The organism is Novosphingobium sp. ERW19, assembly GCF_012641315.1.
Classification (GTDB): Bacteria; Pseudomonadota; Alphaproteobacteria; order Sphingomonadales; family Sphingomonadaceae; genus Novosphingobium.
This window is the reverse complement of the sequence record NZ_JABAIC010000001.1, coordinates 443,787-497,914: the sequence shown is the minus strand read 5'-3', so window position 1 is coordinate 497,914 and position 54,128 is coordinate 443,787. Positions and strand designations below refer to the sequence as shown.

The 54,128-nt window shown below is 65.8% G+C and carries 61 protein-coding genes and 1 tRNA gene (2 of these 62 cut by a window edge); 20 read left to right on the top strand and 42 right to left on the bottom strand.

Going from position 1 to position 54,128, the window contains the following annotated elements; all coding sequences use genetic code 11:
• The 4 genes in view from HGI46_RS02570 to HGI46_RS02555 are tightly spaced (at most 26 nt apart) and all read right to left on the bottom strand, a layout consistent with a single transcriptional unit that may run on beyond the window.
• Positions 1-845 carry the 5' portion of a chemotaxis response regulator protein-glutamate methylesterase gene (locus tag HGI46_RS02570; protein ID WP_168902955.1) on the bottom strand. The gene continues 175 nt to the left of window position 1, outside the view, so the window shows 845 of its 1,020 coding nt (coding positions 1-845); it begins with the start codon at positions 843-845; its stop codon lies beyond the left edge, outside the window.
• Entirely contained in the window at positions 842-1,681 is an 840-nt protein-coding gene (locus tag HGI46_RS02565; RefSeq protein WP_240946528.1) for a CheR family methyltransferase, read from the bottom strand. Before HGI46_RS02565 ends, HGI46_RS02570 begins: the two co-directional genes overlap by 4 nt.
• Positions 1,682-1,707: 26 nt before the next feature.
• Positions 1,708-3,933 carry a chemotaxis protein CheA gene (locus tag HGI46_RS02560; protein WP_168902953.1) on the bottom strand — a complete coding sequence of 742 codons (2,226 nt, stop codon included), beginning with the start codon at positions 3,931-3,933 and terminating at the stop codon, positions 1,708-1,710.
• On the bottom strand, positions 3,930-4,190 hold the full coding sequence (locus HGI46_RS02555; protein ID WP_168902952.1) for an STAS domain-containing protein: 261 nt from the start codon (positions 4,188-4,190) through the stop codon (positions 3,930-3,932). Before HGI46_RS02555 ends, HGI46_RS02560 begins: the two co-directional genes overlap by 4 nt.
• Positions 4,191-4,392: 202 nt before the next feature.
• Here HGI46_RS02555 and HGI46_RS02550 point away from each other — a divergent pair, with 202 nt between their 5' ends.
• Positions 4,393-5,421: a chemotaxis protein CheB gene (locus tag HGI46_RS02550; protein WP_168902951.1), complete on the top strand. Its 1,029-nt coding sequence runs from the start codon at positions 4,393-4,395 to the stop codon at positions 5,419-5,421.
• A 113-nt stretch (positions 5,422-5,534) separates the two neighbouring features.
• Here HGI46_RS02550 and HGI46_RS02545 read toward each other — a convergent pair whose 3' ends face one another.
• The 18 genes from HGI46_RS02545 to HGI46_RS02460 are packed head-to-tail and all read right to left on the bottom strand — an operon-like array spanning position 5,535 to position 20,601.
• Complete coding sequence (locus HGI46_RS02545; protein ID WP_168902950.1) at positions 5,535-5,918, bottom strand: flagellar protein FliS; 384 nt, start codon at positions 5,916-5,918, stop codon at positions 5,535-5,537.
• Between the two features lies 1 nt (position 5,919).
• Positions 5,920-7,362 (bottom strand): flagellar filament capping protein FliD, encoded by a 1,443-nt coding sequence (fliD, locus tag HGI46_RS02540; protein WP_168902949.1) that lies wholly within the window; start codon positions 7,360-7,362, stop codon positions 5,920-5,922.
• A gap of 5 nt (positions 7,363-7,367) precedes the next feature.
• A complete protein-coding gene (locus HGI46_RS02535; RefSeq protein WP_168902948.1) occupies positions 7,368-8,531 on the bottom strand; it encodes an EscU/YscU/HrcU family type III secretion system export apparatus switch protein in 1,164 nt (387 codons plus the stop codon).
• A gap of 9 nt (positions 8,532-8,540) precedes the next feature.
• Positions 8,541-9,323 (bottom strand): flagellar biosynthetic protein FliR, encoded by a 783-nt coding sequence (gene fliR, locus HGI46_RS02530; RefSeq protein ID WP_118072393.1) that lies wholly within the window; start codon positions 9,321-9,323, stop codon positions 8,541-8,543.
• 3 nt (positions 9,324-9,326) lie between these two features.
• The gene (locus HGI46_RS02525) at positions 9,327-9,602 is read right to left on the bottom strand and encodes a flagellar biosynthetic protein FliQ (RefSeq protein ID WP_039336195.1); all 276 of its coding nucleotides are present in this window, start codon (positions 9,600-9,602) and stop codon (positions 9,327-9,329) included.
• A 6-nt stretch (positions 9,603-9,608) separates the two neighbouring features.
• Positions 9,609-10,340 (bottom strand): flagellar type III secretion system pore protein FliP, encoded by a 732-nt coding sequence (gene fliP / locus HGI46_RS02520; protein WP_118074532.1) that lies wholly within the window; start codon positions 10,338-10,340, stop codon positions 9,609-9,611.
• A gap of 53 nt (positions 10,341-10,393) precedes the next feature.
• A complete protein-coding gene (locus tag HGI46_RS02515; RefSeq protein ID WP_168902947.1) occupies positions 10,394-10,675 on the bottom strand; it encodes a flagellar biosynthetic protein FliO in 282 nt (93 codons plus the stop codon).
• Complete coding sequence (gene fliN, locus HGI46_RS02510) at positions 10,675-10,980, bottom strand: flagellar motor switch protein FliN (protein WP_118072391.1); 306 nt, start codon at positions 10,978-10,980, stop codon at positions 10,675-10,677. The genes HGI46_RS02515 and fliN overlap by 1 nt, the downstream gene beginning before the upstream one ends.
• A gap of 23 nt (positions 10,981-11,003) precedes the next feature.
• On the bottom strand, positions 11,004-11,891 hold the full coding sequence (locus HGI46_RS02505) for a FliM/FliN family flagellar motor switch protein (RefSeq protein WP_168902946.1): 888 nt from the start codon (positions 11,889-11,891) through the stop codon (positions 11,004-11,006).
• A 21-nt stretch (positions 11,892-11,912) separates the two neighbouring features.
• Positions 11,913-12,515: a flagellar basal body-associated FliL family protein gene (locus HGI46_RS02500; protein WP_168902945.1), complete on the bottom strand. Its 603-nt coding sequence runs from the start codon at positions 12,513-12,515 to the stop codon at positions 11,913-11,915.
• Between the two features lie 30 nt (positions 12,516-12,545).
• Positions 12,546-13,793 (bottom strand): hypothetical protein, encoded by a 1,248-nt coding sequence (locus HGI46_RS02495; protein WP_168902944.1) that lies wholly within the window; start codon positions 13,791-13,793, stop codon positions 12,546-12,548.
• Positions 13,794-13,826: 33 nt separating this feature from the next.
• Entirely contained in the window at positions 13,827-14,258 is a 432-nt protein-coding gene (locus HGI46_RS02490; RefSeq protein ID WP_118072388.1) for a hypothetical protein, read from the bottom strand.
• Positions 14,255-15,589 carry a FliI/YscN family ATPase gene (locus HGI46_RS02485; protein WP_168903117.1) on the bottom strand — a complete coding sequence of 445 codons (1,335 nt, stop codon included), beginning with the start codon at positions 15,587-15,589 and terminating at the stop codon, positions 14,255-14,257. Before HGI46_RS02485 ends, HGI46_RS02490 begins: the two co-directional genes overlap by 4 nt.
• Complete coding sequence (locus HGI46_RS02480; protein WP_168902943.1) at positions 15,586-16,200, bottom strand: FliH/SctL family protein; 615 nt, start codon at positions 16,198-16,200, stop codon at positions 15,586-15,588. Before HGI46_RS02480 ends, HGI46_RS02485 begins: the two co-directional genes overlap by 4 nt.
• Entirely contained in the window at positions 16,193-17,212 is a 1,020-nt protein-coding gene (gene fliG, locus HGI46_RS02475; RefSeq protein ID WP_118072386.1) for a flagellar motor switch protein FliG, read from the bottom strand. Before fliG ends, HGI46_RS02480 begins: the two co-directional genes overlap by 8 nt.
• A complete protein-coding gene (gene fliF, locus HGI46_RS02470) occupies positions 17,209-18,921 on the bottom strand; it encodes a flagellar basal-body MS-ring/collar protein FliF (protein ID WP_168902942.1) in 1,713 nt (570 codons plus the stop codon). Before fliF ends, fliG begins: the two co-directional genes overlap by 4 nt.
• A 4-nt stretch (positions 18,922-18,925) precedes the next feature.
• Positions 18,926-19,300 carry a flagellar hook-basal body complex protein FliE gene (gene fliE, locus HGI46_RS02465; protein WP_168902941.1) on the bottom strand — a complete coding sequence of 125 codons (375 nt, stop codon included), beginning with the start codon at positions 19,298-19,300 and terminating at the stop codon, positions 18,926-18,928.
• Positions 19,297-20,601, bottom strand: coding sequence for a sigma 54-interacting transcriptional regulator (locus HGI46_RS02460; RefSeq protein ID WP_240946527.1), 1,305 nt, complete (start codon positions 20,599-20,601; stop codon positions 19,297-19,299). Before HGI46_RS02460 ends, fliE begins: the two co-directional genes overlap by 4 nt.
• Before the next feature lie 217 nt (positions 20,602-20,818).
• On the opposite strand from HGI46_RS02460, the gene HGI46_RS02455 reads away from it, so the two are divergent.
• Positions 20,819-21,646, top strand: a complete 828-nt coding sequence (locus HGI46_RS02455; protein WP_118072384.1) for a flagellin — start codon at positions 20,819-20,821, stop codon at positions 21,644-21,646.
• 146 nt (positions 21,647-21,792) lie between these two features.
• On the opposite strand, the gene HGI46_RS02450 is transcribed toward HGI46_RS02455, so the two are convergent.
• From HGI46_RS02450 to flgB, 14 genes are all read right to left on the bottom strand, one after another.
• Entirely contained in the window at positions 21,793-23,019 is a 1,227-nt protein-coding gene (locus HGI46_RS02450; RefSeq protein ID WP_168902939.1) for a S8 family serine peptidase, read from the bottom strand.
• Between the two features lie 163 nt (positions 23,020-23,182).
• Positions 23,183-24,022: a flagellar motor protein MotB gene (locus HGI46_RS02445; protein ID WP_168902938.1), complete on the bottom strand. Its 840-nt coding sequence runs from the start codon at positions 24,020-24,022 to the stop codon at positions 23,183-23,185.
• Between the two features lie 143 nt (positions 24,023-24,165).
• Positions 24,166-25,029, bottom strand: a complete 864-nt coding sequence (gene motA / locus HGI46_RS02440) for a flagellar motor stator protein MotA (protein WP_168902937.1) — start codon at positions 25,027-25,029, stop codon at positions 24,166-24,168.
• A gap of 28 nt (positions 25,030-25,057) precedes the next feature.
• A complete protein-coding gene (locus HGI46_RS02435) occupies positions 25,058-25,978 on the bottom strand; it encodes a flagellar biosynthesis protein FlgL (RefSeq protein ID WP_168902936.1) in 921 nt (306 codons plus the stop codon).
• A 6-nt stretch (positions 25,979-25,984) separates the two neighbouring features.
• Positions 25,985-27,328, bottom strand: coding sequence for a flagellar hook-associated protein FlgK (flgK, locus tag HGI46_RS02430; protein ID WP_168902935.1), 1,344 nt, complete (start codon positions 27,326-27,328; stop codon positions 25,985-25,987).
• Positions 27,329-27,331: 3 nt separating this feature from the next.
• A complete protein-coding gene (locus HGI46_RS02425; protein ID WP_118072378.1) occupies positions 27,332-27,643 on the bottom strand; it encodes a flagellar biosynthesis protein FlgJ in 312 nt (103 codons plus the stop codon).
• Complete coding sequence (locus HGI46_RS02420) at positions 27,640-28,740, bottom strand: flagellar basal body P-ring protein FlgI (RefSeq protein WP_168902934.1); 1,101 nt, start codon at positions 28,738-28,740, stop codon at positions 27,640-27,642. Before HGI46_RS02420 ends, HGI46_RS02425 begins: the two co-directional genes overlap by 4 nt.
• 11 nt (positions 28,741-28,751) lie before the next feature.
• The gene (locus HGI46_RS02415) at positions 28,752-29,492 is read right to left on the bottom strand and encodes a flagellar basal body L-ring protein FlgH (RefSeq protein WP_168902933.1); all 741 of its coding nucleotides are present in this window, start codon (positions 29,490-29,492) and stop codon (positions 28,752-28,754) included.
• Between the two features lie 5 nt (positions 29,493-29,497).
• Positions 29,498-30,286: a flagellar basal-body rod protein FlgG gene (gene flgG, locus HGI46_RS02410; RefSeq protein WP_168902932.1), complete on the bottom strand. Its 789-nt coding sequence runs from the start codon at positions 30,284-30,286 to the stop codon at positions 29,498-29,500.
• Between the two features lie 18 nt (positions 30,287-30,304).
• Positions 30,305-31,057, bottom strand: a complete 753-nt coding sequence (gene flgF, locus HGI46_RS02405; protein ID WP_168902931.1) for a flagellar basal body rod protein FlgF — start codon at positions 31,055-31,057, stop codon at positions 30,305-30,307.
• A gap of 28 nt (positions 31,058-31,085) precedes the next feature.
• Positions 31,086-31,913: a flagellar hook-basal body complex protein gene (locus tag HGI46_RS02400; protein ID WP_118072375.1), complete on the bottom strand. Its 828-nt coding sequence runs from the start codon at positions 31,911-31,913 to the stop codon at positions 31,086-31,088.
• A gap of 18 nt (positions 31,914-31,931) precedes the next feature.
• On the bottom strand, positions 31,932-32,273 hold the full coding sequence (locus tag HGI46_RS02395) for a flagellar hook capping FlgD N-terminal domain-containing protein (protein WP_118072374.1): 342 nt from the start codon (positions 32,271-32,273) through the stop codon (positions 31,932-31,934).
• On the bottom strand, positions 32,273-32,683 hold the full coding sequence (gene flgC / locus HGI46_RS02390) for a flagellar basal body rod protein FlgC (protein WP_118072373.1): 411 nt from the start codon (positions 32,681-32,683) through the stop codon (positions 32,273-32,275). The genes HGI46_RS02395 and flgC overlap by 1 nt, the downstream gene beginning before the upstream one ends.
• Before the next feature lie 3 nt (positions 32,684-32,686).
• Positions 32,687-33,034, bottom strand: a complete 348-nt coding sequence (gene flgB / locus HGI46_RS02385) for a flagellar basal body rod protein FlgB (RefSeq protein ID WP_062345831.1) — start codon at positions 33,032-33,034, stop codon at positions 32,687-32,689.
• Between the two features lie 217 nt (positions 33,035-33,251).
• Between flgB and HGI46_RS02380 the strand changes: the two genes are divergently transcribed.
• The 11 genes from HGI46_RS02380 (at position 33,252) to HGI46_RS02330 (ending at position 42,155) form a co-directional block, all read left to right on the top strand.
• On the top strand, positions 33,252-33,953 hold the full coding sequence (locus HGI46_RS02380; protein WP_168902930.1) for a MotA/TolQ/ExbB proton channel family protein: 702 nt from the start codon (positions 33,252-33,254) through the stop codon (positions 33,951-33,953).
• On the top strand, positions 33,950-34,408 hold the full coding sequence (locus tag HGI46_RS02375) for a hypothetical protein (RefSeq protein WP_168902929.1): 459 nt from the start codon (positions 33,950-33,952) through the stop codon (positions 34,406-34,408). The genes HGI46_RS02380 and HGI46_RS02375 overlap by 4 nt, the downstream gene beginning before the upstream one ends.
• Positions 34,409-34,435: 27 nt before the next feature.
• Positions 34,436-34,945, top strand: a complete 510-nt coding sequence (locus HGI46_RS02370; RefSeq protein WP_168902928.1) for a flagella basal body P-ring formation protein FlgA — start codon at positions 34,436-34,438, stop codon at positions 34,943-34,945.
• Positions 34,946-35,053: 108 nt separating this feature from the next.
• Positions 35,054-35,353, top strand: coding sequence for a flagellar biosynthesis anti-sigma factor FlgM (gene flgM, locus HGI46_RS02365; RefSeq protein WP_118072370.1), 300 nt, complete (start codon positions 35,054-35,056; stop codon positions 35,351-35,353).
• Entirely contained in the window at positions 35,353-35,700 is a 348-nt protein-coding gene (locus HGI46_RS02360) for a flagellar protein FlgN (protein WP_118072369.1), read from the top strand. The genes flgM and HGI46_RS02360 overlap by 1 nt, the downstream gene beginning before the upstream one ends.
• Before the next feature lie 71 nt (positions 35,701-35,771).
• Entirely contained in the window at positions 35,772-36,680 is a 909-nt protein-coding gene (locus tag HGI46_RS02355) for a lytic transglycosylase domain-containing protein (RefSeq protein ID WP_346766660.1), read from the top strand.
• A gap of 3 nt (positions 36,681-36,683) precedes the next feature.
• Positions 36,684-38,792 carry a flagellar biosynthesis protein FlhA gene (locus tag HGI46_RS02350; RefSeq protein WP_168902927.1) on the top strand — a complete coding sequence of 703 codons (2,109 nt, stop codon included), beginning with the start codon at positions 36,684-36,686 and terminating at the stop codon, positions 38,790-38,792.
• Positions 38,789-39,523, top strand: a complete 735-nt coding sequence (locus HGI46_RS02345) for a sigma-70 family RNA polymerase sigma factor (RefSeq protein WP_118072367.1) — start codon at positions 38,789-38,791, stop codon at positions 39,521-39,523. The genes HGI46_RS02350 and HGI46_RS02345 overlap by 4 nt, the downstream gene beginning before the upstream one ends.
• 67 nt (positions 39,524-39,590) lie before the next feature.
• Positions 39,591-40,571 carry a nitronate monooxygenase family protein gene (locus HGI46_RS02340; RefSeq protein ID WP_118072366.1) on the top strand — a complete coding sequence of 327 codons (981 nt, stop codon included), beginning with the start codon at positions 39,591-39,593 and terminating at the stop codon, positions 40,569-40,571.
• Entirely contained in the window at positions 40,568-41,350 is a 783-nt protein-coding gene (locus HGI46_RS02335; RefSeq protein WP_168902926.1) for an SDR family oxidoreductase, read from the top strand. The genes HGI46_RS02340 and HGI46_RS02335 overlap by 4 nt, the downstream gene beginning before the upstream one ends.
• Positions 41,351-41,360: 10 nt before the next feature.
• Complete coding sequence (locus HGI46_RS02330) at positions 41,361-42,155, top strand: SDR family oxidoreductase (protein ID WP_168902925.1); 795 nt, start codon at positions 41,361-41,363, stop codon at positions 42,153-42,155.
• 49 nt (positions 42,156-42,204) lie between these two features.
• Here the strand turns inward: HGI46_RS02330 and HGI46_RS02325 are convergent, their stop codons facing one another.
• The 3 genes from HGI46_RS02325 to HGI46_RS02315 all read right to left on the bottom strand — a co-directional run bounded on the left by HGI46_RS02325 (position 42,205) and on the right by HGI46_RS02315 (position 45,378).
• Positions 42,205-42,888, bottom strand: coding sequence for a L,D-transpeptidase family protein (locus tag HGI46_RS02325; RefSeq protein WP_206065479.1), 684 nt, complete (start codon positions 42,886-42,888; stop codon positions 42,205-42,207).
• 113 nt (positions 42,889-43,001) lie between these two features.
• A complete protein-coding gene (locus HGI46_RS02320) occupies positions 43,002-44,213 on the bottom strand; it encodes a DUF418 domain-containing protein (RefSeq protein WP_206065478.1) in 1,212 nt (403 codons plus the stop codon).
• A 4-nt stretch (positions 44,214-44,217) separates the two neighbouring features.
• Positions 44,218-45,378 (bottom strand): SPOR domain-containing protein, encoded by a 1,161-nt coding sequence (locus HGI46_RS02315; protein WP_168902924.1) that lies wholly within the window; start codon positions 45,376-45,378, stop codon positions 44,218-44,220.
• 337 nt (positions 45,379-45,715) lie between these two features.
• On the opposite strand from HGI46_RS02315, the gene HGI46_RS02310 reads away from it, so the two are divergent.
• From HGI46_RS02310 to HGI46_RS02300, 3 genes are read left to right on the top strand one after another with little or no spacing between them, the layout of a single operon-like run.
• Positions 45,716-46,441, top strand: coding sequence for a ParA family protein (locus HGI46_RS02310; RefSeq protein WP_062345813.1), 726 nt, complete (start codon positions 45,716-45,718; stop codon positions 46,439-46,441).
• Between the two features lie 13 nt (positions 46,442-46,454).
• The gene (locus HGI46_RS02305) at positions 46,455-46,979 is read left to right on the top strand and encodes a hypothetical protein (RefSeq protein WP_118072364.1); all 525 of its coding nucleotides are present in this window, start codon (positions 46,455-46,457) and stop codon (positions 46,977-46,979) included.
• 20 nt (positions 46,980-46,999) lie between these two features.
• Complete coding sequence (locus HGI46_RS02300; protein WP_206065477.1) at positions 47,000-48,310, top strand: SPOR domain-containing protein; 1,311 nt, start codon at positions 47,000-47,002, stop codon at positions 48,308-48,310.
• Positions 48,311-48,378: 68 nt separating this feature from the next.
• Here the strand turns inward: HGI46_RS02300 and HGI46_RS02295 are convergent, their stop codons facing one another.
• Together HGI46_RS02295 and HGI46_RS02290 are read right to left on the bottom strand one after the other, a co-directional pair.
• On the bottom strand, positions 48,379-49,608 hold the full coding sequence (locus tag HGI46_RS02295) for a dihydroorotase (RefSeq protein WP_168902922.1): 1,230 nt from the start codon (positions 49,606-49,608) through the stop codon (positions 48,379-48,381).
• Entirely contained in the window at positions 49,605-50,630 is a 1,026-nt protein-coding gene (locus tag HGI46_RS02290) for an aspartate carbamoyltransferase catalytic subunit (RefSeq protein ID WP_168902921.1), read from the bottom strand. The genes HGI46_RS02295 and HGI46_RS02290 overlap by 4 nt, the downstream gene beginning before the upstream one ends.
• An 87-nt stretch (positions 50,631-50,717) precedes the next feature.
• Here HGI46_RS02290 and sppA point away from each other — a divergent pair, with 87 nt between their 5' ends.
• Both sppA and HGI46_RS21850 read left to right on the top strand, forming a co-directional pair.
• Entirely contained in the window at positions 50,718-52,595 is a 1,878-nt protein-coding gene (gene sppA / locus HGI46_RS02285) for a signal peptide peptidase SppA (protein ID WP_168902920.1), read from the top strand.
• Positions 52,592-53,050 carry a hypothetical protein gene (locus HGI46_RS21850; RefSeq protein ID WP_206065476.1) on the top strand — a complete coding sequence of 153 codons (459 nt, stop codon included), beginning with the start codon at positions 52,592-52,594 and terminating at the stop codon, positions 53,048-53,050. The genes sppA and HGI46_RS21850 overlap by 4 nt, the downstream gene beginning before the upstream one ends.
• 6 nt (positions 53,051-53,056) lie before the next feature.
• Here the strand turns inward: HGI46_RS21850 and HGI46_RS02275 are convergent, their stop codons facing one another.
• Positions 53,057-53,239: a hypothetical protein gene (locus HGI46_RS02275; protein ID WP_168902919.1), complete on the bottom strand. Its 183-nt coding sequence runs from the start codon at positions 53,237-53,239 to the stop codon at positions 53,057-53,059.
• A 132-nt stretch (positions 53,240-53,371) separates the two neighbouring features.
• On the opposite strand from HGI46_RS02275, the gene HGI46_RS02270 reads away from it, so the two are divergent.
• Positions 53,372-53,456, top strand: a tRNA-Leu gene (locus HGI46_RS02270).
• A 69-nt stretch (positions 53,457-53,525) separates the two neighbouring features.
• Positions 53,526-54,128: the start of a trigger factor gene (gene tig, locus HGI46_RS02265; RefSeq protein ID WP_168902918.1), read on the top strand. It continues 960 nt past the right edge of the window; only the first 603 of its 1,563 coding nucleotides appear in the window; the start codon lies at positions 53,526-53,528; its stop codon lies off the right edge, out of view.

The following is a 54,128-nucleotide window of genomic DNA, read 5'->3' as shown; positions in this document are numbered from 1 at the left end:
GCCCCCATGCCGGTCAACAGGATGCCCACCGCCCGCGGTCCGACAGTCCTGGCCACGGATTCGAACAAGACGTCGACACTTGGCAGGTGGCCGGAGACCGGAGCCCCGGCGCGCAGCTTGCAATGCAAGGTGGAGGTGCCGCCCAGCGTAAGGTGGCGATCATCGCCGGGGGCGAGATATACGTGGCCATCCCGGAGCGGCGTATCGGGTTCGGCAACGACGATGCGCGGCGGGCAGGACTGGTCAAGCGTGCGCGCGACGGCGGGGGCGAAGCGCGCGTTGATGTGCTGCACGATCAGCGTGGGCGGGCAGTCTGCCGGGAAGCCCGAAAGCACAGTCTGCAGCGCTTCGACTCCGCCGGTCGACGAACCGATGGCGATCAGGGCGGGGCGATCTGCCAGCAATCCGCGCGCTTCGCTGGCGACGCGGCGCGTTTGCGGGGCGCGCGCGGTGAATTGCACTTTCGCGGCTTCACGGATCATGCCGGCAAGACGGCCGGCATCGTCCAGCCCGTGCCCGCCACCCGACTTGGCATAGCAATCGACGGCGCCGAGCGCGAGCGCGCGGGCGGTCATCTCGTTGCCTTCCTGCGTCGAGCCGGACACGATGATCACCGGGGTCGGGCGCAGTTCCATGATCTTGGCGAGGAAATCGAGGCCGTTCATGCCGGGCATCTCGATGTCCAGCGTGACCACGTCCGGGTCCAGTTCGCGGATCATCTGGCGGCCCTCGGCGGCATTTGCGGCGGCCGCGACGACTTCGATGTCGGGCTCCTTGCCAAGCCGGTTCATCAGGATTGCGCGCATGGTGGGCGAATCCTCGACGATGACGACGCGAATGGTCATGCAGCCCTCTTGCGGTAGATGGTTGGTCCCATGGTGGAGAGTTGGTCCAGAGCGGGGCCGGTGACCCGCTCGGAATGGCCGATGTACAGCCAGCCGCCGGGCGCGAGCTTCTCGGCGAAACGGGCGACCAGGCGTTCCTTGGTCGGTCCGTCGAAATAGATCATCACGTTGCGGCAGAAGATCGTGTCGAACTGCCCCTGCATCGGCCAGTCACCAAGCAGGTTCAGCGACCGGAAGCGCGCGATCTGCTGCACCGCCGGGTCGATCGTGCATTCATCGCCCGTCGTGCGCGTCCAGGCGCGGCGGAGGGCTTCGGGAACCGGCTTGAGATCTTCGGCGCGGTAGGTAGCGGCGCGGGCCTTGGCGAGCGCGTGGCTGGCGATGTCGCTGGCGAGCAGCCGCAGATCCCGCCGGGCAATGGCATGGCCAGCCCCGGCGTCTTCGCCCAGCAGGGTCATCAGCAGCGACCAGGTTTCCTCCCCGCTCGAACAGCCTGCAGACCACAGGCGGACCTTGCCGCCACGCTGCAGGCGATCGATATATTCGGGCCGGACATCGCTGGCGAAATGCTCGAAGTGATGTGCCTCGCGATAGAAGAAGGTGTGGTTCGTGGTCAGCGCGCAGATGGCCTTCTGCCGTTCGGCAAGGTCCTCGCGGATGCGCAGGACATAGGCACCGAACGTGACGCATCCCGAATCGCGCACCAGCGGCGCCAGGCGGGAATAGACCAGCATGGCCTTGCCCGACGGCAGCACGATGCCGACTTCCGCGTGCGCAATCTCCGAGATCGCGCGGAAATCGGCCTCGTCGAACACCCCGGGGCTGACCCCGGGCATGCTCGCGTCCAAGGCATCCATCAGGCTCATGCGGCTTCAGCCATGGCTGCGGAGGAGGCCGACGAAAGGCTGCGCGAGACCAGCCCGTCGACGTCGATGATCAGGGCGACCCGTCCATCGCCGAGGATGGTAGCGCCGGCGACGCCTTCGACAGAGCGGTAATGCGTGTCGAGGCTCTTGATCACGACCTGGCGCTGATCGCAGATGGCATCGACCATCAGCGCGGCACGGCCTGCGCCTTCGGTTTCGACCACGATCAGCACGGCCTCACGCGGGTCGCTTACAGCTTGTGCCGCGCCGACCGAATGGGCCAGCGAGATGACGGGAATGAACCTGCCGCGCACATTGATCATGCTGCGGCTGGCGCCAAGGCCCTGCACTTCGTGCGGCTCGGGACGCAGGCTCTCGACCACGTTGGCGAGCGGCACGACCAGCGTCTGGTCGCCTACATTGACGACCATACCGTCCGAGATGGCGAGGGTAAGCGGCAGGGTCAGGGTAAAAGTCGTGCCCTTGCCCGGTTCGGAATCGATGGTGATGCGCCCGCCCAGATCCTTCACATTCTGGCGGACCACGTCCATCCCCACCCCTCGGCCCGAAATGTTCGAGACCTGCTGGGCGGTGGAGAAGCCGGGGGCGAAGATCAGCAGGTCGATTTCTTCCTTGGACAGGATGGCATCGGGCGCGATCAGACCCTTCTCGACGGCCTTGGCAAAGACGCGCTCGCGATCGATGCCCTTGCCGTCATCGCCGATGCGGATGAGAATCCGGCCCGAGCGGTGCTCGGCCGAGAGGGTCAGCGTGCCTTCGGCGGATTTTCCTGCAGCAATGCGCTCGTCGGCCGGTTCGATGCCATGGTCTACGGCATTGCGGATGAGGTGGGTCAACGGTTCGCCCAGGCGCTCGATCACGGTCTTGTCGAGTTCGGTGCTTTCGCCCGAAACTTCGAGGCGGACATGCTTGCCGGTGGTGGACGACAGTTCACGCAGGATGCGCGGCACGCGGCTGAAGACCGAGCCGATCGGTTGCGCGCGGATCGACATGGCCGATTCCTGAATGTCGCGGGTGAGGCCCTCGATCATCGCCATCTCCTCGGCAACGGCGAGGCCCTGTCCGGCAAGACGCTGCGCCATCATGGCCTGCGCGATCACGAGTTCGCCGACAGCATCGATAAGCTTGTCGAGCTTTCCGAGCTCGATGCGGATGGACTGACCCGGCGCAGGGGGCGCGGGCGGGGCCGAACCGCCGGACGCAGCGACGCGCGCTGTCGTGGCCTCCTCGACCGCGATGGGGGCGTCCGCGGCGGGGGCGGGCGCCGCTGTCTGAACGGCGACGGGCGGGGCAGCCTGGGGCGCTGCAGGCGTCGGCGGTGCGGCATCGGTCTTGCGCACCGGCGGCATGTCTGCGTCGGCTCCGAAGGCCAGCGAGCAATCATCGCCCACGAAATCGAAGATGTCGCGGACACTGGCTTCGGCAACGCCGGAGGGGAAGCTGAATGCCCAGCCAAGATAGCCGCAGCCGGGATCGAACGAATCGAGCGGCGGGACCGCGGACACGTCGCAAAGCTCGCACTTGCCGCCCATATCCGCCATTTCGCGCAGCATCAGCAGCGGCTCGCTGCCATTGCGCATCGCACCGCTGTGGGGGCGCAGCCGCATGTGCCAGCGCGCTTCCGTCACCTCGGCATCGGCGGCAGGCGCAGAATCTGGCGTGATTTCGCCCGAGATGTCGTCAAGCAGGGCATCAAGATCGAAGTCGAAATCGTCGCCGTCGTCGCTGGATGCTTCTGCTGCAACCGGCGCGACGACCTCTGCGGGTGCGGGCTGCGCGGCTGGTGTCGGCGTGGTGGCCGGGGCGGCGGGCGCGGCACCGGCGTTGGCTGCCATTGCTGCGGTAAGTTCGGCCTGGAGCGCGCCGTCCTCGGGCGGCTCGGTTCCGTCGCGCGCAGCAGTCACATGATCGCTCAGCGTATCGAGCGCGCGCAGGAGCAGGTCGGTGAGCGGGCCAGTAATCGGCACGGTGCCGTCGCGCACATCCGACAGCAGCGTTTCGAAGGTATGGGTGAAACCCTGCAGCGCCACGTAGCCGAATGCCCCGGCACCGCCCTTGATCGAATGGACGCCGCGGAAAACGGCGTTGACGGTATCGCTGTCTTGCGTTCCTTCGCGGCAAGCGGCGAGACCCTGTTCGGCCGCAGCCAGCGACTCTTCGCATTCGGCGAAGAAGATCGCCTGGATTTCCTCGGCGGTCATGCCAGCACTCCCGAGAACAGTTCATCAGAAAGCCCCGTCAGTGCGGCGGCCTCGGTCAGGGCATTCGAGGGGAGAATCACTGCCCCATCGCCGGTCTGGCGGGCGCTCACCAGCAGTTGCAGCATCGCTTGCCCGACCTGCCGACATTCGCGCGCATCGATCTCGAGCGGACCCGATCCAAGCGCCGCCAGCATTTCGGGCAACAAGGCTTCGGCGGCGGTGCGGTCGCAGCGCTCTGGCAGGGTGATCGATGTCATGGAGATGCTCTTCCTCCGGCTCGGTTGGGCCGATCCGGGGAGACCCGACGCGGCGACTGGTCTTCCGGAATAGAGCACGAGGGAAAAGGCCGGCTTTCGCCGGGCCTACGGTGAGATACGTAAGTGCCGGAACAGAAATTGCTGGTGCTTCGCGCGTAGAACGAACCGAGGCGAAACAACGCCTTGGAAGGTTTCCCTTGAAATGCACGAAGCCCGTGTTCTCGTAGTCGATGATTCCGCAGCCATGCGGGCTCTGTTTTCCGACATCCTGGATCAGTCCAAGAACGTGACCGTGATCGGCGCGGCAGCAAATGCGGCCGAGGCGCGTGAACAGATCAAGGAACTGCGTCCCAACGTCGTGACGCTGGACGTCGAAATGCCCGGTATGAGCGGCATCGAGTTCCTGGAAGAGATCATGGGCTCCAACCCCTTGCCGGTGGTCATGCTTTCAAGCCTGACCCAGGCTGGGACGGAAACGTCGCTGAAGGCGTACGAGCTGGGTGCGGTCGAGTGCTTTCCCAAGCCGCTCAAGGCAACGCCCGAACAGTTCAGCAAGACCGTGGGCAAGCTCGGCAAGATCGTGCTGGCAGCGGCAAACAGCAACGTGAAGGACCGCAAGGCGCCGCGCGAACACAAGCAGGTCGAAGCACACTTCGAATGGAACGGACACCTGCTTGCGCTGTCGGCTTCGATGGGCGGGATCGATGCCCTGACCCAGCTGCTGTCCTACTTCCCCGAAAAGTGCCCGCCCACGGTGATTGCCCTCAACGCCGAGCCCGGCATTGTCGAGACGTTCATCAAGCGCATGGACGGCGAACTGAAGTGCAGCGTCAAGGCGGCCAAGGACGGCACGCCCCTGACGCAGGGCACTATCCACATTGCCTATGACCCCGAACGCCATGTCGTGATCGAGCCGGGCACTCCGGCAAAGTTGCGCCTGATCGATCGTGATCCCGTGGATGGCATGCGACCGTCGGCCAATCTCCTTTACGGTTCGATCGCGCGCGGTTCGGTCCCGGCGGCAGGCGCGATCCTGACCGGCATGGGTGCCGATGGCGCCAAGGGCCTGAAGCTGATGCGCGATAACGGGTGCAAGACCTTTGCCCAGGCGCGTCAGTCGGCCCTGGTTGCCGAAGCGCCGGCTGCCGCCATCGATGCCGGCGCGGTGGAAAGCGAGCTTGATCTCGATGGGTTGGGCGAGGCGCTGATCGCAGCCTGCAACATCGGCTAGGAACAAGGTCCTGGAGATCCTGCGCGGTCCGTCCCCGTCCGCGCAGGTGAGGAAGGCCCGGAACCGTCAAGGTTCCGGGCCTTATCCTGTTTGCGTTGGCAGGGAAGCGCGGATCAGGCCGGATTGCTGCGCAGCATGGCCTCGCGGATTTCGGTGAAATCCTGGCGAATGGCCTGCAGCGTGCGCGCATCGAACCGCGTCACGCAATCGAGGATCGCATTGCGGGCCGATTGATACAGCTGGACCAGCGCGCCTGCCGTCGGGTTGGCGAGGTCCACGCCCATCTGCAGCGCGGTGAGAGCCGAGATCGCACGGGTGAGCGCGGCGCTCTTGGCGGCGTTGTCGCCACGTTCCTGTGCATGGACGGCGCGACCGACCGAACCGATGACCTGCTCGAGGCACAGGTCGACCAACTGGCGCGAATCGGCGCCGCGAACACGGGCGTCGAAATCGACGCGGCGATAGGCTTCGGTCGGGTCTTTCCGGTGATGCAGCATGTCAGTTCTTGCCCGATGCGTTCCAGGCGTCGATCTGCGCCTTCAGGAATGAGAGGGTGGATTGCGAGCCGCTGACCCTTGTGTCCATAGCGGCAAACCGGGTGACGAGCTGCTGGCGCAGCGCTTCCTGCTTTTCGGCCAGCGTGGCCGAGCGGTCAGCGAGGGTTTTCTGCAAGGCCGTGTTTTTGGTGACGGAACTGCCGAGCGAGATGCCGGTGGTCGAATTGGCGTTGCGGGCGATCTTGTCGATCGTGGCAAAGACGCCGAAGATGCCGGTGGTCCACATCGCGCCTGCCTCTTGCGGCGAGGTCTTGAGCGTCTGGTTCAGGCGAGCTGTGTCGAGGCTGAACGTGCCGTCACGTTCGGTCTTCAGGCCAAGATCTGCCAGAGTCGACGGGGCGCCGGATGCTGCGTTGAGCATGATCTTCTGTCCGGCGAGCCCGGTCAGTGCAGTGCGCAGCGCCCGGGCACCGGGATCGTTGTTGAGCTCGCCAGTGTCCTTGTTCATGGCCGCGTTGAGCTGCTTGGCGACCTCGTTGAGCGCGTCTGTGAGGTCGGTCATCGCCGTGGCAATGCCGGTCGACGGATCGCTGAACGTGATCGTGGAAGGGTTGCCGACATTCGTTGCCGTGAGCTTGAGGTTGAGGCCGGGCAGCACGTCGTTGATGGTGTTGCTGGTGCCCGAGTAGGCCACGCCATCGAGCATGTAGGCCGCGTCGGTGGCGGTGGATTTGAGCTGCGTGGTGTTGGTGGCTGGTGCCCAGGCTAGGTCGGCAAGCGCTTCCCCGCCGACAGCCGGGCTGGCTTCAAGGATGAAGCCGCTGTTTGCCCCTTCCTTGCCCTTGAGAACCAGCTGTGCACCTGCAGACCCGTTCGCGACATAGGCCGAAACGCCGGTGCCCGAAGCATTGATGGCGGTTGCCACGTCGGCCAGTGTGGCTCCGGCTGGTACGGTGATATCGACCGCCGCCTGCGTGGCATCCGCCGTGAACGCGCCGCTCGCCACCGTGCCAAACCGCAGCGTCAGCGTGCCTTCGCCAACCGTCGAGGTCGAGGAAGCGTAGGCCGGCATAACCAGCTTCTGCGCGTTAGCCAGTGACGTGACCTCGAGGCTGTAGGAGCCACTGCCACTCAACGTGCCCTTACTGACCGTCGCGACGCTCGTATTCGAGATCGACGGCTTTACCGCCAGATCGCCGGTGCGGATCAGCGTGCCGATCGATGACGCGAGCGTGCTGATAAGGGACTTGAGGTTCGACGCACTGGAGATCTGTGCGTCGAGCTTTTCGGTCTTGGCCGAGAGCTGGTCGATGCGGGTGGCGAACTGGGCAGCGGCGAGCTGTTCGGCAAGCTGTGCGGTGTTGATGCCGCTACCTGCGCCGAGCGCCGAGACGATCTGCGCAGTGGCAGACGTGGATGCCGTGGAGGATGTGGTCGTTGCCATGGTCTTTAGGACGGCCGCACAGAGGCGGTCTTAAGGTCGATTACCGCTTCGGGGCGCCCATCTGCGTCGAACCGCATGTGGATCGGCAAGTCGATGTTCGGCAGGGGCATATGGTCGCCCCGGCCGAGCGACAGCACGAAGGCGAGGACCGAGGCGACGGCGGCGTAAAGATCCTCGCGGATCATCTGGTTCTCGCGCGTGGTGAAGTAGACCGAGCGGGCAAGCGGCGGGAGTTCGAGCGTCGGAACGCCGAGTTCTGCTGCCAGTTCGCGCATCGCCAGCGCCTTTTCGCCGCGTCCCTTGGCCAGCACGACCGGCGCGGGGGCCAGGTCGGGATCGTAGACCATGGCGACCGAGAAATGCGTCGGGTTGGTGATGACGAACTGCGCCTTCTGCATCGCCTGCTGCATCGCGCCCATCGCCAGCTGGCGCTGCTTGTTGCGGATGGCGGCTTTCTTTTCGGGTGAGCCTTCGGCTTCCTTGTGCTCGTCCTTCACCTCCTGAAGCGTCATGCGCAGGCGCAGGAAACGGCGGACCCACTGGATCGGGAAGTCGAGCAGGGCGATCACGATCAGCCCCGACGCAAGCGCGAACGCAAGCGAAGTGATCGTATCCCACGCGGTGACGAGCTGTCCGTGGATGTCACCTTGTCCGAGACCCACCATCCCGGCGATTCGGCCCGATGCCCAGGACCAGGCAATCGCCCCGAGCAGGCCCAGCTTGGCGAGCCCCTTGGCCAGTTCGATCCAGCCTTGCGGGCCGAACATGCGCTTCAGGCCCGACAGCGGATTGATGCGCGAAGCCTTGGGCGCAAGGTTCGACGGGATCCAGCGTCCATCGGACAGGCCGATCTGTGAAAAGACAGAGGCTGCCAGCACCATCAGGCCGAGCAGGAAAACCGGAGGCAGGACGGCAACCATGGCGCCCGTCAGCAGCTTGGCCGGGGCGAAGTCCTCGATCGCCGCGCGATCCAGCGTGAACGAGGCGCGCAGCGTATCCTGCAGGGCGTCCATCACCCACGGCCCGGCAAACTTCAACCAGACTGCGCCGACCAGCACGCCGACGGCGGTTGCCAGGTCCTTCGAGCGCAAGACATCGCCGTTCTTGGCGGCGTCCTTCTTGCGCTTCTCTGTCGGGGCAAAGGTCTTTTCGCCTTCCTGCTCGGCCACGCCTGCCTCCTACTTCAGGACCAGCGCACCGGCATTGGCGACGGCGGTGGCGGAGATGTCGACCATCACGTCGGTCAGCATCGGGGCGGCGGCGATCATCGCGGCAAGGCCGGCCAGCACGCCTGCGGGCAGGCCGAGCGAGAACAGGTTGAGGCTGGGGGCGGAGCGGCTGATGATGCCGGTCGTCACCTGCACCAGCAGCAGGATCAGCGTGACGGGCAGGGCGATGAGAAGCGCGGTCACGAACATCTGCGTCGCGAATTGGCCGATCAGGTCGATCCGGTTTGCCGCCAGCCACGATGTGCCCGGCGGGAAGGTGCGGTAGCTGTCAACCAGCAGCGCGATCCAGTTGAGGTGCGCGCCGGTGCCGAGGAAGATGACGGTCAGCACGACGGCGAAGTACTGCCCCATCGCCGGGGAGTGCGCACCGCTGACCGGGTCTGCCGTCGTGGCGATCGACATGCCCATGCCGCCCCCGATCACTTCGGCGGCAAGCGTCGGCGCGGCAAAGGAAAGTTGCAGGGCAAAACCCATCGCAAGGCCGATCAGGACTTCGTTGGCAGCGCTGAGCAGGCCGTTGATCGACAGCAGCGCGGTCGGCGCTTCAACCGGGGTCCACCCGCACACCAGCATCGCGATCGCGCCCGAGGCGACGATGCGGATCTGATAAGGCACGGTGCCGGTGCCGAACAGCGGCGCGGCGAACATGGCAGCGGCAATGCGCGTCATCACGAACAGCCAGCGCCAGAAGTCCGCCTCGAGCGCGCCAAAGCCGAAGTTCAGCTGCAGCACGGGTCAGCCTTTTCCAGTCATGGCGATCTGGTCGAAGATTTCCTTGGTGAAATCTCCGACAAGGCCGAGCATCGCCGATCCGAACAGCACCAGCACCAGCGCAGTGACCGCAAGCTTCGGCACGAAAGTCAGCGTCTGTTCGTTGACCGAGGTTGCCGCCTGGATCACACCGACGACGAGGCCGACGGCGAGCGAGGCGATGAGGATCGGCGCGGCAACCAGCGCCGTGATCCACAGCATGCGGTCAGCCAGTGCAAGGAGGGAGGCGGTGTCTTCCATCGCCCTTTACCCGAAGCTTGCCGCAAGGCTGCCCATCAGCAGCGCCCAGCCATCGACGAGGACGAACAGCAGCAGCTTGAACGGCAGCGAGACGATCGTCGGGCTCATCATCATCATGCCCAGGCTCATCAGCACCGAGGAGACCACGAGGTCGATCACCAGAAAGGGGAGGAACAGCATGAACCCGATCTGGAAAGCTGTCTTGAGCTCGCTCGTAACGTATGCCGGGAGCAGGATCGAGTAGGGCACGTCGGCCGGCGTGGCGAACTTGGGCGCCCGCGCCATTTCCGAGAACATGCGCAGATCGGTTTCACGGGTCTGGCGGATCATGAAGGCGTGAAACTCACGCCCGCCGGCCACGAACGCCTGCTCTGCGCCGATCTGGCCGCTGGAATAAGGCTGGATGGCGTTGGCGTTCACCTTGTCGAGCGTCGGGCCCATGATGAACAGCGAGAGGAACAGCGACAGGCCGATCAGCACCTGGTTGGGCGGCGATTGCTGCAGGCCCATCGCCTGGCGCAGGATCGACAGCACCACCAGCACGCGGGTGAAGCTGGTCATCATCAGGATCAGCGACGGCAGGATCGTCAGCAGCCCCATGATGAGCAGGAGCTGAAGTGACAGCGACAGCGAGCCGCCGCTCTGCGCGCCGGCCATCTGGCCGAAGGCGCGGTCAAGCGCGCCGGAGATCGCGGCGGGCTGCTGGGCCTGGGCAGGGCCGACAGCCGCCTGCGCCATGGCGTAGTGCGGCAGCAATATCAGCGTCGTCGCAAGGGATGCAAGGAGGCGCTTCACTGCACGTCCTCCGCTTCCACCTTGGGCCGTGCCGGAGCTTCGGCAAGGCGGACGAGGCCGTTCTTGCCCGCCGAGACAAGGATTTCGCGGCCGTGGAATTCGAGCACGGCAAGGCGCAGCGTGGGAGAAAGCATCTGCGTTTCGACGATGCGCACCGATTTGGGCGCGTTGCCCGCCATGAAGCGGCCTTCCATGCGCTTGGCGAACTTGAGGCTGGCCCAGGCGAGGCCGCCGATCAACGGCAGCAGCACGAGCAGCTTGAGGACGTACCAGAACATCAGGCGGCATCCCCCTTGGCGGCTTTTTTCGCCGGGGCTGCAGGCGCTTCTTCGGGCTCGCTGCCGGCAAGTTCGACGATCCTGAGGCCGAAGCGGTCACCTTGTGCGACCACTTCACCGCGCGCGATCAGCTTGCCGTTGACCATGACGTCGAGCAGCTCGTCGGTCAGGCGATCGAGCATGACGACGGACTCCTCGGTCAGGCCGAGCACGTCCTTGAGCTTCATCGAAGTGCGGCCGAGTTCGACGGTCAGTCGAACGTCCACGTCCTTGAGGAAATCGAAACCGCGGGGCTGGAAGGTCATGGGGTCAGGGCCTCTTCGGGAGATCAGGAAAGCTGGTTGAGCTGGATGGCTACGCGGTCTTCGAGCGCGCCGATCGTGCCGGTGGCGTAAGTCTTGTCGCCGACCTTGACCGGCACGTTGCGCGCGATGGGCACAGGCAGCACTTGTCCGATGCGCAGGCCAGATACGACCGCGAGCGGCAGCCGCATGTCGACCAGCACTGCGGCAAGCTCGACCGGCAGGTCGGCAAAGGGCGCGTCGGTGGGCTGGGCCGGACCGCGCCGGGGCTTGGGCGGACGCTTGGCATCGCCATGGGCAAACATCAGGCCGAGCGTATCGTGCGGGAAGGCAATCGAGATCGCCCAGGGCATCCGGCCCTGCTCGACCACGTTCAGCGTCAGTCCGGCTACCTTGGTCGCATCGGGCATGGCCTGAAGCTGGGCGAGGCTGGCATCGCGGCGCAGCGCGCGGATCGGACCGCCGCTGCCGCCCAATGCAACGGTGAGCGCCGAGGCGACGAGCTGTTCGATCCGGCCGATCATCAGTTCGGCAGAAAGCGGGAATTCCTTGGGCAGCGATGAAGGGGTATCGCCGGGACCGCCAAAGGCGCGGTCGACCAGGCGCAGCACGTTCTCGCCTTCAACGGTGATCATGAACGGGGCGCTGCCGATCTGCATCAGGCTGTTGGCGGCAAGGCGCGGGATTTCCGAGCAGAAGTCTGCGAAGTCCGTGTCCATCGGCTTCATCGCATTGATCTGCGGCTCAGCCCCGCCGAGCAGGGGACCGAGCGCGCCGCGAACCGCCTTGGCCAGGCGTTCGCTCATGCGGGTGAGCGCCGGGATCAGTTCGGCGGCACTGGGGCCGGGGCGCAGCAGGGCCGGATCGTGCCGGGCAATGGCACGTTCGGCGATGAAGGCGCGTTCGGGTTTCATGGAGGCGCTGACGCTTTCCGCTTACTGGACGATAAAGGTCTTGAAATAGACGTTGTCGACCCCGCCAAAGCCCTCGTTCTCGGTGAGGACCTTGTTGATCGCGGCGGTCAGGCGCTTCTGCAGCCGTGCCTTGCCTTCCGGGCTGATCACCTCTTCCTCGGGGGTGTCGGCAATGGCGATGAGCAGGGCCGAGCGGATCGCCAGCTCGTGCTTCTTCATCCACAGCACGACGCGATAGTCGCGGCGGGTGGAAGCCGAGATGTTCACCTGCAGCAGGGCGTCGGTGTTCTTGAGGTTCGACGTGAAATCGTCGGCGAAGTTGTAATAGACCGTGCGGAATTCACTGCCGCCGTCGCCGTCGGTTTCGCCAGCAGCACCGCCTTCGCCTTCACCTTCCTTGGCGACCGGCGCATAGGGGTCTTCCTCGCCCTTGCGCACCAGCTTGGGGTTGTTGTCGACCTTGACGACTTCATGCGTGCCGCCGCCGATGATCCCGGCAGCCACGAGGCCGAACACGCCGCCCGCGCCGACGCCCAGTAGTGCGACAGCGCCGACGATCTTGATCATCATGCCGCCGCCCTTCTTCTTCTTGGGCTTCTCTTCCTTGTCGCTCTTGTCGCTCATCGAAGTTCTCTCAGGAAATGGGGGTCAGGATCAGGCGTAGATGCCGCGATCGTCGCTGCGGTGGCGGGGCGCTTCTTCCTCGCGGGACGAAGTGCGGTTGCCGGAGAATGGGCGGACGGGAGCCTGCTCGGCCTGGCGCGGCTGCTGGCGCTGGCTTTCGCCTTGTCCGCTCTGCGCGCGCGGATCGGCTTGCGGCTGCGGATTATGGCCGGCGCTTTCGGCGGGGGTGCGCGCTGCTTCGGCAGTGGCGCTGACCGCCCGGGCAAAGCCGGGATCGGCGCTGCTCATCGCTACCGACATGCCGCGATCCTCGCTCTGGTCGAAGCGCAGGGTGACGTGGCCGAACTCGGCATGGTTGATCGAGGCGGTAACGGCACGCGGCGAAGCTTCCTCGCGGGCGCGTGCGAGATTGTCGACCAGGGTGGCGAAATCGACGCGTTCGGTGCGGGCTTCGTGGCGCACGGGCGAAGGGGCGGCATTGTCCGGCGCCGAGAGCGAGCGGTCTGCCAGCAGGCTGGTGGTGCTGGTCGCTTCGACGCGGGGGGCTTCTGTGCGCTCGCTGTCGGTCAGCGGCTTGGCACGGGAGAGCGGTGAAGGTGCTGCCGAAACCTCGGCTGCCTCACCATCGTCGCTCGCTGCCTTGCTCTGGCGAGCCATGCGAGCGGCCATGATCTGCGCAGTTGGCGCGCCGGCAATCGTTTCCGGCTGGCCGGGCGACGATGCTGTCTCAGGTGCGGAGGTCAGTTCAATCTGCACCGTGCGGGCCAGCGCGATTGCTGTCGAAGCGAGAGATGACGGTGCATTTAACCCTGGTGCAGCCGAGGCAATGGCTGCCGGGGGGCGTGCGGATGCACTGCTGGCGTCGCCACCGTCGGAAGCCACCAGACTATCCGGTGTGGCGAACAGTGCTGCGAGAAGACCAGCGTCGGGCAGGGCGGCGTCTGGCAGTTCCTGCGCATTGCTGAAGTCGTCGTCGGCGTGCTCGGCTTCGGCCTGCGGCTTTGCCGGCTGAGGCTTCGCCTGCACCTCGGCGGTGCGCACTTGCGGCAAGGCGGCAAGCACCTTTGCCGCATCCGGCAAGATCTTGCCGCTTTCCTGCAAAGGTGCGTCTGCCGGTTCTGCCGGCGTGACCTGCAGGGCGAGGAGGGCTTCGAAGGCAAGGCCGGGGGCAGTGGCGGCTCCATCCGTCGATTCCGCTGGATTTCCGCCATTCTGCAGCGGCGCAGCCTGCAGGGCAGGGGCGGCAGTCGGCTGGGAAAGGGCGGCAAGATCGAACATCGGCAAAGCTCCGTGGCGGTGCGTTAACCGTGATTATTCAAGACCCGTGCCAGATTGCCTTTTGCCGGTAGTAGGTGTTGTTGCGGATGCCACCTTGCGCGCGATCAGACGCTCCTGCGCCTCGGCGCGCTCTTCCACGGCGGCGCGGCGACGTTCGGCGGCGGCAGCTTCCTGCGCCTTGGCATCGGCGATCTTGCGCGCAGCATCGGCATCGGCGCGCGTGCCGGTGGTAATCCGGTCAAGCCCGGCGACGAAATGCCGCAACTGCTGCAACGAATGGGCATCACGCGCATCGGTGCGGGCGGAGTAGTCGGCGGAAAGCCGGGACGTCCGCTCCACGAGCCCCTGCAACTGCGCCAGCGTGCCCTCGGCCTTGCCGGCTTCGGCGAGCGCAGTCTGGCGGGCGATGTCACGGATACGCTCCAGCCGCTTCAGGCGCGCCAGGCGCTCGCGCTCTGCCTTCATGCGCCGATCAGCTGGGTGAGCGCGGCGACGCTTGCCGTCATCGGCACCACTTCACGCTGCGGCTGGCTGATGAACCCGGTCAGCGCCTCGTGCATGGCAATGGCGCGATCGAGCTGGGGATCGGCCCCGCTGCGATAGGCGCCCATCAGCACGAGGTCGCGGTTGGCCTCGTAACTTGCCACGAGTGCACGGAAAGTGCGGGCGGCGCGCTGGTGTTCGGGGGCGGTGATATCGTTCATCACGCGGCTCAACGAGGCGGCGATGTCGATGGCAGGGTATTGCCCGCGCTGGGCAAGATCGCGTGACAGCACGATGTGCCCGTCGAGAATTGAACGCGCCGTGTCGACCACCGGATCGTCCTGGTTGTCGCCATCGGCAAGGACCGTGTAGAGTCCGGTCACCGACCCGCCGCTTTCCGCCGAATTGCCGGCGCGTTCGACGAGCTTGGTAATCGTGGCGAGGGCCGAGGGCGGATAGCCGCGCGCCGCGCCCGGTTCCCCGAGCAGCAGGGCAATCTCGCGTCCGGCGTGAGCCACGCGCGTCAGGCTGTCCATGATCAGCAGCACGCGCTTGCCTTGCGCGCGGAAGTATTCGGCCAGCGCCGTCGCCATCATTGCGCCGCGTATGCGCAAGTTGGGCGCGTGGTCGGCAGGGACCGCAACGACGACCGAACGTTCGCGCTTGGAGCCTTGCATGTGCCGTTCGACAAAGTCCGATACTTCGCGCGCGCGCTCGCCAATCAGGCCGACGATGACGATCTCGGCCTCGGCACCATGCGCAATCATGTCGAGCAGCACCGATTTGCCGACGCCCGAGCCTGCCATGATGCCGATACGCTGGCCGATGCCGAACGTGGTCAGCGCGTTGAGCGCTCGAACACCGGTATCGAAGCTTTCGCGCACCGGCGAACGATCGAGCGCGGCAGCGCGGACGCCGCCTGCAGGCCATTCGCGGCGGTTGTGGATCGGCCCCATGCCGTCGATCGGCTTGCCCTCGCCATCGATCGCGCGGCCGAGGAAGGCCTCACCCACCGGGACCATGCCTGGGCGACCTTCGGGGCGGACCTTGGCGCCGGGGCGCAGCAAGACTGGATCGCCGAGCAGCATCATCAAGGTGCGGCCGTTGCGAAAGCCGATGGTCTCCGCCGTCAGCGATCCCGCCCCGTGAGCGATGCGGCATTGCGTGCCGATGGGCACCGAAAGCCCCGATACTTCAAGCATTCCGCCATCGCAGGCGGCCAGCAGGCCATAGCGCGCAGGCGTGAAATCGGGTTCGCACAGCGCCAGGGAATCGAGCGCTCGGTCGAGCACGGAGAAGGTTGGCCCCATCAGCATTGGCGCAGCGCCTCGTGGATGGCAGCGCGCCATTGCTCAGGCCCATCCTCGACACCGCCGGTCGCACCTTCGACGCGCAGTGCGCCGCGTTCGAGCGAAGCGTCTGGTTCGAAGTGCCAGTCTTCCGGCAGGCGCGCGGCGATGAGGGCAAGGTCCTCGGGATGGAGCCGGATGACGCGCTGGTCCTCGGCGCGGGCGAGCATGGCGGCGGCAGCCTCGACCCGGCGGGTCAGCGCATCGGGATCAAGGGCTGCAGGCGCAATCGCTGCCTCGCACAGGGCGATCACGGTTTCACGCAGGCGGTCCTGCAGTTCGGTCTGCATCGCAACATCGAGCTTGCCGAGCGCGAACTCGATCTTCTGACGCGCTGCTTCCTGTTCGGCAATGAGCTGGGCTGCGGCCTCCTGCGCTTCGCCCAGACCCTTGGCATAGCCATCGGCCCACGCTTCGGCGATCGGATCATGCGGTTCTGGTTCGTCCTCCACCGGCACGATGATCGGTTCCGGTTCGGGCGCTGCAAATTCGCGGAAGAAGCGGCGATCACGCGCGAAGCCTGTGGGCACCTGGCCAAGGTCAGCCAGCGAGATCGCCCGCAAGCTGTCAGACATAGTCGTCGTCGCCCGCGCCAAACACGATCACGCCTTCGGCCGAGAGGCGGCGGGCCGCCGTGACCATGGCCTTCTGCGCCTCGATCACTTCGGCCATCTTCATGCGGCCACGTGCGGCAATCTCGTCGCGCACGCCGTCCGCGGCGCGGCTCGACATGGCGCGGAAGAAGCATTCGCGCTGCTCTTCGGGAATGCCCTTCAGCGAGGCAATCAGTGCATCGCTGTCGACCTCGCGCAGCAGTGCGCCCATCGACTTGTCGTCGAGCGAGAAGAGGTGCTCGAACTTAAACATCTCGTTCTCGATGGCCTTGGCGAGCTGGCGATCCTGCTTGGCGATTTCCGGCATGACCCGCTTTTCGACCGCTCGGACCGAGGCGTTGATGATGTCCGCCGCTTCGCGCGGTCCGCCCATGGCAAAGGCGCCCTGGCCGTGCCGTTCGCCGATGCGCTGGTGCAGCATCTCCTCGAGCATGGCGATGGCTTCGGGCGCGACCGGTCCGAGCGAGGCGATACGGTGGACCACCTGCGGCTGCACCTCGTCGGGCAGGCCATGCAGGACCGCGGCGGCCACTTCGGGATCAAGCTGGACCAGCAGCACGGCAATCGCCTGGGGGTGCTCATCGCGGATCAGGGGCACGATAACCTGCGGCGTCAGCCATCTGGCAAGTTCGATGCTGGGCGTGCGCGAGGGATCGTCGGGCAGGATGCGTTGCATCAGGCTGTCCGCCTTTATCTCGCCCACGGCGCGCGTCATCAGCGAGCGTACCTGCCCGACGCGATCGTGCGCGATCAGGCCGAGCCGCTCGGTCTTCTCGACGAACCCGGCAATCGCCTGTGCGATCGCCACCGGACCGATCTCGCCCAGCGCGCACATCTTCTCGCCCAGCAGGCGAAGTTCTGCGGGCTCGAGTTGTGCGAGGATCTGCGCGGCCTGATCGTCCTCCAGCAGCATGACCATCACTGCCGCACGTTCGGGATCGGAAATGGCGGGGGCATCCATCAGGTCGCTCATGCGCTGGCTCCTTCCTCTTCAGGCTCTTTCAGCATCTGCTTGAGGGCAACCAGCGCGCTGTCGGGCTTTTCGACGACAAGCCGCTGGGCAAGGCTGACCTGCCGGGCCAGTGCCTCGGCATCGACGACACCCGTTTCGGGGTTTTGCGCGGGCTGGATTGCCTGGGCAACTTCCTCGGCCGTGACGGTTTCGATGGGTTCAGACGATTCTTCGGCTTCCTTCTCCCCCTCCTCGTCGTCCGCCGCTTCCCCTTTCTTGCGCTTCTTTGCCGCCTTCCCTTCGGCGGGTGCAGGTTCCTTTTTCAGCGCCTTGATCAAGGGGCGCACGCCGAGCAACAGAACCAGCAGGACCGCGATCAACGCCACGGCATTGCGCAGGATCGTGGCGAACCACGGCGTCTCCCAGAACGGCGCGGGGGCAACCTCTGCGGGCTTGAAGGCGCGAACGGCCACGGCAACCTGATCGCCGCGCGCCGGGTCGGCGCCAACCGCGGCGCTGACCAGCTGCTTGATCTGCTCGATGTCCTGTGGCTTGGCCTTAGCCATGATCTCGGCGCTCAGCGCAACGGCGACGGACAGGCGCTTGATCTTGCCAGGCGTCTGGTTCGAAACCGCCACTTCGCGGCCCAGTTCATAAGTGCGTGAGGAGCTGGATTCGCCGTTGGCGCCGGGCGTTGCCGCAGCCGCCGGCGTGCCTTGCGGGGCACCGGGCTGGGCAGTCGTCGCTGGCGGCGGCGTATTGGCGGTGACGCCGGGCACGCCCTGCGCCGTTGCTGCGCCGGCCTGTTGCGAGGCGCTTTGCGTTTCCTGCCGGACCACGCCCTGCTTGTCATAGCTTTCGCGGGCCGAGGTCACCTGATCCATGTCGAGATCGAGCTGGATCTCGGAGGAGAAATTTCCTTCTCCCAGCATCGGGGTCAGCAGCTGCGCCACCTGCTGGCGCAGCTTCTCTTCCATGCGCTGCTGCAGTTCGAGCCGGTCGCCATCAGGGCCGGACGGGTCGGACAGCAGTGCGCCGTGCTGGTCCACCACCCGCACCGCATCGATCGAGAGCCCGGGCACGGAACCCGCCACCAGGTTCACGATCGCGCGCACCTGGCTTTCGGAAAGCTGCCTTCCGCGCTTCAATTTGACCATGACCGAGGCCGAAGGCGGCACGTTCTCGCGCACGAAGACTGATTTTTCCGGCTCGGCGAGATGGACCCGGACAGCTTCGACGCCGTCGATCTCCATCACCGTCAATTCCAGCTCGCGCTCGCGCGCGGCCTGCAGACGCTGGCCCTCAAGCCCGCGGCTGGCGCCCATCGGCAGCTTGTCGAGCATCTGCGTGCCGGTTTCGGGCGTGGCGATGGCGCCATCCGATGCCGCAGCCATGCGCGCCTTGTAGAGATCGTCCTCGCCCACAGTGATTGCACCGGTGGCGTTGTCGATCTGGTAGGCGATGTTGGCCTTTTCGAGGCTGGCGGTGACTTCTGACCGTTCGCTGTCGGAAAGCTGGCTATAGAGCATGCGCTGCGGTGCGGGCGCCATGGTCAACCACAGCACGCCGGTCAGACCGGCCGCAGAAACGCCGGCGAACCACGGGAGAGTGCGCCGCACCGGCGGTTGCGCCAGAAACGCCTTGGCCCGCGTGCCGAAGCTCCCGGCTGCGGGATCGGTCAGGACGCCGAAGGTCGATGGTGCTGGCGTGGCAGGGACAAGGTCAGCCATTCAATCACACTCCCATCCGCATGATGTCCTGGTAGGCGCTCAGCAGCTTGTTGCGGACCTGCAGCGTGGCCTCGAAGGCAACGCCTGCTTCCTGACGCGCCAGCATGACCTTGGCGACGTCGACCACTTCGCCCTTTTCGTAGGCTTCGCTGATCGCACTGGCCTTCTGCTGGCTGGCGTTCACGTTATCGAGCGCGCCCTTGAGGCTCTCGGTAAAGCTCCCCGCCGGGCCACTGCCGGCTTGCGGTCCTTGCGCCCCCTGCGTTGCCTCGGGCGCCTTGACTTGCTGGAGCAGCTGCGAGCGCTCCATGATCTGCTGGCGCAGGGCCATGATGTCCTGGATGCCGGAAGCCCGGCCGCCGATGCCGGAGACGCTCATCGCCTGCCACCGACGGCCCTACCGTCCGCTGACCGGCCGTTCACTTCGATCCCGGCCTCACGGAAGCTGGCGAGGCGATAGCGCAGGGTGCGTTCGGAAATGCCGAGCTGGCGCGCAGCGGCAACGCGGCTGCCGTTGCAGGCCTCGAGAGTCGAGAGGATCGCCCGGGCTTCGGACATCTGCACGATGTTGGAAAGCTTGGCATCGCCCGCGGCAGGAACCGCAACCGGTTCGTTGATCAGGCGCGCGGGGCGATCGAAGATGATATGGGCCGGCTCGATCACGGGCGCGTTCCCGGCCAGGACCAGAGCGCGCCGCATCACGTTCTCGAGCTCGCGCACGTTGCCCGGCCAGCTATGTGCTGCCAGCATGGCCAGGGCCTCGTCAGAGATCCACGGTGCAACCTGCGCATGGCGCATCGCCATCGCGAAGGCGAGCGGCGCGATATCGTCGGGGCGTTCGCACAGGGCGCGCAGGGCCAGCGGGAAGACATTGAGGCGGTAATAGAGATCGGCGCGGAAGCGGCCTTCCTCGACTTCCAGCGGCAGATCGCGGTTGGCACAGGCGATTACCCGCACGTCCACCTTCACCGGCTGCGTTGCCCCCAGCGGTACCACTTCGCCTTCCTGTAGCGCGCGCAGCAGCTTGGCCTGCAGCGTCAGCGGCATCTCGGCGATCTCGTCGAGCAGCAGCGTGCCCCCGTCAGCCGCGCGGAAGAAGCCTTCGCTCGCGGCATTGGCGCCGGTAAACGCGCCCTTCTGGTGGCCGAACAGCAGCGCTTCGAGCATGGCTTCGGGCATGGCGGCGCAGTTGATGGCGATGAACGGCTTGTCGGCGCGGGCCGAATGTTCGTGGATAAAGCGGCTGAGCACTTCCTTGCCGGTGCCGGTGGGGCCGTTGATCAGGACAGGGATGTCGGTGGCGGCGATGCGTTCGGCCAGGGCGAGGACAGACAGGCTTTCCGGATCTGCGGCAATCGGCGCGCCCGGCTTTGCGGCACAGGCCAGTACCGCAGCCAGCGCAGCTTCGCCGGCACCATCGGTGTAGCGCAAGGTTGCCGTCCGGCTGCCGGGCTGCCGTTCGATGGCAGGCATTGCCGATCGCTCAAGCAGCACGACCTGCTTGCGCGGGGGCAGCTTCGCGTTCTCGAAGGCATCGGCGAGCAGCGACTGCCCATCCGCGCCGTAGCTGGAAAGCACCGAAGCCGCGCGCTGGACCAGCGCTGCGTGGGCTTTCGCCGCCGCTTCTGTGAACTGCAGTGCCCCGCAATCGCGAATCATCTCAAGACCCCTGTTAACCATCCTGTCTGTTCCCTTCTTTCGCGCGGGACCGACAAACAGGTTGAAACTTTAAGGGGGCGGGTAACCCTAAGGGCCAGTACTTAGGCCCGGCATTCTTTTGCCGGGCGGCAACTTAAAACCGGCTGCCATCTGCCGGTCTTAGTCCCGACAGCCGTGTCGATCCTCTGACCCGGCGGTCCTTTCGGGAACGACACACCACCCTACCGGAGAATGGAAAATGGCGGTTATCAATACAAACATCAGCGCCTTGAAGGCGACAAACTCGTCGAACATGGCCAACAAGATGCTCGGCCAGGCGATGGAGCGACTGTCGACGGGCAAGCGCATCAACGGTGCCAAGGACGACGCGGCCGGTCTGGCAATTGCCACCAGCATGACGGCTCAGATCAAGGGCATGAACCAGGGCGTCCGCAACTCGAACGACGGCATCTCGCTGGCACAGACCGCAGAAGGTGCGCTGAACGAAGTGTCGAACATGCTCCAGCGCGTTCGTGAACTGGCCGTGCAGTCGGCTTCGGGCACCTATCAGGACGCCACCGACCGTGCCTACATGCAGACGGAAGTTGACGAGCTGACCGCGCAGATGGGCCAGATCATCGACAACACCAAATTCAACGGTGTGCAGCTGTTCGATGGCTCGGTTGCGACCGTGACGGTGCAGACCGGTGCAAACGGTTCGGACACCGTGGACATCACCATGGCCGACCTTACCACGCTGTCGGCTAACGGCGGTGCTGCCGGGTCTTACGATGTCTCCTCGGCAACCTCGGCAAACGGTCTGCTCGCAACGCTCGACACCGAACTGGACTCGATCTCGAGCTCGCGTGCAACGCTCGGTGCCGGCATGAACCGCCTGGAATCGGTGGTGAACAACCTCAACGACAACATCACCAACCTGTCGGATGCCCGTTCGCGCATTCAGGACACCGACTACTCGACCGAAACCACGCAGATGGCCAAGGCCCAGATCCTCTCGCAGGCCTCGACCGCGATGATCGCACAGGCCAACCAGAGCCAGCAGAACGTGCTGTCGCTGCTGCGTTAAGCGATGACCTCCGCCTGCCTCCACCAGGCGTGATCACAAGCCCGGCGGCCCATTCCAGGCCGCCGGGCCTTCGTGCGTTCTCCGGTGAATGAAGAAGGGCGGCTCCTTGCGGGGCCGCCCTTCGATGTTTCAGAAAGAAGCCGTTTTTACTTCACACCGACCGGGAAGCGCACGCCATTGGGCGCGGCGCTGGACAGCCGGCCATCACTGCGAGGACCGCCGATCAGCACGAGCCCGGCAAGGTGCGGAGTGGCCATCGAGGTGCCGGAGATCGTGTTGTAGCCGCCGTTCAGCCACGTCGAGAGGATCGACACGCCCGGTTCGGCGAAGTCCACGGGGTCGTTGACCAAAGAGTAGTTCGAGAAGCTGGCGAAGGTGTCCGAGCTGTTCACCGCTGCCACCGTGTAGATATACGGGCCGTCGGCGCGGGCGGGTGAGTGATTGTTGGCGTCGTCAGTCTCGTTCCCCGCGGCCAGCGCAAAGATGACCTTGCTGCTGTTGGACGCGTTGACCACTGCCGTGTCGAGCGCATCGGAAACTGGCCCGCCAAGGCTCATGTTGGCGACGTCTCCGGCCGAGCCGACCGAGGCTACGTAATCCACGCCGGCGATGACATCCGAATAGGCACCGCTGCCGCGACGATCGAGCACACGCACCGCAACGACCTTTGCCCCGGCTGCCACGCCGACGACGCCAGTGCCATTGAGCTTGGCGGCAATCGTGCCGGCCACATGCGTGCCATGGCCGTTCAGATCGTTCGGCGAAGTCTCGCGCGAGACGAAGTTGCGGCTGAGCGCGGTGTCGACGTTGAGGTCCGGATGCGTGAGGAAGATGCCGCTGTCGATCACGAATGCGCGCCCGGTGCCGGTGTAATTGGCGCCGCCGCCCACGCGGGTGATGCCGGCAGGGGTGCTTTCGGTGGTCGAACCGCCTCCGCCGCCCGGCTTTGCCAGCGCATTGATCGGGTCGATCAAAGTGGCGACCTGGTCGGCCTCGCAATATTCGATGTTGGGGTTATGCGCGGCGACGGCTTTGGCACCTTGCGCCGGCAAGTTGATAGAGAAGCCCTGCAGCGCATGACGGTAGACGTGTCCGATCTTGCCACCAGCCTTGCCAGTGACCTTGTTGGCTTCGGCCTGTTCGGCGCCGGCCGCAACACTGCCCTTCTTGAAGACGCAAATCCAGCTGTCGGGGATGGCCGATCCGGCGACTGCGGCTGCGGTTGGCCGGGCTGAAACTGCAACGGCAGGGCTCGACGAGGCGGGCAACAGCACCGCTCCCGAACCCGTGGACTTACCGCCGCCCGCCGCGGCAAACACGATCCCGGCCAATGCCACCGCCGATACGGTAGCCAAAGCTGCAAACTTGCGCATCTGGATTCAGCTCCCTGTCCCTACGTGTTGCGGTTCGTGGCTTGAGCACGACGCACCCCGCAATGATCGGAAGCTGCAGTGATCCGGTTACACATGCAACCGGAACTTTCACCATTATTTCAGGTGGATGTCATTTTATTGCTTAACGTCGCGCAAAGGATGTTTAACCCGTAATCAGGATCGACATCCGCCGGTTGCGCGGGTCGGCCGGGTTGTTCTGCACCAGCGGCTCGCGATCGGCCACGCCCTCGATCCGGCGAAAGCGCGGTTCGGCGATGCCTTGGCGCATCAGCGTCTGGCGCGTCGTCTCGGCGCGGCCGGCCGACAGTGACCAGTTGTTGGCGACACCGTTCTTCCACGGCAAGGAATCCGTGTGGCCGCGAATGGTCAGCTGGGTCGGGTCGGGCGCAATGGCCTGGCCGATCGCGCGGAGAAGTTCGGCAGCGTCAGGCGTCAGCACGGTGGTGCCCAGCAGGAACATCGAGAAGTCCGCATCGTCCACCAGATCCAGACGGACGCCTTCGGGCGTTTCGGTCATGCGGACCTGTCGGGCCAGCTTCTTGAGCTTTTCGGATTGCGCAAGCTTCTGGGCGATACGTTCCTTCATCACCTGGCTGCGTTTGATCTTGCTGCCACCTTCCTTGGGGCCGCCGGAGGCATCGCGGGGAATGGAAAGCGTCTTGTTGCCGGTCTGCCCGGCGCGGTGCGGATAGTCGTCCACATCCGTCAGCGATGAACCTCCCAGCACGCCATAACCGCCGGCGCTGCCCTGTCGCACCTTGACGAGTGTCGGCGTGAAGTAGTCGGCAATGCCCTTGCGCTGCTTCTCGGTCGTCGCGCCCAGCAGCCACATCAGCAGGAAGAACGCCATCATGGCGGTCACGAAGTCGGCATAGGCCACCTTCCAGGCGCCGCCGTGGTGCCCGCCGGCCACGATGGTGATCTTCTTGACGATGATCGGTTTGGGCGGCTCGTTCTTGCCCTTGGCCGGTGCCTTGGCCATGGCTTATTCCTTGTCTGCTAACGCGGAAGCGGCACCGGCCCGCTCCCCCGTCTGGCCACCCACGAGAGTACCCTGAATGGGTGGCCGGGCGGGGGGGGAGTAGGCCGGTGCCGACTGCGTTTCTGTGAAACGGAAACGCACAATCAACGTCCACGCAGTGCGTCGAGAAGTTCCGACAGCCCCGGACGGAAGGCGTGACCCAGACCAGAGCGGGCGCTTTCGACGACGAGCGGCTGCGGCCAGCCATGGAGGCTGGCGATGATCACCTGTTTCACCGCCTGAAAAATCATCTCGTCCTGCTCGAGCACCTGCTTGAGCCGCCCTGCGATCGGGCCGACCATGCCATAGGCGAGCAGAATGCCGAGAAATGTGCCGACGAGTGCCGAACCGATCATCGCGCCGAGGATCGATGGCGGCTTGTCGATCGACCCCATCGTCTTCACCACGCCAAGGACCGCCGCGACGATGCCGAGCGCCGGGAGCGCGTCTGCAAGGCCCTGGATGGCGTGCTGGGCTTCGTGCTCCTCGTGGAAATGGGTCTTCATCGCATGATCCATCACCTCTTCCACGGCATGCACTTCCAGCGTGCCTGAAGAGACCACGATCAAGGTCAGTGTGTCGCAGATCAGCGAAGTGAGTGCACCGTTGGCCAGCAGGCGCGGATACTCGGCGAAGATCGGCGAGTTCTTTGGGTCGGTCACGTGGCTTTCGAGCGCAACCGGGCCATCGCTGCGCAGGATCTTCATCAGCTTGGTGCACAGCACGATCACGTCGATGTGATCCTGCTTGTTGTGCTTCGGCCCCTTGAAGGTTTTTCCAAAGCCGGCGCCAATGCCCTTAAGTTCGTGCATCGAGTTGCCTGTGACAACCGCCCCGACAGCGGCGCCGCCGATGATCAGCATTTCGTGCGGAAGTGCGTGCAGCACAGGGCCAAGATCGCCACCGGTGATGGCGAAACCGCCAAACACCATCGCAAGCAGAATGACGATGCCAACGATCACGAACATGAAACAGGTTCCCGGTGAGCTTGCGCGCTCAGTTCAGCACGCTGAACAGCGAAAGATTGGCGAGCCGCGAAAAGCTGGCCTGGCTGGCCTGCAGCACCAGCATGGTGTTCTGCAGGCGGGCGATGGATTCGGTCAGGTCTGCCCCGCCGACTTCGGTCTTCTCGGTGGTGCGCATCTCGGAAAGTGAGGCGCGACGGTCGGTGTTGAGGTCAATCCAGTTCAGGCGCGAACCGACCACAGTCTGCGCCGTCGTGATGGAGTTGAGGCCATCGCCCAGCGCGGCAAGCGCGGTTTGCGCTGGGGTTATGCCGCCGGTCCCGGATTTCAGGTCGTCGGCCAGGGTCTTGGTCAGCGCCAGCAGATCGACAGTGGCGCCGCCGGACTGGAATTGCAGGAAATCCGGGCCGATCACCCCCCGCTGAACCGACTGGCCTCCGCCCAGCGAAATCGTCCCGGGTGCGTTGGTGCCCGCGTAGGTGGCGTTGCCCGCTGCATCCAGCGTGTAGGCTTCAGCGGCACTTTCGCCGCCGAACAGGGCGTTGCCATTGGCATCGCGCGTGTTGGCAAGCGCCACGAGATTGCCGTGGATCTGCGCCACTTCCTCGCCGATCCCGGCGCGCTGGCTGGCGTTGACGGTGGTCGAACCCGCCTGCGTGGCCAGCTCCTGCAGCCGGATGACCAGATTGGCGAACTGCGAAAGCGCGCTGTCGGTGAGCGTGAGGTCACCGGTCGCGCGGTTGGTGGCGGCGGTGTCGATTTCGTCGAACACATCGGCCCGGGCCAACTGGCGCAGGCGCGAGGCGGCGACCGGATCGTCGGAGGACCGCTGCAGGCGCTCTCCGCTCGACATTTCGGCCTGCGTCTCCTCTGCCTGCTTGCGCAGGGCGGTGAGGTCCATGACAGATCGTTCGAAGAACGCGCTGGTCGATGTGCCGAAGATCGTGCTCATTGGCGCTTACCCGATTTGCAGGAGTGCGTTGAAGATGTCGGATGATACCTGCATGACCTTGCCGGACGCCTGAAAGGCCTGCTGGAATCTTACTAGGTTGACCGCTTCCTGATCGAGATCGACGCCCGATTGCGCGGAAAGGGCAACCTTTGCGGTGTCGGCAATCGTCTGGAGCGCCCCCAACGTGACATTGCGTCCCGCCAGCGTGCCTGAAACGTCGAACAGGATCGCATCCATCGTGCCCGACGGGTTCACGCCCGCCAATGCCGTGCGGATCGCGGCAAGGTTCGTCGCATCGCGGCTGCCGGGCGTCGTCACACTGGCAGGAGCGGTGGCAATCTTGCGGCCGTCCTCGACGGCGAGTGCCATCGTTGCCGCGCTCGTCCCCGAAAAGATCGCGGCGCCCAATGCGCCGTCGAGATCGCGGCCCCCGGTCTGGGCGGTGTTGAAGGCATCGACGATGTCACCGGCAAGGGTGTCGATATCGGTCTTGAGCTGTGCGCCCTTGGCCAGCGCGAGTTGCTGTCCTGCCAGCGATCCGCCAGCGAGAGTCAGCGGTGTGCTGCCGACAGTAAAGCTGATGGTGCCGTCAGTCGGAGATGTGGTCATGCCCAGGGTGGCGGCGGTGTTTCCGCTCACCAGATCGGTGCCGGCGCTGCCGCCGATCTTGATCGCAACCTGCCCGTCGGCTGAAAAATCGGTCGAGATGTTGGCATAGCCGCTTAGTTCCTCGAGCAGCTTGTCGCGCTGGTCGAGCAGCGCGGTCTTGTCGCTGCTGGCATCGGAGGCGCGGGCGAGGCGGGTGTTGGTCCGCGCCAGTTCCTGCGCAATGCGGTTCACTTGCGTCACGCCGTCGGTGGCAAGGAACCGCAGGCCGTCGGCAGCAGCGTCCATCTCCTGCGCGGCGATCTGGAACGTCCCGGCCATGGTCCGCGCCTTCTCGATCACCGAGGCGCGCAGCGAAGTGTCGGTCGGGTTCTGGGCCAGCTGCTGGAGCGAGGATTCGAAGCCGACGATGGCATCGAACACGCCAGATTGCTCGATTGCGGCTTCGATGTTCTGAAGGCCCGAAGCTTCCGCACTGGCCCGCGCCACGTCAGAGCCGGTGCGGCGCACTTCGGCCTGGCGGAAGGCATCGGCGTTGCGGACAATGCCGTCGAGCCGCACGCCCGAAAGAGAAAGGTCGCCAATGCGATAGGCCCCGCCGGTCGAAGCCACTTCGCTGAACGCGGCCGAGCGCCGGACATAGCCGCTGGACGATGCGTTGGCGATGTTCTGTGCGGTAATGTCGAGGCCGATGCGGGCGGCCTGGACGCCGCTGCGGGCGATCGATAGGAGATCGGAAGCCATGGCTTATGCGCCTCCCTCTGGCGTCGTATCCTTGGGCAGGAGCGCGGCAAGGTGGTTCTCGATCTGCCTGGCAAAGCCCAATGCGCCGGTCTGCGAGGCGATTTCGGCAAAGCGGTCGTCGCGCATCTGCACGAAAGTCTGGTCCATCTTCCCGAAAACGTCGTCGTCCCCGAAGTTGCTGGCGCGCGCGGCGGACAGCATCTGGCGGACGAAGATGGCTTCGAACTGCCTGGCCGCGCCCGAGAGCTTCTCGCGCTCGGTCTGCACCTTGGGCGTGAGCGACAGGTTGGCGGCAGATGCGGAAATCCCGGTCATATCACCACCATCTCCGCCTTGAGCGCGCCTGCCTGCTTGAGCGCTTCGAGGATTGCGACGAGGTCCGAAGGGCTGGTGCCAAGCTTGTTGAGCGCATCGACCAGCGAGGAAAGCGATGCGCCTGGCTTGAACAGGGCGACCTTGGCTTCCTTCTCGACCGCGTCGATCTGGCTGTTGGGGACCACGGCCGTCTGGCCCCGGCTGAACGGAGCGGGCTGGGACACCTGCGGCTTTTCGTCGATCTTCACCACCAGCTTGCCGTGGCTGATCGCGGCGGGCGAAAGGCGCACTGCGCTGTTGATGACCACGGTGCCGGTGCGGCTGTTGACGATGACCTTGGCCGCCGTTTCGGCAGGCGTCACGTCGAGCATCTCGATCGCCGCCATCGTTGTTGCGCGGCTGTCGGCTCCGGCGGGCAGGCGCAGTGCAAGCGTCACGCCGTCCTCGATCGTTGCGGACTGCGGAAAGCGGGCATTGATCGCATCGCGCACGCGCTGGGCGGTCATGAAATCGGCGTCGAAGAGGTTCCAGCGCAGCACTTCGCCGCTGTCGAACCCGGTGGCGACAGCGCGTTCGACGCTGGCCCCTTCGGCAATGCGGCCCACGGTCGGCACGTTCACGGTCAACTGCGAACCATCGCGCGCGGCAATGCCGAGGCCGCCGACGGCAAGGTTGCCCTGCGCCATCGCGTAGATCTGTCCGTCCGCGCCATAGAGCGGCGCAAGGATCAGCGCCCCGCCGCGCAAGGACTTGGCCTTGCCAATGGTCGAGACGGTCACGTCGATGCGCTGGCCCGGCTTGGCGAAGGCGGGCAGTTCGGCAGTGACCAGCACGGCGGCAGCGTTCTTGAGCCCGGGCGAGATGCCGGGCGGCAGCTGCACGCCGAGACGGCCTGCGGTGCCTTTCATCGCCTGCGTCAGGTATTCGAGATTGTCATCGCCGGTCCCGGCAAGGCCAACGACCACGCCATAGCCAGTAAGCTGGTTGGCGCGGACGCCCTGGAACTCGCCAAGGTCGCGCACGCGCTCGGCCATGGCGGGCACGGGCAGGGCCGCCGCGAAGGCTGCAAGAACAGGAAGGATGAACCGGACCAGCATTGCATCAACCTTCAGAAGGGCGAAATCGCGTTGAAGAACTTCGAGAGCCAGCCCTCGCGGCTTGCCCGGCCGACCGATCCATTGCCGGTGTATTCGACCCGCGCATCCGCAACCTGACTGGAAAGAATGCGGTTTTCCTGATCGATGTCGCCAAGGCGCACGATGCCTGAAAACTGCACCCATTCCTGTCCCTGGCTCAGCATCATGCGCTTTTCACCGCGCACGAGTGCCGTGCCGTTCGACCTCACTTCCGCGATCGTCACCGCAACCTCGCCGGCGAGCGTGCTCGTCTGCGAGGCATTGCCCTGACCATTGAACGACGATCCGCCCGAAGCATTAAGGGCACTGGGCTTGATGAACGACAGCGGGCCGGTGGTTGGCGGGGTGACAGAGAACTGCCCGTTCTTCTGCGTCTTGGCGCCGGCGGTCTTGGCGCTGGTCATGTTCTCTACGAGCATGACGGTGACAAGATCGCCCACCGCATGGGCGCGGCGTCCTTCGACAAAGCCGGTGTAGCCGGTGCTGACGTTGAAGATCGAGCCCGCAGTCGGCGCCGCGGTCTGGACCGGCAGCGGCGGTGCAACCACCGGCTCGAAGCCCTTCTTGGGCTTGGCGGCGGAGGCCGGGTCCATGCCGAACACCACAGCGGCGGCGACCAGCGAGCCGACCAGCAGAGCGCGGACGGCGGTCCGGCGGCGGCGCGGGCTGCTGAAACGATCGGGGGCGAAATGGCGGTCGAATGGCGTTTGCATCGGTGTCACAGCGTCTGGTTCGCGTTCTGGAGCATGTCGTCGACGGCCGAGATCATCTTGGAATTGATCTCGTAGGCGCGCTGGCATTCGATCATGTCGACCAGCTCCTCGACCACGTTGACGTTCGAACCTTCGAGGTAGCCCTGGCGAATGTTCCCGCGTCCCAGTTCTCCCGGAACGCCGACCTGCGCCGCGCCCGAAGCGGCGGTTTCCTGCAGGAAGTTGTCGCCCGTCGACCTGAGGCCGCCCGGGTTGGCGAAGCTGGCAACGGTGATCTGGCCGAGCTGCGCGGGCTCGTTCTGGCCGGCAATGGTCGCAGATACGGTACCGTCGTTGGCAATGGTGATGGCGCTTGCGCCCTCGGGAATGGTGATCGCGGGGTTGAGCGGATAGCCTTGCGCCGTCACCAGCACGCCCTCGGCCGAGCGCGAGAAATTGCCCGCGCGGGTATAGGCCAGCTGGCCGCCCGGCATTGTCACCTGAAAGTAGCCATCGCCATCCAGCGCAAGGTCGAGCGCATTGCTGGTGCTTTGCAGCGTGCCCTGGCTGTCGATGCGGGTCGTCGCCTGCACGGCAACGCCGGTGCCAAGGTTGAGGCCCGTGGCATAGGCAGTCTCGTTGGAGGATTGCTGCCCGGCCACTCGCGCATCCTGATAGGCCAGCGTGGCGAAGTTGGCGCGGTCGCGTTTGAAACCGGTGGTGCCGACATTGGCGAGGTTGTTGGCGATCACGCGCATCCGCGTGTCCTGTGCCTCGAGACCGGTGCGGGCGACGTGAAGGGCTGAGCTGGGCATATCGGGTTACCTTTGCGATCAGGAAATGCGCATGAGGGAGGCGCTGGATTCGTCGACTTCCTTGGCCTGAGCGACGACTTTGGTGCGCATGTCGAACAGGCGCTGGGCTTCGACCATCTCGACAAGCACGCGGGTGGGATCGACGTTGGACTGTTCGAGGCTGCCGACCATCAGCCTGGCCTCTTCGTCTTGCGGCAGGATGCCAGGCTGGCCGTTCTGGCCGGGGACACGGAACAGGCCGTCGAGTCCCTTCTCGATCCGGCTGCCGGTGGTCGAGGCGATCTTGATGCGCCCGACCAGCTGGGGCGGCTGGTCGGGCGTCTCGGGATTGGCGACGGAAACGCCGCCATCGGGGGAAATCGTGACCTTCGAGCCGAGCGGAACGGTGATCGGGCCGTTCTCGCCGATGACCGGGCGCCCGTCGCCGTTCTCCAGCACGCCGCCTGCACTCACCGCCAGATCCCCGCGGCGCGAATAGGCTTCGCTGCCATCTTCCGCCTGCAGGGCGAGCATCGTGTCGCCGGTCAGCGCGACGTCCAGCGGCTTGCCGGTGGCGATCAGCGTGCCCTGCGCCATCGACGATCCGCGCACTTCGCCTTCGGTCATCGCCCGCGCTTCAAGGCTGGGGCCTTTCAGCGTCATCGGCGTGGCCGTGAGCATCTCGGCGCGAAAGCCGATCGTCTGCGCATTCGCCATGTTGCTGGCGATCACGCGCTGGCGCACGGTCGATCCGGTCATGCCGGAGTAGGCGGTATAGATCAGGCGGTCCATGGATCAGGCTCCGGTCAGGTCAGGTGGATCAGGTCTGCAGCTGGATGACGGTCTGCGAGATCTGCGTTGCCGTATCGATCGCCTTGGCATTCGCCTGGAAATTGCGCTGCGCGGTGATCAGGCTGACCAGTTCCTCGGCAATGTCGACGTTCGAGCGCTCGAGCGCGCCCGAGAGCAGCGAGCCGTACTGGCCGGTGCTTGGCTGGCCGAATGTCGGGGCGCCCGAGATGCCGGTCGTCACCCAGTTGGAAGAGCCGACCTGCTTCAACCCTTGGGGTGCGATGAAGCTGGCAAGAGCGACCTTGCCGATAATCACGTTGGAGCCGTCGGCGTAGGAGGCGGTTACTGCGCCATCATCGCCCAGGGTAATCCCGGCGAACTCGATCGGGTTGCCGTTGGCATCGGTGCCATTGGTGGCGGGGATCAGCGCGTCGGCGGGCGTGGTCGAGGTAATAGTGCCCGCAGCATCGGTCGGGAAGACCTGCAGTCGGTTGCCGGAACCGTCGGAGATGTATCCTGCCCCATCGACAGTCAGGCTGCCATTGCGGGTAAACAGGGTCTGACCGGTCACGACGTTCTTGGTGGTGAAGAAGCCATCGCCGTTGATCGCAACGTCGAGAGCCGATCCGGTCTGCTCGATCGGGCCAAGCGCGAAGTTCTGGTTGATCGATTCCACCGCCGCGCCGATGCCGACGACCAGCTTGGGGTTGGTAAAGGCGCTGCCGACGACGATGTCGGCAAACTCGGTGCGGCTCTTCTTGAAGCCAGTGGTCTCGGCATTGGCGATGTTATGGCTGATCACGCCAAGATCGGTCTGCGCGTTCTTGAGGCCGTTGAGCGAAGTGTAGAAGGACATGCGCGTCTCCTGCGGAACTTAAGCTTGCGAGGTGGTGGTGGGCTGGCTGGCGAGCAGCTTGGCAACGGTGCTGTTCAGCGTGTCGAGCTTGGTCGAGATCGCCGCGAGCGTGTCGGCCTGCTTGCCCGTTCCGCTCAGCGAATCCTTGATGTCGTTGAGGTTCGACAGCGACGAGAACTGCGCCAGCTGCGCCAGCATCTGCGTGTTGTCGACCGGTTCGGTCGGGTCCTGGTTCTGCAGCTGCGTGGTCAGCAGCTTTACGAAGTCCTCGGCGCCCATCGCGCCCCAGCCTTGACCAGCTTTGGCCGAAGCGGTGGCGCCGTTGACGCCGGTGGTGGCAGTTACGGAAGCGATCGACATTATTTCATCCTCATCGTTTCAAGCATGAGCTGCTTGGCTGTCTGCATCGCCTCGACCACGTTCTGGTACTGGCGCGAGCTTTCGAGCATCTCGACCATCTCGGCGTTCTCATCGACCGGGGCGGTCCAGACATCGCCATTGGCATCGGCGAGCGGATGGCCCGGATCGTGCTGGCGAATGGGGGTGGCGTCGGAGCGCTGGACGGCGGCAACGCGCACGGTCGAAAGGCCATTGGCCTGATCGAGCTGTTCGGCAAAGACCGGGCGCAACGGGCGATAGGCCTCCTGCTCGGTCGTGGTCACGGTTCCGGCGTTGGCAAGGTTCGATGCCGCCGCGTTCATCCGCACGAGCTGCGCCGACATCGCCCGACCGGTGACCTGAAACAGGGTGAGGGGATTGTTGCCGGCCATGGCTTATTCCCCCTTGATCGCGCGGGTGATCGTCTCGACTCGGCCCTTGAGGAAGTTGAGCGTGGCCGAATACCCCACCGCGTTTTCGGCAAAGGCGGTCTGTTCCGTCGCCATCTCCACCGTATTGCCATCGAGGCTGGGCATCACCGGCACGCGGAAGCGCGTGGCCGAGGCGATGGCCTTGTCCTCGCTCATGCCTGCGGTGCGGGCCTTGAGCGCTGCGGCAAAGTCGATGTCCTTAGCCTTGAAGCCGGGCGTTGCGGCATTGGCGATGTTCGAGGTCAGCAGGCCCATGCGTTGCGAACGCAGTTCCAGCGCCGCGCCGTGAATGCCGAAAAGGGAGTTGCTCATGGGTCTTGCCTTCACTGGCTGTCGAAACTCTGCCGGTGTTTCAGCAAAGGGTGTGCCAATTGCCGGAATGCCCCGGAAACCCGTGCCTTTCGGGATATCGGCAGGCGATGACCGGCAAGGGCTTGCCGGATGGCGGCAGAATCGCGCCCGTCGCGCTGCAACAGACTGAAATTCCAGAACTCGCGGCCGTTCTGTGGTGACAGGAGACGTTCCGCTCATGCCACCTGCCTTTCTTTTCGACGGACTGTCCTTGTCGATCGTCCTTGCCGGAACCGCGCTTGCCACCGTGCTGCGCTCGGGCCGGCACGAGCTGACGGTCACCGCCCGGGCCATCGCCGGCCTGTTTGCAAAGCGCTTCTCTGCGGTTCAGGCCAAGGCTGATCTGGCCGCGCAGGTTTCGGCAATCCGCAGCGACGGTCTGCTGCGTGCCAGGACCAGCGCGATCGGCGACCGCGAGTTCGACGACGTAACCGACGTGCTCATCCGTTCGCGTTCGCTCGATGCCCTGATCGAACGACACCACGACCATCGCCGCAAAAGGATCACGGCAGCCAACGCGGCTGTCCGCACGCTGGCCCAGGCCGCAGAACTGGGGCCGGTGTTCGGCATGGTCGGCACGCTGGTCTCGCTCAGCCGCCTGCCCGCGACCGGGCTTGAACAGGGTACGCTCAGCGGAGCGATCTCGATGGCCGTGCTGACGACGCTTTATGGCCTGCTGCTGGCCAATCTCGTGCTTGCGCCGCTTGCCCGTGCGGTGGAGCGCCGCTCCCTGGACGAGGAACGCCAACGGCAGGAGGTGATCGACTGGCTCTCCGGCCAGATCGAACCGGCCCTGCCGGTTGCAACTCACGCCGCCCAGAACACCGGGCATCACTCTGGGCATCACATTGCGCATCATCGCGCCAGGCTGGAGCCATGATCGTCCGCGCCGGAACCGGCTGGCAATACGCGCTGGCCGATTTGTCTCTGATCCTGTTCCTCGCCACGGCTTCAGCGCTGTCGCAGACCGGCGGCAATGCCAAGGCCGCACCGCCCGCGGTGCCTTTGCCACCGATCGCTGCCGCAACGGAAAGCGAACCGGTGGCGGTATGGAGCATCGGTAGTGGCGCGCCACCCTTGCGCACATGGCTCGGCCAGGTCGGGCAGGACCCGCGCCTCGAAGTTCGGGTGATCGTGCGCTATGTCGGCGATACCCGTCTCGCCGCGCTGGCCCAGGCGGTGCAGCTGGCCGAAGCTGGCGGCCCGCGCGCCAGGGATGCCCGCATCCTTGTCGAACCGGGGGATCGCGCCGGTGCCAGCGTTGCGCTCGTCTACAGCAGCGAGACGGCCGCTGCGGCCAAACCAACCCAGTCTGGCACGATGATTGCTCAATAGCGGCATACCCTCAGCTGGATGCCGCTTATGACCACGACCCGCCTTCTCGCCGCAGCCCTTGTTGTCACTGCTGTCGCGGTACCGCTGCAAGCGCAGTCCTCGCCGTTCCATGATCTTGTTGCGATCGATCGCGCGGTCACTGCCTTCACCGGCGCCGCAATCGGTGAGCCGGGCGGTGCCACGCTGCCGGTTGACCGCCGTCTGCGCCTTGCCGCTTGCCGCTCGCCCTTGTCGCTCGATTGGCAGGGCAGCCGGCAGGATACCGTGCTCGTCCAGTGCCCCGATGCCGGCGGCTGGCGGCTCTTCGTCGCCACGTCCGGCAATACCCGGCAAGGCCCTGCCGCCCCACCGGCAATCGCGCGTGGGGAAGCGGTGACGATCAGCGTTGCGGGTGATGGCTTCTCGGTCGCGCAGTCGGGCGAGGCGATGGATTCCGGGGCCCTGGGCGCGTGGATTCGCGTGCGCACCGGCGCCCGCGCCACCCCGATCCGTGCCCGCATCGAACGGCCGGGGCTGGTCATCGTCCCCGTCGATTGATCGCCGCGCAGCCGTTTTTTAACAAACCGGCAAAATTTTTCCGCTCCCGCCCTTAAGAGATCGGCAAGACCACCGTTCTTGCCTGTATCAAACGCTAGGAGCGGAACCATGTCACCTATTGAAATCGGTGCATCGCGCCCGGTTGGGCCGGTGCAGGTCAGTACGCCCAAGTCCTCTAAGGCTGCAGTAGCGACCCCGGTCGTCGACAACGCGCCCGTTGCCGAAGCCAGCGCAGCTGCACAGGTCGAGCGCTCTGCCGCGCTCGATGCAGGGCAGGCTGCGCCGGTCGATGCCGAGCGGGTAAAGGACATCCGTCACGCCATCGAGACCGGCAAGTACCCCATCATCCCCGCCAAGATCGCCGACGCCATGATCGCGGCCGGCATGCTGCTGAGGACTGCACAGTAATGGCCACCTCTACCGTCGCTCGCCCATCGGACCTTCGCGAGACGCTTCGGCAGATGCTTGCCGTCCTGCAGCAGGAGCGGCATGCACTTGCCGGGCTCGATCTCGACATGATCATGGGCTGTGCATCGAGCAAGGCGGACCTGTGCGGCACGCTCGCCGATGTCGATCAGGCCTTGGTGGACGAGGAATGCCGCGGCCTGCTCGATGCCGCGCGCCGCCAGAACGAGGCCAATCGCAAGGTCCGCAACCTGATTGCGGCCAATGTCGCAGCCCGTCTCGACGCGCTTTCGGGTTCGGCTCCGCTCTACCGCGCAGGCCCTCAGGTCCACCGCCTTCGCACGGCGTGATGCCAAGTTGGCACGCCCCTTGCTGAACACCTTCCGACACGCCGCCAACCCGCGGCCGGAAGGACAGTTCAGTGAGTTCAGCCGAGACCTTTGCCTTGCCCGGATCCCCGGCCGCCGTCAGCGGAACCGGGGCCAGCGTGCGCGGGGCGATTGCCGGGGCCGCGCAGGCTACGGGCACCGACTTTGCCTATCTCATGGCACAGGCCAAGCTGGAGTCGAGCCTCGATCCGTCCGCCCGCTCGCGCACATCGAGTGCTTCGGGGCTGTACCAGTTCACCACCGGAACCTGGCTGCGCACGCTCGAAAAGCATGGCGCAGAGCACGGCCTCGCCTGGGCCAGTGACATGATCCGCAGCGGCGCGGCGAGCGATCCTGCGGCCCGTGCCCAATTGCTCGCGCTGCGCTTCGATCCGCAAGTTGCCGCCACGATGGCCGGCGAGTTGGCGGGCGACAATGGCGATTACCTGAGCGGAGTGCTCGGCCGCCAGCCTGACCATGCCGAGCTTTACCTTGCCCATTTCTTCGGAGCCGAAGGGGCAGGGCGCTTCCTGACCGCCCTGGGCAACGATCCCTCGCAATCTGCCGCGGCGCTGTTGCCGTCAGCTGCGGCTGCCAATCGTTCCACCTTCTACGACCGCTCCGGATCGCCACGCTCGGTCAGCGACGTCATGTCGCTCATCCGCAACCGCATGGCAGCAGCCAGCGAGGGCGCTACTGGCGACGAGGCCCTGCAGTGGGCCGCCAGTATGGGGGCCGCCAGCATGGGCGCCACCCCCGCCGCTTCCCCTGCGCCTCAATTCACCGGCGGGCCCATCGCCCGCGAATTCCAGAGCGCGGCGGCAAGCAGCGGCAATCCCGTGCCGGTGGCAGCCAGCTCGATGGCCGATACGCTCAGGCAGGCCTTTGCCCTCGGCGATGGCGCATCGGCGCCTGCGCATGTCCGGCAGGCATATGGCCGTCTTTCGGCAATGGGGCTCTAGGCCATGCTGAAGCGCTTCGGCTCCCCCGCCGCGATGGCCCTGCCTGCCGGCATCCTGATGCTGATCGTGCTGATGGTCGTGCCGATTCCGGCCGTCCTGCTCGATGTGTTCTTCGTGCTGAACATGGCGCTTTCGGTCGCCATCCTGATGGCGGCGATGAATGCGGAAAAGCCGCTCGATTTCTCGGCGTTTCCCTCCGTCCTGCTGTTTGCCACGCTGCTGCGTCTGGCACTCAACGTCGCTTCAACCCGCATCGTGCTGGTCAACGGCCACGAAGGCGGCGCGGCAGCGGGCCATGTGATCGAAGCCTTCGGTGCGTTCCTGATCGGCGGCAACTTCGCAGTCGGCCTATTCGTGTTCATGATCCTGATGATCATCAACATGGTCGTCGTCACCAAGGGCGCGGGCCGCGTCTCGGAAGTGTCCGCGCGCTTCACCCTTGATGCCTTGCCGGGCAAGCAGATGGCGATCGACTCCGATCTCGCCGCCGGCCTGCTCACGGCCGACGAAGCCAAGGCCCGCCGCCGCGAAGTCGCGACCGAGGCCGACTTCTACGGCTCGATGGACGGTTCGTCCAAGTTCGTGAAGGGCGATGCCATCGCCGCCCTGCTGATTCTGGGCGTCAACATCATCGCCGGTTTCTGCCTTGGCATGATCAGCCACGGACTGACGGCATCGCAGGCGGCAGAGTTCTACATCACGCTGGCCATCGGCGATGCGCTGGTGGCGCAGGTCCCCTCGCTCCTGCTGTCGATCGCCGCTGCCGTGATCGTCACCCGCGTGTCCGACAGCCGCGACCTGACCGGCCAGATCGGCGGCCAGTTCGCCAACCCTGCCATCTGGCTTCCCGTTGCCGTGATCATGGGCGCGATAGGTGCGATTCCGGCGATGCCGCAGATCGTGTTCCTGCCTGCCGCCGCGCTTGCCGGTTGGCTGTGGTGGGCGCTCAAGAAGCGCGCCGACCGTCCCGCCCCGGTGGAAGTCATTGCGCCCGAGCCGATTGATCCGAACCGCATCACGCTCGATGAGGTCAGCGACCACACCCTTGTCACCATCGAGATGGGCTATGGCCTGATCCATCTGGTCGACGAGCGGCGTGGCTCGCCGCTGGTCGCCAGGCTTACCGGCGTGCGCAAGCAGCTCAGCCAGGCCTTCGGCTTCATCGTTCCCCAGTTCCGCGTGCGGGATTCACTGGAACTTGGCGCCAATGCCTACCGTATCCTGCTGGGCGGCGTGCCCGTCGGCATTGCCGACATGCGCCCCGAAAAGATCCTCGCCATCGACGCGGGCGACGCCAGTCCCGACCATGGCTTGCGTGGCGAAGCCACCCGCGATCCCAGCTTCGGCTGCCCCGCCATCTGGATCGACCCGGCACAGCGCGATCTGGCCATCGCCGAGGGCTTCCTTACCGTCGATGCCAGCACCGTCGTTGCCACCCACCTCAACCAGGTTCTGGGCGACCGGCCATCAGCGCTGCTCGGTCCCGACGAGGTCAAGGCCATTCTCGAAGGCGTCAAGGAGCGCGCCGCAGGCCTTGTCGAGACGATCCACCCGCAGCCGATGTCGCTGGGTGCGCTTACCCGCCTGTTCCACGCCTTGCTCGACGATGGCATTTCCATCGCCCACCCGCTGCCGATCCTCTCGGCCTTGAGCGAAGCGCTGCAGCAGACGAACGACCACGACCGTCTGGTGGACCTGCTGCGCGCCGACCTTGGCGCCATGATTGTCGGCCGCATCTGCGGCCCGGACGAGTGCCTGCCTGTCGTCACGCTCGAAGCCGGGCTCGAACAGATGATCGTTGGCGGAATGCACGATCCCGCCACCGGCCAGCCCGTGATCGAGCCCGATCTCGCGCGCGGCATCGGCGAGCGCATCTCCACCCTGATTGCCGAGCGCGGGCCTGCCGCGCCGTCCATTGCCCTGATCGTCCAGCCCCGCGCCCGCCGCCCGCTCGCCGCGCTGTTGCGCCTGCGTGCGCCAGGGTGCCTGGTCATGTCGATTTCAGAACTGCCGCCTTCGCAGCCGATCGAGGTCATCTCCGTGATCGGAGGCGAGGCGCCGCCGCAACCTGCCCGTCCAGAGCTGCCAATTCCTGAGGGACTTGCCGCATGAAACACGACCACCGCGGTTTTGCCGCCGCCCGCGCCTATGCGCAGAACGAGGCCGCCGACCGTATCCGCCGCTTCCTGCCACTGGTGAAGCGCCTTGCCTGGCACGTCCACGGCTCGGGCCGCGCCGGGATCGAGATCGAGGACCTCATCCAGGCCGGCCTCGTGGCGTTGACAGAATGCGCCCAGCGGCACGACGGCCCGACCGAAGACGGCTTCGCCGCCTACGCCAAGTTGCGCGTGCGTGGGGCCATGGTCGACCTCGTTCGCCGCTCCACCCCGCTCTCCCGTTCAGCAACCGAACGCCGCCGCCTCCTGCGCGAGAGAACCACCGCGCTGACCAACGATCTCGGCCGTCCGCCCAACGACGCCGAACTAGCCGCCGCCATGGGCCTGACCGAACGTGAGCTGGCCGACCAGAAGGCCGCGGATGAGCCTTTGCGTTTCGAAACGATCGACGATGCCTATTCCGACAGCAATGCCGCCTTTGCCGACGATCGCCCGGATGCCTTCGCCATGCTCGCGGACGACGAGATGCGCGGTGCAGTAGCCTCGGCGATCGCCGACCTGCCCGAACGGCTGCAAATGATCATCCAGCTCTACTTTGTCGAGGAGCTGAACCTTGCCGAAATCGCCGAAGTCCTCGGCGTCAGCATCCCGCGTGTGCACCAGCTGAAGGCGCAGGCGCTCGACAAGCTGCGCGCCTCGCTTGGCGAGGGCTACGATATTCTCTGACCCCGCTTGCCAACCGCCCTGAGTCAGTTTAACCGATCAGTTAAACGCAGCTTTGGGAGAGGCAGGAATGGCGATCAGGACACGCATTACCGAGATGCTCGGGATCGAGCATCCGATCGTGCAGGGCGGCATGATGAACGTGGGCTATGCCGAACTGGCAGCCGCGGTCTCCAACGCCGGCGGCCTCGGCATCATCACCGCGCTGACCCAGCCAACGCCTGAAGCCCTGCGTGATGAGATCGAGCGCACCAAGGGCATGACCGCGAAGCCCTTCGGCGTGAACATGACGATCTTCCCGACCGTCAATTCGCCCGACTACAAGGCCTATGCCCAGGCGATCATCGACGGGGGCGTGAAGATCGTCGAGACGGCGGGCACGCAGGCGGTCCGCGAGATCTGGGAGATGCTCAAGCCCCATGGTGTGACCATACTCCACAAGTGCACCGCCGTGCGCCACGCGCTTTCGGCCGAGCGCGCCGGCTGCGACATCATCTCGATCGACGGTTTCGAATGCGCCGGGCACCCCGGAGAGGACGACATCCCCGGCCTCATCCTGATCCCGGCAGCGGCTGACAAGGTGAAGATCCCGATGCTCGCCTCGGGCGGCTTCGGCGATGGGCGCGGCCTTGTTGCGGCGCTTTCGCTCGGGGCGGAGGGCATCAACATGGGCACGCGCTTCTGCGCCACAGTCGAGGCACCGATCCACGACAACGTCAAGCAGGCCTATATCAACAACGATGAGCGCGGCAGCTTCCTGATCTTCCGCAACTTCAAGAACACCGCCCGCGTCGGCCGCAGCGAAGTGTCCGAGGAAGTCGTCCGCCGCCTGTCGCAGCCGGACGCGAAGTTCGAGGACGTTCAGGAGCTGGTCAACGGTCGCGCAGGCAAGCAATTGCTCGAAACCGGCGACCTGACCAAGGGCGTGTTCTGGGCCGGCATGGTGCAGGGCCTGATCCATGACATCCCGACCTGCCAGCAGCTGATCGACCGCATCATCGGCGACGCTGAAAGCATCATCCGTGGGCGCCTCGAAGGCATGCTGGCATGAAGATCGACGGATCGATCAGCGCAGTCGTCACCGGCGGCGCCTCCGGTCTCGGTCGCGCGACAGCCGAAGCTCTGGCAGCGGCGGGTGTGAAGGTCGCGATCTTCGACGTCAACGAGGAGCAGGGCGAGGCCGTCGCACAGGCCATCGGTGGCCTGTTCTGCAAGGTCGACATCACCTCGGAGGACTCGGTCGTCGCAGGCTTCGCCACGGCCCGGGCGGCCCACGGGCAGGAGCGGGTCTGCGTCCACTGCGCGATGACTCATCGCAAGGGCAAGACTGTCAGCCGCAACCGCGAGACCGGCGAGTTCACAAGGCTCTCCACCGAGGACTACGAATACGCCGCGCAAGGCATCCTGATCGCCAGCTACCGGGTCGCCTCCCTCTCGGCATTGGGCATGGCCAGCCTCGATCCGCTGGAAGACGGCGAGCGGGGCACGATCATTCTTACCGCCTCGGTCGCGGCGCAGGATGCGCAGGTGGGGCAGGTTGCCTATGGTTCGCTCAAGGCCGGGGTCAACGGCCTCGTCCTGCCAATGGCGCGCGACCTGATGGACCTCGGCATCCGCGTCAACGCCATCATGCCCGGCATCTTCGGCACGCCGCTGCTCGGCCGCCTGCCCGACAAGGTGCTCGACAGCCTCAACGCCTCGGTCCCGTTCCCCAAGCGCCTCGGCAAGCCCGAGGAGTTCGCCAGTCTTGCCATGGAACTGGTCCGCAACAGCTATTTCAACGGCCAGGCGATCCGTCTCGACGGCGCGATCCGCATGGCCCCCCGGTGAGGATTTCCGCATGACCCAGTCCCCCTTCCGTGACGATGTTCTTGCCGGCAAGACCGCATTCATTGCCGGCGGCACCAGTGGCATCAACCTCGGCATTGCCAAGCGCTTTGCCGAACTCGGCGCCCGCGTGGCAGTGCTCGGCCGCAATCCTGAAAAGGCCGCCAATGCTGCCGCCGAGATCGGCCATGACGCGGTATGGCGCGCGGCTGACGTGCGCGATTACGGCGCGATCTGCGAGGCGATGAAGTCCGTGCGCGATGAAATCGGCGCGCTCGATATCGTCATCTCGGGCGCGGCGGGAAACTTCCTTGCGCCTGTCCTCGGCATGTCGGCCAATGCCTTCAAGACCGTGGTCGACATTGACCTCCTCGGCACGTTCAACGTGTTCCGCGGTTGCCACGAACTGCTGGGCCCCGGCGCCTCGCTGATCGCCATAACCGCGGGGCAGGCGGAACAGGCCATGGCGATGCAGGCCCACGCCTGCGCGGCCAAGGCCGGGATCAACCAGCTTGTCCGCACGCTGGCGATCGAATGGGGGCCGGACGTGCGCGTCAACGGGATCTCGCCGGGGCCAATCGCCGACACCGAAGGCATGGCCCGCCTCGCGCCGGACGAGACCACCCGGCAGGCACACTATGCCCGCATCCCGATGAAGCGCTGGGGCACGGCCTACGAAATCGGCGAAGCGGCAGTGTTCCTCTCGACCCCTGCCGCCAGCTACGTCACCGGCGCGATCCTCGATGTCGACGGGGGCAGCTCGGTCGGCGACGCCTCTCGCACCAGCACGAGCAAGGGCCTGGCCTGATCATTCCTCTCCCCTCCCGCAAGCGGGAGGGGGCGGGGGTGGGCCTGCCTCAGCCCGCGTGCTCACCCGCCAGGATCGGGTCGCCCACCTGCATCGTCTTGCCATCGGTGACGATCACCTTGTCGCCGAGCGAGGCGATGCGGAACAGCTTTTCGGCGAAGGCATCGGGCACGCCGATGCAGCCGTTGGTGGCATAGCCCTTTTCCACCTTGCTGCCGTGGATCGATACACCGTCGTTGGTCAGCCGCATCATCCACGGCATCGGCGCATCGTAGATGTTTGAGACGTGGTCGGCATCCTTCTGGGTGATCGGGAAAATGCCGGTCGGCGTCGGCTTCTCGCCATACCCCTTGAGGATCGCCGCCGCGCCGATCTCGTGGCCATCACGGAATACCGAGATGACCCGCGCGGTCAGGTCTACCGTTACCACCAGCTTGCCCGATGCCGGTGCGCGGGTCTCGTCCCAGTAGAACTTGCCGAAGCGAATCGGCTCGTTGATCGGGAGGATCGACTTGACCACGAACGGCCCGTCTACCGGCTTCTGCGCCACGGCGGGAACCGGCTTGGGCGGGGGTACCATGGCAGGCGCGGCTTCTGCGGCGCCGCTGCCAAATGCGACTTGCGCGATGTCCTGCCCAGCGTGGAAGGCGAGCAGCGAAGCGGCGCCCGTGGCGATCACGCCCAATGGCATTCGCACCCAGCGCTTCGTCCACCAACCCGATTGCCCAGCCATTCGCGCCACTCCTTTCCCGTTAAAGAATAGGCATTAACGCATCGGCTTGCGAGTCCCGATCCCACCGCGTCCCGCCTCGGGACGGCGGGCATCTGGCAGGTTATCAATCGTGGTTAACGTGCGGGAAGTGCCAGTCGCCGCCACAGCCGCTCGAGCGGTCCCTGCCCAAAGCGCCGCAGCCACCACTGCGGCCAGAGGAGCATCGCCGCCCATCCCAGCAGCACGAACGCCGGAAGCCAGACGCGCGGCAGTTCCGGCCCAAGGCCAAGGCCCCAGCCAGAGAAAATCGCCGTCATCAGCACGGTCGTGCCAAGATAGTTGCTGAACGCACAGCGCCCCGCCGCCGCCAGCGCCTTGCCGATCCGCCACTGCCGCACGGTCGGGAAGATCAGCACCAGCAAGGCGGCATAGCCCAGCGCCATCAGCAGGTGCGGCAGGGCCATGCCGTCCTCGATTGCCAGGAACATCGCCTGCGGTGGCCAGCCGTGCCCTTCCAGCCAGCGCACCGCCAGAACGGTCGGCACCCCACCGATCACGATGCCCGACCCGGCCAGCATCGCCAGCCGCCGGCGCGTCCAGCCCATGAAGAACCTGCCGCGCACCATCGCCATGCCCAACAGCATCAGCGGCACCGTTTCGGTAAAGGTGGAAAGCGTCGTGGTCAGCGGTTGCAGCGGCGCGTTCGACAGTTTCAGCCAGATCGCCTCGAGGAACCCCGCGTTCAGGACCGCAATGTCCCTTGCCACCGATGCGGCAATTCGGCCCATCATCGCGGCATGTCCGGCAGCATCGGCCTGTGACGCCGTGCCCCCCAGCACCGCCTGTTCGGCCAGCACGCCGGGCAGGGCGGTCAGCGCTTCGATAACGTGAACCAGCACGTAGAAGGGCAGGGCGATCAACGCCAATTGCCGCGGCTCCAGCCGGCGCAGCAGCAGCGCGGCCATTCCGCACAGCGCGTAGAGAAACAGGATGTCGCCCCACCACAGCAGCGCGAAGTGCAGGTAGCCGAACAGTGCGAGCCACAGCAATCGCCGGACTTGTGCAGCGTCAGGGTCCAGACCCTTGCGCTCGGCAGCTTGTGCAAACAGCACCATGCTGGCGCCGAACAGCATGCTGAACAGCGCCCGCATCTTGCCCTCGAACACCACGAAGGCAAAGGCAAACCAGCCGTACGCGGCAGGCTGGGCATGAGGAATCGCAGGCGAGAAGGTTGCGAGCGAAGGCCCCCAGAACCCGGTGACATTGATCGCCAGAATGCCCAGCACGGCCACGCCGCGCAGGAAATCTATCGCCTCTATGCGGGTAGGGGGTATATCCTCGGCCAAGCCATCAGGGCTTTACCACCAGGCAAGTGAAGCCGCCAGCCTTGAGCGCGCCGCAAGCCTTGTCTGCATCGGCCGGTCCGGCAAACCCCCCGGCAAGCAGGCGCGTGACCGAGCCGGACGGAAGGTCGATGCGGCCATGGCCTGCCAGTTCAGGCCGTCCCTTGACCTTGCTCCACAGCCCATCCGCGTTGGCCTTGACGCCGAATGCGCCCAGCTGGACGCGCCAGTTGCCTTTGGCCTGGGGGGCAGGGGGAACAGGAGCAGAGGCAGCAGGCTTCGGCGCCTTGGCGGCGACCGGCTTTGCCGCCGGAAGTTCCGCCATATGCACCGCACCCGATGATGCTTTGGCTGCGACCGGCTTTGCTGCTGGGGCATTGCTGCCGACCACGCGCTTGGGGGCGGGCATAGGCACTGGATTGGCAAAGTCAGCGCCTGCAGTGATGACCGATGGAGGCACGTCTGCCTTCTCCAGCGAGCCCGTCGGGACGCTCGAACGGACCGGGGCGGTCGGCATGGCCTTGGCACCCAGATCGGCCGCTGCGAACTGCTCGGACCGCTTGGCCTGTGCCTTCTGCTCAAGATCCGCCGCCAGCGATACGCCAAGTTGGCGTTGTTCCAGCGGGATCATGTTGTCCATCATCGCCAGCGCCCGCGTCGCCTGTTCGAGGCCGCTCGACGAGGCGCGACTGGTCAGCGCATAGGCGCGAACCCAGTCCTTGCCCACCGTATCGCCGTTGAAGTGCGCAATGCCCAGGATGTACATTGCGCGCGGTTCGCCGCGTTCGGCTGATGCCTGCAGGAATGGCGCGGCCTCGGCCTTGCGATTGTCCTGGAACAGCAACAGCCCCAGCGTGTCGGACGCCTTGATATGGCCCTGTTCGGCGGCCTTGCGATACCATGCTTCGGCCCGCTTCAGGTCCTGCGGCACGCCTTTGCCCAGCTTGTAGGCCTGCCCCATGTTGAACTGCGCATCGGCATCGCCCCTGGCAGCAGGGCCAAGCCATTCCTTGACCGCCGCTTCATGCTCCCCGCGCGACCATGCCTCGACGCCCGCCTTGGTGTCGGCCAGTGCCGGAGCGGCGGCAAGCGCCATCGCCGCAGTGGCGGCAAGCGCCATCGCCGCAGCGGTGATCGCCAGACTGGAAATGCGCTCGAAGTTTCTCATGGTCGCCAAAGTCCGTCCCGGTGGAATGCCAGTGAAAAGTCACATCGTGATCGTTACTGCAACCCGCAGCCGCCCTGTTCGGGTCTGTGCCCGGTTGCGATCCCGGCCTTGCTGCGCGGGCGGTATAGTCAACGAGGCGTTAGCGAAGTCTTAGCGACGGTCTGTGGCCCAAAAAGCGCGTAAGCCGCGACGTTCTTCATGCCAGCTCCGCAGTCGGCCGTCTCCGGAATGGAACCGACGTTAACCGAAATTTCAGTCCGATCTGCGAATCCGGACGCGAAGAGAACGTGGCGTGCGCCTGCATCATTGCGAGGTGCGACTATCAGGGGATTTGGCTTTGCGCGTACTGGCATTGGCATCGCAGAAAGGCGGATCGGGCAAGACCACGCTGTCCGGTCACCTCGCCGTCCAGGCCCAGCGCGCTGGAGCAGGGCCGGTCGTGCTGATCGACATTGACCCGCAAGGCTCCCTTTCCGACTGGTGGAACGAGCGCGAGGCCGAATTTCCGGCCTTTGCCCAGACAACTGTCGCCCGCCTTGCTTCCGACCTCGTGATCCTGCGCCAGCAGGGCTTCAAGCTCGCGGTCATCGATACGCCGCCGGCCATCACCATGGCGATCCAGTCGGTGATCTCGGTTGCGGAACTGATCGTCGTGCCCACCCGCCCGAGCCCGCATGACCTGCGCGCCGTGGGTGCCACGGTGGACTTGTGCGACCGTGCGGGCAAGCCGCTGATCTTCGTGGTCAACGCTGCCACGCCCAAGGCGCGCATCACTTCGGAAGCTGCCGTGGCGCTTTCGCAGCACGGCACCGTGGCCCCGGTCACGCTGCACCACCGCACCGATTTTGCCGCCTCGATGATCGATGGCCGCACGGTCATGGAATGCGATCCCGGCGGCAAGTCGGCGGCAGAAGTCGCTGCCTTGTGGACCTACATTTCCGAGCGGCTCGAAAAGAACTTCCGCCGCACCGTCTTTGCCGTGCCGCAGCAGGCCGCCGCGATCCCGATGGCCGGCGCGCCGCGCCCGATGGGTGGCTTCGGCCGCCGCGTCGTCGGTTCCTGAGGAGGCGCGGCCCATGAGCGCTTCCAAGCCTCTCGCCTCGCTTTCGCCCAGCCTGCTCGCCCGCAAGGGCGCTGCCCGTCCGGCCATGCGCCCGCAACTGGCCATCAGCTACGAAGAGCAGAGCCAGTTCGTCTCGCAGGACGACCTGGGCTGGAACGACCTTGGTGAAGACATCGCCGAGATCGCCGCCCCGGCCCAGATGGAGCAGCCGGTTGTCGTCCAGCAGATCGAGTCGCTGGCCGAGAAGGTTGCCGCCTTCGCAAAGCCCGCCCAGCCCGGCGAATTTGCGTCGGTGGCGTCGGTCAAGATTGCGCGCAGCCGTGTGAAGGGCGGCAAGCCGGTCCGCTCCGCGCTGCAGGAAGGCCGCAAGGCAGCCTTCACTTTGCGCCTCGACAACTACCGCCATATGCGCCTGCGCCTGGCCTGCACGCTCGAAGATCGCAGCGCGCAGGAACTGGTGACCGAGGCGCTCGACCGCTTTCTCGCCGAACTTCCCGGGCTTGAAGACCTCGCCCGCCGCGCCGTGACGCGCAACTGACGCCTGAGGGGACCATGGACATGATCACCGCCTTCGCACCCAATCGCGCCGCTCGACTGGTGATGTCCACCGCGCTGGCCGCCGGCGTCCTTACCGGCTGCGCCAGCGGCGGCGCTCACCCCGACAAGTACGCATCGTCGGCCCAGACCGCGCTGGCCAAGGGCACCACGACGGCCGCGATCGACAATGCCGAAAAGGCCGTGCTGGCCGATCCGCGCAACGCCGCCTACCGCGTGCTGCTCGGCAATGCCTACCTCAAGGCGGGCCGCTTCGAATCCGCGCGCCAGGCCTATGACGACTCTATGGAACTCGGCGAAGACTCGAGCCGCACCGCGCTCAGCCTGGCGCTCGCCGACATCGCGCTCGGCCGCCATGCCGAAGCGATCGACACCCTGAACTCCTATCGCGACAGCCTTGCCGCTTCGGACTACGGCCTCGCGCTGGCGCTTGCCGGGCAGCCGCAGCAGGGCGCACAGATCCTCGCCCAGGCCCTGCGCGGTGGTGAGAACACGCCCAAGGTCCGCCAGAACCTCGCGCTTGCTTATGCGCTGTCCGGCCAGTGGCGCGAAGCCCGCACCATGGCCGCGCAGGACGTGCCGGCCAGCGAGCTTGGCGATCGCATGGAACAGTGGGCGCTGATGGGCTATTCCGAACGCACCCGCGATCGCGTCGCAGGTCTGCTCGGCGTGCCGCTGCGGGGTGACACCGGCCAGCCGCAGGCGCTGGCACTGGCGAACTTCCCGGCGACGGAACAACAGGCCGCAGAAGCTGCCACCCGCGCGGAGCCAGAAGCCGCCGCCGCCGCACCGGCGCTCGCGGAAGCTGCGGTCAAGGAATTGCCCGCGACCGTGCCTGAGGCACCAGCACCGTCGCTTGCCGATTCCTCGTCGCAATCGCAGCAGACACAGCTTGCCCTGATTGATCTGCCCGCCTCGCAACCGGCTGCTGCACAGGCCTACGTTCGCCCCGCAACCGTTCCGGCGCGCAAGGCGCCAGTCGCCGCAAGGCCCGTCGCGACTCCTGCAAGGGCTGGCACTCATCTCGTCCAGCTCGGCTCGTTCGCAACGCCCGAGGGCGCGCGCCGCGCCTGGCGCCATTACACCGCGCGCAACCCTGAACTGAAGGGCTTCACCAACGTGACCACGAAGGTCTCGGTCAATGGCAAGCAGTTCTGGCGCGTGCAGGCTGCCGGCTTTGGCGGACAGGCATCGGCCAGCAGCATGTGCGGATCGGTCAAGTCGCGCGGCGGCGTGTGCCTGGTTCTGCGCGGCAATGCGCCAGCCATGCCCGGTCAGCAGCGCCCGGCCGAAAGCCGTATGGCCAAGCGCTGAACTTCGAAAGTTACCGTGTGAGAGCGGGCGGGGGGCGCGGGACCAAAGGGTTCCGCGCCCTTCTCGCGTCAGCTGACCTGCTTGCCGCCCTTGAACAGCGCAGTCACGCGGCCCTCGACCGGACGGCGGTCGAACGGGGTATTGCCCGCCGCAGCTGCCATCTTGTCGGAATTGACGATCCACGGACGCGCGGCATCGACCACCGCGATATCCGCTTCCATGCCGGTTTCGAGCCGCCCGGCCTCCACGCCCAGCAGCCGCGCCGGATTGGCGCAGAGCAGTTCGAACGCGCGCGCCATGGTGATCACGCCATCGCGGACCAGCGTCAGCGTCAGCGGCAGCAGCGTTTCGGCCCCGGCCATGCCCGGTTCGGCATCGGCAAAGGGCAGGCGCTTGTCTTCCGGGCCGCGCGGATCGTGGCCTGACGAGATCACGTCGATCGTGCCATCGCCAATCGCCGCGATCACCGCCTTGCGATCCGCGTCCTGCCGCAGCGGCGGCGACATCCGGCAGAACGTGCGAAAGCCGACCAGTTCGAGGTCCGACAGGATGAAGTGCGCAGGCGTCACGCCCGCCGTCACCTTCACGCCACGCGCCTTGGCCGCCCGCACCAGATCGAGCGCCCGCGCCGTCGTCACCTGCCGGAAATGGACGTGCGCGCCCGATAGCTCGGCCAGCGCGATGTCGCGCGCCACGGCCAGCGCCTCGGCCTCGGCAGGCGCGCTCGGCAGGCCCAGCCGCGTTGCCACGTCGCCCGCCGTCGCCACCGCGCTGCCGGTGATCCCTGCGTCCTCGGCATGAGTCACGACCACCAGCCCGAGCATCGCGCAATAGCGCAGCAGCCGCAGCATCACGCCCGAATCCGCGATCCAGCCGCGCCCCGTCGCCACCGCCTTGGCCCCGGCATCGCGCATCAGGGCGAGTTCTGCGAGTTCGCTGCCCTCGAGCCCGCGCGTCGCTGCGGCCAGCGGGTGAACCCACATGTCCGGCTTGCCCGACTGCGCGGCAAAGCGCACCCGCGCCGGATGGTCGAGCACCGGCCCCTGATCCGGCATCAGCGCCGCCCGGGTGATCCCGCCGAAGTGGAACGCGGGCTTGTCGATAGCAAAGACGCCAAGGTCGACCAGACCCGGCGCGATCAGCTTGCCGCCTGCGTCAAAAACCTCGTCGCCATCCTGCGGCGTGACATCGCCGACAGCCACGATCCGCCCGCCTTCGCAGCGCAGCGCACCCGCAACCGGCTCGCCAGAGGCCAGCACCAGCTTCCCGCCAGTGATCGTCAGAGGTTGTGCGATCATGCCGGAACTCCTTCCGCTTCCCAGCCCGGCACGCCGCGTGCCCTGCGGGTCAGCACTTCGAGGCAGGCCATGCGGATCGCCACGCCCATCTCCACCTGCCGCGTGATCAGGCTGCGCGTGGGGTGGTCAGCCACGGTCGAATCGATCTCTACGCCGCGGTTCATCGGCCCCGGGTGCATCACGAAGGCATCGGGCTCGGCCTTGGCCAGCCGCTCTGGCGTCAACCCGTAGAGGTGCCGGTATTCGCGCGGCGAGGGGATGAACTGGCCGGACATGCGCTCCTGCTGCAGGCGCAGCATCATCACGATGTTGGCGCCCTTCAATGCCGCGTCGAAATCATGGAATGGCGTCACGCCCATCGCCTCGATCTCGGCAGGCATCAGCGCTGGCGGCGCGCAGACCCGCACGTCGGCGCCGAGCGCCGTCAGGCTGAGGATGTTCGATCGCGCCACGCGGCTGTGCAGGATGTCCCCGCAGATCGTCACCTTCAGACCGTTGAGGTCCGATCCCACCGGCAGCCCCAGCGCATGGCGCATGGTCAGCGCATCCAACAGGGCCTGCGTCGGATGCTCGTGCTGCCCGTCGCCCGCATTCAGCACCGGACAATCCACCTTCTCCGCGATGAGCCGCACCGCGCCCGAGCTGGCATGGCGGATCACGATGGCATCGGCGCGCATCGCATTCAGCGTCATCGCCGTGTCGATCAGCGTCTCGCCCTTCTTCACACTGCTGGTGGCGGCGTGCATGTTGACCACGTCCGCGCCCAGGCGCTTGCCGGCGATCTCGAAGCTCAGCAGCGTGCGCGTCGAGTTCTCGAAGAAGGCGTTGATGATCGTCAGACCATTGAGCAGATCGGTTTTCTTCTTCGGCTGCCGGTTCAGCTCCACCCATTGCTCCGCCTCGTCGAGGAGGTAGAGTATCTCGTGGCGCGCAAGCTGGCCGATGCCGGTCAGGTCACGGTGCGGGAAGGCGAGGCCGCCCGTTGGATAGCGGCCCGCTTGGGGGTGGGTTGAGCTTTGCATTAAAGCCAGTTCCCTAGAGGGCAGGCCCGCCATTCTCAAGCCGTTTCCCGCTGGCTTTGCACCGCCGTCCACAATAGTCTGCGCCCTATGAGCTTTGCCAAATCGGTCTGGAAGATCCTCGTCGCCATCAAGGACGGTCTCGTCCTGCTGTTCCTGCTCCTGTTCTTTGCAGGACTCTACACCGTCCTCACGCTGCGGCCCGCCCCCGGCATGGTCCGCGAAGGTGCGCTGTACCTGCCGCTCGATGGCCGCGTGGTGGAAGAAGCGAGCGAGGTTTCGCCCACGCAATTGCTGTCAGGGCAAATGCCTGAGCCGGAATACACCGCGCGCGACGTATCCCGCGCCATTGCCGCTGCGGCTGACGACAAGCGCATCAAGGCCGTCGTGCTCGATCTCGAAGCTTTCGGCGGCGGGTCCGCCGTCCACCTCAGCCAGATCGGCGCGGCGATGGACAAGGTGCGCGCGGCCAAGAAGCCGGTCCTCGTCCGCGCGCTGATCTACACCGACGATGCGATGCAGCTTGCCGCGCACTCGTCCGAAGCCTGGGTCGATCCCATGGGCGGCGTTGCCATCAGCGGGCCGGGCGGCACGCTGCTGTTCTACAAGGGGCTGATCGACAAGCTGAAAGCCAACGTCCACGTCTTCAAGGTCGGCACCTACAAGAGCGCGGTCGAGCCGTACATCCGCGCCGAAATGTCGCCCGAAGCGCGCGAGGCGATGCAGGCGGTCTATGGCACGCTGTGGCAGAACTGGCAGGACGAGGTGAAGAAGGCCCGCCCCAAGGCAGACCTGACCCTCGCCACCACCGACCCGGCCAAGTGGGTGCGCGACAATGGAAACGACGCTGCACAAGCCGCGCTCAAGTCCGGCCTTGTCGACAAGATCGGTGACCGCGTGGCTTTCGGAAAGCGCGTGGCCGAGATAGCCGGCGCAGACCAAGACGCCGGGCTTGGCGCCTTCAAGGCCACCGAACTGCCGGTCTATCTGGCTGACAAGCCCGTCTCGAAGCAGGGCAAGGCCGTCGCCGTCGTCACCGTCGCGGGCGAAATCGTCGATGGCGATGCCGGCCCCGGCACGGCGGGCGGCGATCGCATTGCCGACCTGATCGACGGTGTAGCGCAGAGCGATGACTACGCCGGCCTCGTGCTGCGCGTCGATTCGCCGGGCGGCTCGGTCATGGCCTCCGAACGCATCCGCGCGGCGGTGGAGCGGGTCAAGGCCAAGGGCCTGCCGGTCGCCGTCTCGATGGGCAGCCTTGCCGCCAGCGGCGGGTACTGGGTCTCCACGCCTGCCCAGCGCATCTTTGCCGAACCGAGCACGATCACCGGCTCGATCGGCGTATTCGCCGTGCTGCCCACGCTCGAACAGACGCTGCCGCAATATGGCGTCACCACCGATTCGATCCGCACCACCCCGCTCTCGGGCCAGCCGGATCTCCTGGGCGGCCTCAGCCCGCAGGTCGAAGCGCTGCTGCAGGGACAGGTCGAACAGACCTACGGCCGCTTCCTCGGTCTCGTCGCCAAGGCGCGCGGCAAGTCCGCAGGCGACATCGACAGAATCGCGCAGGGGCGCATCTGGGACGGTGGCACCGCCCGCCAGCTCGGCCTCGTCGACCAGTTCGGCGGCCTCGACGATGCGTTGGCATGGGTCGCCAAACAGGCCAAGGCCGAAACCTTCCACGCCGAATACGTCGCCGACGAACCCAGCCCCTTCGCCCAACTCCTCCGCCAAATGGAAACCGGCGAAGCGCCCGAGGCGCGGGCGCATGACCTCGCGGGCGCACTGGCGGCACAACAGCAGGGCCTGCTGGCGCGGATGCAGGCTGACGTGATGCGCCTGATGGAAGGCGGCGGAATCAGGGCTTATTGTCTGGAGTGTGCGGGGGAGGGGCGTATCAGTGCCCAAACGCAGACCCGCGATGCCAATCTGCACCTGATCGAGATTCTAGGCCGACTCTTTGGATGAGCGCAGATCAAACCAAGCGCAAACTGTCGCCACTTCAAGCTGGGACGCTGGGAGAACTCTTGGCTGTTGCAAAGCTCAACACGCTTGGTTTTGCAGCCTATCTGAGTCCTGAGGGGGCCCCCGGTCATGATGCAATCGTGGTTGTAGGCGGGATGCCAAAATCTGTTGAGGTGAAAACTCGCCAATATTTGAAGAGACCGACAGAGATCACCCGGTGGCCGGTGGACATGGCTTCCAAAGGCGAGGCGGACTACTTTTTGTTTATTGAGCTGAATATTCAGGATCTATGTCCGACTTTCTACCTCCTGCCGAATGCCCAAGCACGTGAGACCTTCAGGGATTATAAAGGCGGAGGAAACTGCTTTCCAGCCGACGTACGGAAGTTGGCCAAACCGAACGATTTTTCAAGGCTGACGGCCGATGTCCGTATTGGAGGTGGGCCAGAGATGGTCTGACCGAGATCAATCCGGCGGTGCAGGCACTTCCTGCGGCGCGCCCGGCTGCACATGATCCGGCTCGACCACCGGCGTTTCATCCGGCTGAATAACCGGCGGCACGCCGTCCGGTTCGGTCACCGGCGGGCTTTCGGGCGGGGACTGGGGTTCGATTCGGTCGGGTTGCGGGGAATCGGGGGTCGTGGCCATCGTGCGGCTCCTTGAAAGGTTCGAGCTTTCTTCCCCAACTCACCCCGTCATACGCTGTTCCAAGCCGCAATTCCAAGGCGCTTGCCCTTTTCAAGCCACTGCGATAGGGGCACCGCTCGCTTTTCGCCGGATGCGGGCGTGGCGGAACTGGTAGACGCAGCAGGTTTAGGTCCTGCCATCGCAAGATGTGGGGGTTCGAGTCCCTTCGCCCGCACCAGTCCGCGCGCCGGCGTCCGAGTCAGCTTTTCCCGCGCAAGCGCGTGACATACATGAAAGTTGGATCAGGATGCAGATCGTCGAAACCACCAACGAGGGCCTGAAGCGCGCCTACACCGTCACCATCCCCGCGGCCGACATCGCCGCCCGGGTCGAAGGTGAGGTCAAGAAGATCGCACCGCAGGTGCGCATGCCCGGCTTCCGCCCCGGCAAGGTGCCCGCCAACCTCGTGCGCAAGATGCACGGTGCCCAGCTTCACCAGGAAGCGCTGCAGACCACCATCCGCGAAGCGATGGACAAGCTGGTGGCCGACAACAAGCTGCGCCCTGCGATGCAGCCCGCCGTCTCGCTCGGCGAAGGCTATGACGAAGGCAAGGACGCCGAGCTGACTGTCGAGCTGGAAGTCCTGCCCCAGATCGAAGCCCCCGCGCTCGAAGGCCTGAAGCTCGAGAAGCTGACCGTTCCCGTCACCGAAGCCGAAGTCGACGAAGCCGTCGCCCGCATCGGCGCCGGCCAGAAGTCCTTCACCGACGCCAAGAAGGGCGCGAAGGCCAAGGACGGCGACCAGATCATCATCGACTTCCTCGGCAAGGTCGATGGCGTTGCCTTCGAAGGCGGCGCGGCTGAAGACACCCCGCTGGAACTCGGTGCCGGTCGCTTCATCCCCGGCTTC

Coding starts and splice junctions, on each gene's coding strand:
- HGI46_RS02565 (WP_240946528.1), bottom strand. CDS start 1,681: ATGCCCGGGGTCAGCCCCGGGGTGTTCGACGAGGCCGATTTCCGCGCG.
- HGI46_RS02560 (WP_168902953.1), bottom strand. CDS start 3,933: ATGACCGCCGAGGAAATCCAGGCGATCTTCTTCGCCGAATGCGAAGAG.
- HGI46_RS02555 (WP_168902952.1), bottom strand. CDS start 4,190: ATGACATCGATCACCCTGCCAGAGCGCTGCGACCGCACCGCCGCCGAA.
- HGI46_RS02550 (WP_168902951.1), top strand. CDS start 4,393: ATGCACGAAGCCCGTGTTCTCGTAGTCGATGATTCCGCAGCCATGCGG.
- HGI46_RS02545 (WP_168902950.1), bottom strand. CDS start 5,918: ATGCTGCATCACCGGAAAGACCCGACCGAAGCCTATCGCCGCGTCGAT.
- fliD (WP_168902949.1), bottom strand. CDS start 7,362: ATGGCAACGACCACATCCTCCACGGCATCCACGTCTGCCACTGCGCAG.
- HGI46_RS02525 (WP_039336195.1), bottom strand. CDS start 9,602: ATGGAAGACACCGCCTCCCTCCTTGCACTGGCTGACCGCATGCTGTGG.
- fliP (WP_118074532.1), bottom strand. CDS start 10,340: ATGGCGCAGGCGGCTGTCGGCCCTGCCCAGGCCCAGCAGCCCGCCGCG.
- HGI46_RS02515 (WP_168902947.1), bottom strand. CDS start 10,675: ATGTTCTGGTACGTCCTCAAGCTGCTCGTGCTGCTGCCGTTGATCGGC.
- fliN (WP_118072391.1), bottom strand. CDS start 10,980: ATGACCTTCCAGCCCCGCGGTTTCGATTTCCTCAAGGACGTGGACGTT.
- HGI46_RS02505 (WP_168902946.1), bottom strand. CDS start 11,891: ATGAAACCCGAACGCGCCTTCATCGCCGAACGTGCCATTGCCCGGCAC.
- HGI46_RS02500 (WP_168902945.1), bottom strand. CDS start 12,515: ATGAGCGACAAGAGCGACAAGGAAGAGAAGCCCAAGAAGAAGAAGGGC.
- HGI46_RS02495 (WP_168902944.1), bottom strand. CDS start 13,793: ATGTTCGATCTTGCCGCCCTTTCCCAGCCGACTGCCGCCCCTGCCCTG.
- HGI46_RS02490 (WP_118072388.1), bottom strand. CDS start 14,258: ATGAAGGCAGAGCGCGAGCGCCTGGCGCGCCTGAAGCGGCTGGAGCGT.
- HGI46_RS02480 (WP_168902943.1), bottom strand. CDS start 16,200: ATGTCTGACAGCTTGCGGGCGATCTCGCTGGCTGACCTTGGCCAGGTG.
- fliG (WP_118072386.1), bottom strand. CDS start 17,212: ATGAGCGACCTGATGGATGCCCCCGCCATTTCCGATCCCGAACGTGCG.
- fliF (WP_168902942.1), bottom strand. CDS start 18,921: ATGGCTGACCTTGTCCCTGCCACGCCAGCACCATCGACCTTCGGCGTC.
- fliE (WP_168902941.1), bottom strand. CDS start 19,300: ATGAGCGTCTCCGGCATCGGCGGCCGGGCTTCCGGCATCCAGGACATC.
- HGI46_RS02460 (WP_240946527.1), bottom strand. CDS start 20,601: ATGGTTAACAGGGGTCTTGAGATGATTCGCGATTGCGGGGCACTGCAG.
- HGI46_RS02455 (WP_118072384.1), top strand. CDS start 20,819: ATGGCGGTTATCAATACAAACATCAGCGCCTTGAAGGCGACAAACTCG.
- HGI46_RS02450 (WP_168902939.1), bottom strand. CDS start 23,019: ATGCGCAAGTTTGCAGCTTTGGCTACCGTATCGGCGGTGGCATTGGCC.
- HGI46_RS02445 (WP_168902938.1), bottom strand. CDS start 24,022: ATGGCCAAGGCACCGGCCAAGGGCAAGAACGAGCCGCCCAAACCGATC.
- motA (WP_168902937.1), bottom strand. CDS start 25,029: ATGTTCGTGATCGTTGGCATCGTCATTCTGCTTGCGATGGTGTTTGGC.
- HGI46_RS02435 (WP_168902936.1), bottom strand. CDS start 25,978: ATGAGCACGATCTTCGGCACATCGACCAGCGCGTTCTTCGAACGATCT.
- flgK (WP_168902935.1), bottom strand. CDS start 27,328: ATGGCTTCCGATCTCCTATCGATCGCCCGCAGCGGCGTCCAGGCCGCC.
- HGI46_RS02425 (WP_118072378.1), bottom strand. CDS start 27,643: ATGACCGGGATTTCCGCATCTGCCGCCAACCTGTCGCTCACGCCCAAG.
- HGI46_RS02420 (WP_168902934.1), bottom strand. CDS start 28,740: ATGCTGGTCCGGTTCATCCTTCCTGTTCTTGCAGCCTTCGCGGCGGCC.
- HGI46_RS02415 (WP_168902933.1), bottom strand. CDS start 29,492: ATGCAAACGCCATTCGACCGCCATTTCGCCCCCGATCGTTTCAGCAGC.
- flgG (WP_168902932.1), bottom strand. CDS start 30,286: ATGCCCAGCTCAGCCCTTCACGTCGCCCGCACCGGTCTCGAGGCACAG.
- flgF (WP_168902931.1), bottom strand. CDS start 31,057: ATGGACCGCCTGATCTATACCGCCTACTCCGGCATGACCGGATCGACC.
- HGI46_RS02400 (WP_118072375.1), bottom strand. CDS start 31,913: ATGTCCTTCTACACTTCGCTCAACGGCCTCAAGAACGCGCAGACCGAT.
- HGI46_RS02395 (WP_118072374.1), bottom strand. CDS start 32,273: ATGTCGATCGCTTCCGTAACTGCCACCACCGGCGTCAACGGCGCCACC.
- flgC (WP_118072373.1), bottom strand. CDS start 32,683: ATGGCCGGCAACAATCCCCTCACCCTGTTTCAGGTCACCGGTCGGGCG.
- flgB (WP_062345831.1), bottom strand. CDS start 33,034: ATGAGCAACTCCCTTTTCGGCATTCACGGCGCGGCGCTGGAACTGCGT.
- HGI46_RS02380 (WP_168902930.1), top strand. CDS start 33,252: ATGCCACCTGCCTTTCTTTTCGACGGACTGTCCTTGTCGATCGTCCTT.
- HGI46_RS02375 (WP_168902929.1), top strand. CDS start 33,950: ATGATCGTCCGCGCCGGAACCGGCTGGCAATACGCGCTGGCCGATTTG.
- HGI46_RS02370 (WP_168902928.1), top strand. CDS start 34,436: ATGACCACGACCCGCCTTCTCGCCGCAGCCCTTGTTGTCACTGCTGTC.
- flgM (WP_118072370.1), top strand. CDS start 35,054: ATGTCACCTATTGAAATCGGTGCATCGCGCCCGGTTGGGCCGGTGCAG.
- HGI46_RS02360 (WP_118072369.1), top strand. CDS start 35,353: ATGGCCACCTCTACCGTCGCTCGCCCATCGGACCTTCGCGAGACGCTT.
- HGI46_RS02350 (WP_168902927.1), top strand. CDS start 36,684: ATGCTGAAGCGCTTCGGCTCCCCCGCCGCGATGGCCCTGCCTGCCGGC.
- HGI46_RS02345 (WP_118072367.1), top strand. CDS start 38,789: ATGAAACACGACCACCGCGGTTTTGCCGCCGCCCGCGCCTATGCGCAG.
- HGI46_RS02340 (WP_118072366.1), top strand. CDS start 39,591: ATGGCGATCAGGACACGCATTACCGAGATGCTCGGGATCGAGCATCCG.
- HGI46_RS02335 (WP_168902926.1), top strand. CDS start 40,568: ATGAAGATCGACGGATCGATCAGCGCAGTCGTCACCGGCGGCGCCTCC.
- HGI46_RS02330 (WP_168902925.1), top strand. CDS start 41,361: ATGACCCAGTCCCCCTTCCGTGACGATGTTCTTGCCGGCAAGACCGCA.
- HGI46_RS02325 (WP_206065479.1), bottom strand. CDS start 42,888: ATGGCTGGGCAATCGGGTTGGTGGACGAAGCGCTGGGTGCGAATGCCA.
- HGI46_RS02315 (WP_168902924.1), bottom strand. CDS start 45,378: ATGAGAAACTTCGAGCGCATTTCCAGTCTGGCGATCACCGCTGCGGCG.
- HGI46_RS02305 (WP_118072364.1), top strand. CDS start 46,455: ATGAGCGCTTCCAAGCCTCTCGCCTCGCTTTCGCCCAGCCTGCTCGCC.
- HGI46_RS02300 (WP_206065477.1), top strand. CDS start 47,000: ATGATCACCGCCTTCGCACCCAATCGCGCCGCTCGACTGGTGATGTCC.
- HGI46_RS02295 (WP_168902922.1), bottom strand. CDS start 49,608: ATGATCGCACAACCTCTGACGATCACTGGCGGGAAGCTGGTGCTGGCC.
- HGI46_RS02290 (WP_168902921.1), bottom strand. CDS start 50,630: ATGCAAAGCTCAACCCACCCCCAAGCGGGCCGCTATCCAACGGGCGGC.
- sppA (WP_168902920.1), top strand. CDS start 50,718: ATGAGCTTTGCCAAATCGGTCTGGAAGATCCTCGTCGCCATCAAGGAC.
- HGI46_RS21850 (WP_206065476.1), top strand. CDS start 52,592: ATGAGCGCAGATCAAACCAAGCGCAAACTGTCGCCACTTCAAGCTGGG.
- HGI46_RS02275 (WP_168902919.1), bottom strand. CDS start 53,239: ATGGCCACGACCCCCGATTCCCCGCAACCCGACCGAATCGAACCCCAG.